Source organism: Streptomyces nanhaiensis (assembly GCF_046614825.1).
In the GTDB taxonomy this organism is placed as follows: domain Bacteria; phylum Actinomycetota; class Actinomycetes; order Streptomycetales; family Streptomycetaceae; genus Streptomyces; species Streptomyces radiopugnans.
The window spans coordinates 56081-111941 of record NZ_JBKJFM010000006.1 but is presented as its reverse complement, the minus strand read 5'-3'; the positions used below and the strand labels follow the sequence as shown (position 1 = coordinate 111941).

50 protein-coding genes and 1 tRNA gene (2 of these 51 cut by a window edge) are annotated in these 55861 nt (G+C 73.1%); 19 read left to right on the top strand and 32 right to left on the bottom strand.

Features of this window, described 5'->3' with window-relative positions:
- A protein-coding gene (locus ACLIYP_RS03860) for a serine hydrolase domain-containing protein (RefSeq protein WP_412711715.1) crosses the window boundary here: on the top strand, nt 1-779 show its 3' portion. It extends 394 nt beyond the left edge of the window; 779 of the gene's 1173 nt are visible here — the last part of the coding sequence; its start codon lies beyond the left edge, outside the window; it ends in the stop codon at nt 777-779.
- Here ACLIYP_RS03860 and ACLIYP_RS03855 read toward each other — a convergent pair.
- Nucleotides 734-1144 (bottom strand): ATP-binding protein, encoded by a 411-nt coding sequence (locus ACLIYP_RS03855; protein ID WP_412711714.1) that lies wholly within the window; start codon nt 1142-1144, stop codon nt 734-736. The two genes, ACLIYP_RS03860 and ACLIYP_RS03855, sit on opposite strands and share 46 nt — an antisense overlap.
- Between ACLIYP_RS03855 and ACLIYP_RS03850 the strand changes: the two genes are divergently transcribed.
- Both ACLIYP_RS03850 and ACLIYP_RS03845 read left to right on the top strand, forming a co-directional pair.
- Nucleotides 1134-1934, top strand: coding sequence for a DUF5753 domain-containing protein (locus tag ACLIYP_RS03850; protein ID WP_412711713.1), 801 nt, complete (start codon nt 1134-1136; stop codon nt 1932-1934). The two genes, ACLIYP_RS03855 and ACLIYP_RS03850, sit on opposite strands and share 11 nt — an antisense overlap.
- A complete protein-coding gene (locus ACLIYP_RS03845; RefSeq protein ID WP_412711712.1) occupies nt 1931-2113 on the top strand; it encodes a DUF397 domain-containing protein in 183 nt (60 codons plus the stop codon). Before ACLIYP_RS03850 ends, ACLIYP_RS03845 begins: the two co-directional genes overlap by 4 nt.
- Before the next feature lie 62 nt (nt 2114-2175).
- On the opposite strand, the gene ACLIYP_RS03840 is transcribed toward ACLIYP_RS03845, so the two are convergent.
- The 3 genes from ACLIYP_RS03840 to ACLIYP_RS03830 form a co-directional block, all read right to left on the bottom strand.
- Nucleotides 2176-3474, bottom strand: coding sequence for an RNA polymerase sigma factor (locus ACLIYP_RS03840; RefSeq protein ID WP_412711711.1), 1299 nt, complete (start codon nt 3472-3474; stop codon nt 2176-2178).
- A 15-nt stretch (nt 3475-3489) separates the two neighbouring features.
- Nucleotides 3490-3909: a YciI family protein gene (locus ACLIYP_RS03835; protein ID WP_093657555.1), complete on the bottom strand. Its 420-nt coding sequence runs from the start codon at nt 3907-3909 to the stop codon at nt 3490-3492.
- A gap of 213 nt (nt 3910-4122) precedes the next feature.
- Nucleotides 4123-4929 carry an aminotransferase class IV family protein gene (locus tag ACLIYP_RS03830; protein WP_412711710.1) on the bottom strand — a complete coding sequence of 269 codons (807 nt, stop codon included), beginning with the start codon at nt 4927-4929 and terminating at the stop codon, nt 4123-4125.
- 165 nt (nt 4930-5094) lie between these two features.
- Between ACLIYP_RS03830 and ACLIYP_RS03825 the strand changes: the two genes are divergently transcribed.
- On the top strand, nt 5095-5439 hold the full coding sequence (locus tag ACLIYP_RS03825) for a MerR family transcriptional regulator (protein ID WP_412711709.1): 345 nt from the start codon (nt 5095-5097) through the stop codon (nt 5437-5439).
- 44 nt (nt 5440-5483) lie between these two features.
- Here ACLIYP_RS03825 and ACLIYP_RS03820 read toward each other — a convergent pair whose 3' ends face one another.
- A complete protein-coding gene (locus tag ACLIYP_RS03820) occupies nt 5484-6107 on the bottom strand; it encodes an HAD family hydrolase (protein WP_412711708.1) in 624 nt (207 codons plus the stop codon).
- 390 nt (nt 6108-6497) lie between these two features.
- Nucleotides 6498-7178: an enoyl-CoA hydratase-related protein gene (locus ACLIYP_RS03815; RefSeq protein ID WP_412711707.1), complete on the bottom strand. Its 681-nt coding sequence runs from the start codon at nt 7176-7178 to the stop codon at nt 6498-6500.
- A 270-nt stretch (nt 7179-7448) separates the two neighbouring features.
- Between ACLIYP_RS03815 and ACLIYP_RS03810 the strand changes: the two genes are divergently transcribed.
- The gene (locus ACLIYP_RS03810) at nt 7449-8843 is read left to right on the top strand and encodes a PP2C family protein-serine/threonine phosphatase (RefSeq protein WP_412711706.1); all 1395 of its coding nucleotides are present in this window, start codon (nt 7449-7451) and stop codon (nt 8841-8843) included.
- 86 nt (nt 8844-8929) lie between these two features.
- Complete coding sequence (locus ACLIYP_RS03805; RefSeq protein WP_412711705.1) at nt 8930-9316, top strand: hypothetical protein; 387 nt, start codon at nt 8930-8932, stop codon at nt 9314-9316.
- 42 nt (nt 9317-9358) lie between these two features.
- Here the strand turns inward: ACLIYP_RS03805 and ACLIYP_RS03800 are convergent, their stop codons facing one another.
- Nucleotides 9359-10027, bottom strand: coding sequence for a lytic polysaccharide monooxygenase auxiliary activity family 9 protein (locus ACLIYP_RS03800; protein ID WP_412711704.1), 669 nt, complete (start codon nt 10025-10027; stop codon nt 9359-9361).
- A 305-nt stretch (nt 10028-10332) separates the two neighbouring features.
- Entirely contained in the window at nt 10333-11838 is a 1506-nt protein-coding gene (locus ACLIYP_RS03795) for an AAA family ATPase (RefSeq protein WP_412711703.1), read from the bottom strand.
- Nucleotides 11839-12003: 165 nt separating this feature from the next.
- Here ACLIYP_RS03795 and ACLIYP_RS03790 point away from each other — a divergent pair, with 165 nt between their 5' ends.
- The 3 genes from ACLIYP_RS03790 to ACLIYP_RS03780 all read left to right on the top strand — a co-directional run bounded on the left by ACLIYP_RS03790 (nt 12004) and on the right by ACLIYP_RS03780 (nt 14645).
- On the top strand, nt 12004-12477 hold the full coding sequence (locus tag ACLIYP_RS03790) for an archease (protein ID WP_412711702.1): 474 nt from the start codon (nt 12004-12006) through the stop codon (nt 12475-12477).
- A 195-nt stretch (nt 12478-12672) separates the two neighbouring features.
- Nucleotides 12673-13119, top strand: coding sequence for a DUF2267 domain-containing protein (locus ACLIYP_RS03785; RefSeq protein ID WP_412711701.1), 447 nt, complete (start codon nt 12673-12675; stop codon nt 13117-13119).
- 101 nt (nt 13120-13220) lie between these two features.
- Nucleotides 13221-14645: an RtcB family protein gene (locus ACLIYP_RS03780; RefSeq protein WP_412711700.1), complete on the top strand. Its 1425-nt coding sequence runs from the start codon at nt 13221-13223 to the stop codon at nt 14643-14645.
- A gap of 69 nt (nt 14646-14714) precedes the next feature.
- Here the strand turns inward: ACLIYP_RS03780 and ACLIYP_RS03775 are convergent, their stop codons facing one another.
- From ACLIYP_RS03775 to topA, 6 genes are all read right to left on the bottom strand, one after another.
- A complete protein-coding gene (locus ACLIYP_RS03775; RefSeq protein ID WP_412711699.1) occupies nt 14715-16931 on the bottom strand; it encodes a protein kinase domain-containing protein in 2217 nt (738 codons plus the stop codon).
- A 464-nt stretch (nt 16932-17395) separates the two neighbouring features.
- Nucleotides 17396-17469, bottom strand: a tRNA-Thr gene (locus ACLIYP_RS03770).
- A 106-nt stretch (nt 17470-17575) separates the two neighbouring features.
- Nucleotides 17576-19180 (bottom strand): alpha/beta hydrolase, encoded by a 1605-nt coding sequence (locus tag ACLIYP_RS03765; protein WP_412711698.1) that lies wholly within the window; start codon nt 19178-19180, stop codon nt 17576-17578.
- A gap of 75 nt (nt 19181-19255) precedes the next feature.
- Nucleotides 19256-20509 carry a DNA polymerase III subunit delta' gene (locus ACLIYP_RS03760; protein WP_412711724.1) on the bottom strand — a complete coding sequence of 418 codons (1254 nt, stop codon included), beginning with the start codon at nt 20507-20509 and terminating at the stop codon, nt 19256-19258.
- A 165-nt stretch (nt 20510-20674) separates the two neighbouring features.
- Nucleotides 20675-23851 carry a dTMP kinase gene (gene tmk, locus ACLIYP_RS03755; RefSeq protein WP_412711697.1) on the bottom strand — a complete coding sequence of 1059 codons (3177 nt, stop codon included), beginning with the start codon at nt 23849-23851 and terminating at the stop codon, nt 20675-20677.
- A gap of 128 nt (nt 23852-23979) precedes the next feature.
- Nucleotides 23980-26838 (bottom strand): type I DNA topoisomerase, encoded by a 2859-nt coding sequence (gene topA / locus ACLIYP_RS03750; RefSeq protein WP_412711696.1) that lies wholly within the window; start codon nt 26836-26838, stop codon nt 23980-23982.
- Nucleotides 26839-27243: 405 nt separating this feature from the next.
- Here topA and ACLIYP_RS03745 point away from each other — a divergent pair, with 405 nt between their 5' ends.
- From ACLIYP_RS03745 to ACLIYP_RS03735, 3 genes are all read left to right on the top strand, one after another.
- Nucleotides 27244-27726, top strand: coding sequence for a TM2 domain-containing protein (locus ACLIYP_RS03745; protein ID WP_412711695.1), 483 nt, complete (start codon nt 27244-27246; stop codon nt 27724-27726).
- Nucleotides 27727-27818: 92 nt separating this feature from the next.
- Complete coding sequence (locus ACLIYP_RS03740; RefSeq protein WP_412711694.1) at nt 27819-28250, top strand: DUF2752 domain-containing protein; 432 nt, start codon at nt 27819-27821, stop codon at nt 28248-28250.
- A 226-nt stretch (nt 28251-28476) separates the two neighbouring features.
- A complete protein-coding gene (locus tag ACLIYP_RS03735) occupies nt 28477-28722 on the top strand; it encodes a TM2 domain-containing protein (RefSeq protein WP_093657501.1) in 246 nt (81 codons plus the stop codon).
- A gap of 129 nt (nt 28723-28851) precedes the next feature.
- On the opposite strand, the gene ACLIYP_RS03730 is transcribed toward ACLIYP_RS03735, so the two are convergent.
- The 6 genes from ACLIYP_RS03730 to bldG form a co-directional block, all read right to left on the bottom strand.
- Entirely contained in the window at nt 28852-29049 is a 198-nt protein-coding gene (locus ACLIYP_RS03730; protein ID WP_412711693.1) for a hypothetical protein, read from the bottom strand.
- Between the two features lie 136 nt (nt 29050-29185).
- The gene (locus ACLIYP_RS03725) at nt 29186-30760 is read right to left on the bottom strand and encodes a DUF7059 domain-containing protein (RefSeq protein ID WP_412711692.1); all 1575 of its coding nucleotides are present in this window, start codon (nt 30758-30760) and stop codon (nt 29186-29188) included.
- 135 nt (nt 30761-30895) lie between these two features.
- Entirely contained in the window at nt 30896-31474 is a 579-nt protein-coding gene (locus tag ACLIYP_RS03720) for a small secreted protein (protein WP_412711691.1), read from the bottom strand.
- Between the two features lie 221 nt (nt 31475-31695).
- Nucleotides 31696-34167, bottom strand: a complete 2472-nt coding sequence (locus ACLIYP_RS03715; protein ID WP_412711690.1) for a sodium-translocating pyrophosphatase — start codon at nt 34165-34167, stop codon at nt 31696-31698.
- 462 nt (nt 34168-34629) lie between these two features.
- The gene (locus ACLIYP_RS03710; protein ID WP_412711689.1) at nt 34630-35061 is read right to left on the bottom strand and encodes an ATP-binding protein; all 432 of its coding nucleotides are present in this window, start codon (nt 35059-35061) and stop codon (nt 34630-34632) included.
- 136 nt (nt 35062-35197) lie between these two features.
- Nucleotides 35198-35539 (bottom strand): anti-sigma factor antagonist BldG, encoded by a 342-nt coding sequence (bldG, locus tag ACLIYP_RS03705; protein ID WP_093657489.1) that lies wholly within the window; start codon nt 35537-35539, stop codon nt 35198-35200.
- Between the two features lie 162 nt (nt 35540-35701).
- Between bldG and ACLIYP_RS03700 the strand changes: the two genes are divergently transcribed.
- Nucleotides 35702-38167, top strand: a complete 2466-nt coding sequence (locus ACLIYP_RS03700) for a DEAD/DEAH box helicase (RefSeq protein ID WP_412711723.1) — start codon at nt 35702-35704, stop codon at nt 38165-38167.
- Here the strand turns inward: ACLIYP_RS03700 and ACLIYP_RS03695 are convergent.
- The 7 genes from ACLIYP_RS03695 to ssd all read right to left on the bottom strand — a co-directional run bounded on the left by ACLIYP_RS03695 (nt 38091) and on the right by ssd (nt 43269).
- Entirely contained in the window at nt 38091-38471 is a 381-nt protein-coding gene (locus ACLIYP_RS03695; RefSeq protein ID WP_412711688.1) for an Rv3654c family TadE-like protein, read from the bottom strand. The two genes, ACLIYP_RS03700 and ACLIYP_RS03695, sit on opposite strands and share 77 nt — an antisense overlap.
- Nucleotides 38455-38802, bottom strand: a complete 348-nt coding sequence (locus ACLIYP_RS03690) for a TadE family type IV pilus minor pilin (RefSeq protein WP_412711687.1) — start codon at nt 38800-38802, stop codon at nt 38455-38457. Before ACLIYP_RS03690 ends, ACLIYP_RS03695 begins: the two co-directional genes overlap by 17 nt.
- Nucleotides 38789-38965: a DUF4244 domain-containing protein gene (locus tag ACLIYP_RS03685; RefSeq protein WP_412711686.1), complete on the bottom strand. Its 177-nt coding sequence runs from the start codon at nt 38963-38965 to the stop codon at nt 38789-38791. The genes ACLIYP_RS03690 and ACLIYP_RS03685 overlap by 14 nt, the downstream gene beginning before the upstream one ends.
- A 164-nt stretch (nt 38966-39129) precedes the next feature.
- The gene (locus tag ACLIYP_RS03680; RefSeq protein WP_412711685.1) at nt 39130-40017 is read right to left on the bottom strand and encodes a type II secretion system F family protein; all 888 of its coding nucleotides are present in this window, start codon (nt 40015-40017) and stop codon (nt 39130-39132) included.
- The gene (locus tag ACLIYP_RS03675) at nt 40014-40862 is read right to left on the bottom strand and encodes a type II secretion system F family protein (protein WP_412711722.1); all 849 of its coding nucleotides are present in this window, start codon (nt 40860-40862) and stop codon (nt 40014-40016) included. The genes ACLIYP_RS03680 and ACLIYP_RS03675 overlap by 4 nt, the downstream gene beginning before the upstream one ends.
- Before the next feature lie 65 nt (nt 40863-40927).
- A complete protein-coding gene (locus ACLIYP_RS03670; protein ID WP_412711721.1) occupies nt 40928-42073 on the bottom strand; it encodes a TadA family conjugal transfer-associated ATPase in 1146 nt (381 codons plus the stop codon).
- A 92-nt stretch (nt 42074-42165) separates the two neighbouring features.
- On the bottom strand, nt 42166-43269 hold the full coding sequence (gene ssd, locus ACLIYP_RS03665; RefSeq protein WP_412711684.1) for a septum site-determining protein Ssd: 1104 nt from the start codon (nt 43267-43269) through the stop codon (nt 42166-42168).
- Between the two features lie 440 nt (nt 43270-43709).
- Between ssd and ACLIYP_RS03660 the strand changes: the two genes are divergently transcribed.
- Nucleotides 43710-44558, top strand: coding sequence for an HAD family hydrolase (locus ACLIYP_RS03660; RefSeq protein ID WP_412711683.1), 849 nt, complete (start codon nt 43710-43712; stop codon nt 44556-44558).
- A 444-nt stretch (nt 44559-45002) separates the two neighbouring features.
- Here the strand turns inward: ACLIYP_RS03660 and ACLIYP_RS03655 are convergent, their stop codons facing one another.
- On the bottom strand, nt 45003-45827 hold the full coding sequence (locus ACLIYP_RS03655; protein ID WP_412711682.1) for a Fic family protein: 825 nt from the start codon (nt 45825-45827) through the stop codon (nt 45003-45005).
- A 104-nt stretch (nt 45828-45931) separates the two neighbouring features.
- On the opposite strand from ACLIYP_RS03655, the gene ACLIYP_RS03650 reads away from it, so the two are divergent.
- Nucleotides 45932-46933: an ATP-binding protein gene (locus tag ACLIYP_RS03650; protein WP_412711681.1), complete on the top strand. Its 1002-nt coding sequence runs from the start codon at nt 45932-45934 to the stop codon at nt 46931-46933.
- Nucleotides 46934-47096: 163 nt separating this feature from the next.
- Here the strand turns inward: ACLIYP_RS03650 and ACLIYP_RS03645 are convergent, their stop codons facing one another.
- Nucleotides 47097-48359 (bottom strand): polysaccharide deacetylase family protein, encoded by a 1263-nt coding sequence (locus ACLIYP_RS03645; RefSeq protein WP_412711680.1) that lies wholly within the window; start codon nt 48357-48359, stop codon nt 47097-47099.
- An 881-nt stretch (nt 48360-49240) separates the two neighbouring features.
- Between ACLIYP_RS03645 and acs the strand changes: the two genes are divergently transcribed.
- The 4 genes from acs (at nt 49241) to ACLIYP_RS03625 (ending at nt 53177) form a co-directional block, all read left to right on the top strand.
- Nucleotides 49241-51205: an acetate--CoA ligase gene (gene acs, locus ACLIYP_RS03640; RefSeq protein WP_412711679.1), complete on the top strand. Its 1965-nt coding sequence runs from the start codon at nt 49241-49243 to the stop codon at nt 51203-51205.
- A 190-nt stretch (nt 51206-51395) separates the two neighbouring features.
- On the top strand, nt 51396-51878 hold the full coding sequence (locus ACLIYP_RS03635) for a phage holin family protein (protein WP_412711678.1): 483 nt from the start codon (nt 51396-51398) through the stop codon (nt 51876-51878).
- A gap of 68 nt (nt 51879-51946) precedes the next feature.
- Nucleotides 51947-52900: an alpha/beta fold hydrolase gene (locus ACLIYP_RS03630; protein WP_412711720.1), complete on the top strand. Its 954-nt coding sequence runs from the start codon at nt 51947-51949 to the stop codon at nt 52898-52900.
- 82 nt (nt 52901-52982) lie between these two features.
- The gene (locus tag ACLIYP_RS03625; RefSeq protein ID WP_093657465.1) at nt 52983-53177 is read left to right on the top strand and encodes a hypothetical protein; all 195 of its coding nucleotides are present in this window, start codon (nt 52983-52985) and stop codon (nt 53175-53177) included.
- A 275-nt stretch (nt 53178-53452) separates the two neighbouring features.
- On the opposite strand, the gene ACLIYP_RS03620 is transcribed toward ACLIYP_RS03625, so the two are convergent.
- The 3 genes in view from ACLIYP_RS03620 to nth are tightly spaced (at most 13 nt apart) and all read right to left on the bottom strand, a layout consistent with a single transcriptional unit that may run on beyond the window.
- The gene (locus ACLIYP_RS03620) at nt 53453-54652 is read right to left on the bottom strand and encodes a MarP family serine protease (RefSeq protein WP_412711677.1); all 1200 of its coding nucleotides are present in this window, start codon (nt 54650-54652) and stop codon (nt 53453-53455) included.
- A 13-nt stretch (nt 54653-54665) separates the two neighbouring features.
- Nucleotides 54666-55418 carry an NUDIX hydrolase gene (locus ACLIYP_RS03615; protein WP_412711676.1) on the bottom strand — a complete coding sequence of 251 codons (753 nt, stop codon included), beginning with the start codon at nt 55416-55418 and terminating at the stop codon, nt 54666-54668.
- A gap of 11 nt (nt 55419-55429) precedes the next feature.
- Nucleotides 55430-55861, bottom strand: partial view of an endonuclease III gene (nth, locus tag ACLIYP_RS03610; protein ID WP_412711675.1) — the 3' portion only. It continues 417 nt past the right edge of the window; 432 of the gene's 849 nt are visible here — the last part of the coding sequence; its start codon lies off the right edge, out of view — the gene reads right to left on this strand; its stop codon occupies nt 55430-55432.

Sequence of the window (55861 nt, the reverse complement as noted above, 5' to 3'; positions counted from 1 at the left end):
CGGCCGTGCCCGAGGGGTACGGCGACCGGATCACCCTCGCCCACCTGGCCTCGCACACCGCCGGGCTGCCCGTGCTGCCGCCGGGTCTGCTGGCACGGGCCGTGCCCCGCTTCTACACCAACCCCTACGAGGGCTTCACCCCCGAGCACCTGCTGCACGCCCTCTCCCAGACCCGGGTGCGCCACCCTCCCGGGCAGCGGGTGCGCTACTCCAACTTCGGCGTCGGGCTGCTGGGCCGGCTGCTGTCGGACGCGGCAGGCACCCCGTACGGCGAGGCGCTCGCCACCCGGGTCCTCACGCCGCTGGGACTGGCCGACAGCACCTGCGACCCCGGGCTGCCCCAGGCCACCGGCCACTGGCACGGCCGCCCCCGCCCGCCCTGGCGCATCCCCGGCCTGCCGGGCGCGGGCGCGCTGCGCTCCAGCGCCCGCGACCTCCGGCGCTACCTGGAGGTCCTGCTCTCCCCGCCGCCGGAGACCGACGAGGCCCTGCGCACCGCCCTCCACGACGTCACCCGCCCCCGGGCGACCGCACCCGGCGGCGACCGGATGTGCCTGGCCTGGAAGGCGCGCACCCACACCGCCCGCGACGGCGGCGGCTTCGACCTGCTGTTCCACTCCGGCGGCACCCGGGGCTTCACGTCCTTCGCCGGCTTCTGCCCGGTCGCCCGCATCGGCCTGGCGGCGGTGACCAACAGCTCCCCCACCCTGCGCGGCACCTTCATCCGCACCGCCTACCGCACCCTGCGCGACCTCGCGGCCGAAGCCCCCACCCGCTGATCCCCGCCGGGCCGGGAACACCGTCGGCCGGTGCGCCCACCCCCCTGTACGCCGCACGCCTCCCGGCGGCAGTGCAGCTCGAACCAGACGGTCTTGCCGATCCCGCAGGGGCGCGGGTACGCGCCCCAGGCGTCGGAGAGGGCGGCGACCAGGGCCAGGCCCCGGCCCGACTCGTCCTCCGGCGACGTGCCGCGCGGGCGCGGCATGCCGTCGCCCGCGTCGCAGACCTCCACCCGCAACCCCCGGTCGCCGGGTACGCAGCGCAGGGCGATCTCCCGGCCGGGCGGGGTGCGGGCGTGGCGGCAGGCGTTGGCCACCAGCTCGCTCAGCAGCAGTACGGCCGTCTCCGCCGTCGTGTCCGGCACCTTCCAGACGCTCAGCCCGTCTCGCAGCAGGGCCCGCGCGGGGATCAGCCGCGAGGCGCTGGGCGACGAGGCGGGCTACGGCTACGGCTACGGCTACGAGACCATCAAGTCCATGGAGCAGGGCCGCCGCAAGCCGACGGTCCGGCTACTGGAGGTCGCCGACGAGATGTGCGACGCGCGGGGCCTGCTGGTGGCGGCCCAGGAGTACCTGAAGCCGGAGAAGTTCCCGGCGCGTACGCGGGAGTTCATGGACGCCGAGGACCGCGCCATCGCCCTGTACTGGTACGAGGCGCTGCTCATCCCCGGTCTGCTCCAGACCGAGGCGTACGCGCGGGCGCTGATCGGCAACCACTATCCGCCGCTGGACGAGGAGACCGTCCAGGAGCGGGTCGCGGCCAGGCTGGAGCGGCAGGAGAAGCTCACACGCAGGCCGACCGTGGCATTCGGCTTCGTGATCTACGAGGCCGCCCTGCGCACCCGCGTCGGCGGTGACGAGGTGATGCGGGAACAGCTCCACCACCTGCTGGAGATGGGCGAGTTGCGCAATGTCTCCGTCCAGGTGCTCCCCGTCGAGCGCGGGGTGTCCGGCGGCCTCAGCGGGCCCATGGTGCTTCTGGAAACGGCCGAACACGAGTACTACGCCTATGCGGAGGGGCAGGAGACAGGTGCGCTCTACTCCGACCCGGAGAAGATCAGTGCGTTCACCCAGCGCCATGGAATGATCCGCATGCAGGCTCTCAGCACCGAGGAATCGGCGCGCTTCATCAGGAAGGTGGCGGAGGAGCTATGAGGGACGGCCTGGTCTGGTTCAAGTCCAGCCACAGCGACTCGGAAGGCGGCGCGTGCGTCGAGGTGGCCGCGTGCGCCGACGCCGTGCACGTGCGCGACTCCAAGGCGGCGGACGGGCCGCAGCTCGTGCTCCCGCCCGCCGCCTGGGCCGACTTCGTCGCGTACGCCGCCCGCGCGTGACCCACCGCCCGGCCGCCGGTTGAGCCCGGCGGCCGGGCACACCGGGCTCACCCGGTGGGCGGTCAGCCGAGGTCGGCGAGCTTGCGCTGCAGTACCGTCCGCTCGCGTTCGTTGCCGCACAGCCGGACCGCGCGCCCCAGTTCGGCGCGCGCCTCGTCGGTGCGCCCCAGGCGGGCGAGGAGTTCCCCGCGGACGTTCGGCAGCAGGTGGGAGCCGGACAGCTCCTTGGCGCCGGCCAGCCCGTCCACGATGGTCAGGGCCGCCGCCGGCCCCTGCGCCATGCAGACGGCCACCGCCCGGTTGAGGTCGACCACCGGTGAGGGCGCGAGCCGGCCGAGCGCCTCGTAGAGGAGCACGATCCGCTCCCAGTCGGTCTCCTCTACCGAGGGGGCGGCCGTGTGGCACTCGGCGATCGCCGCCTGCAGGCCGTAGGCGCCCAGGCCCCGGCCGGTCCGCTCGGCGCGGGCCAGGGCGGCCCGTCCCCGGCGGATCGCGGCGCGGTCCCAGCGGCGGCGGTCCTGGTGCTCCAGCAGCACCGGCTCGCCGTCCGGCCCGGTACGGGCGGGGAAGCGCGCCGCGGTCAGCTCCAGCAGTGCCAGCAGGCCGTGGACCTCGCCCTCGTCCGGCATCAGCCGGCTGAGCACCCGCGCCAGACGCTGCGCCTCGCCCGCGAGGTCGAACCGGATCAGGTCCCCGCCCGAACTGGCCGAGGAGCCCTCGGTGAAGATCAGGTAGACGACGCTGAGGACCGAGCCGAGCCGTTCGGCCCGTTCGTCGGCCGCCGGAGTCCCGAACGGGACGCGGGCCGCCTTCAGGGTCTTCTTCGCCCGGGTGATCCGGGCCTGCACGGTGGCGGTCGGCACCAGGAACGCCCTGGCGATCTCGTCGCTCGTCAGACCGCCGACCACCCGCAGGGTGAGCGCCACCCGCGCCTCCCGCGACAGCACGGGATGGCAGGAGAGGAACATCAGCGCGAGGGTGTCGTCGTCGATGCGGTCCGGGTCCCACAGCACGTCCTCGGCCTCCCTGACCGGGTCGGGGGGCGCGCCCCCCGGGACGCCTCCCGAGACGATGCCGCCCTCGCCCAGGCCGTGGGCGAGGGCGGCGTACCGCTCGCCGAGGGCGGAGCGCCGGCGGAACGCGTCGATCGCACGACGACGGCCGACGGTGAGCAGCCACCCCGCCGGGTCTCGGGGCGCGCCCTCGCGCGGCCAGTTCACCAGCGCCTCGGCCAGCGCCTCCTGGGCGCAGTCCTCGGCCAGCGCGAAGTCGCCGGTGTACCGCGCGAGCGCGCCGACGATCCGCGCGGACTCGATCCGCCAGACGGCGGCGACGGCCTCACGGCCGGTGGGGTCGGCCATCCGCCGTCACTCCCCTCAGAGCTGGCCGGTGGCCTCGCGCCACGCCCGCTCCTTCTGGATCCACTCGTTGTCCTGGGGGAACTCGTCGATCGTGGTGACCCGGCGGATCTCGGTCTTCAGGCCCGGGCCGCTGAACGGCGCCCGCCTGGCCCACTCGACGGCCTCCTCCTTGGACGCCACGTTGAGGATGTAGAAGCCGCCGAACAGCTCCTTCGTCTCGCCGTAGGGGCCGTCGGTGACCACGGGCGGCTCGGAGGAGTGGTCGACGACCACGCCCTCGGCGGCGTCGTCGAGCCCTTCCGCGGCGACCAGTACCCCGGCCCGGATCAGCTCGTCGTTGTACCGGCCGATGGTCTCGAGCATCTGGCCGAAGTCGACGTCCGCCATCCCCGCGAGGGCCTCGTCGGTGGCGCGCATGATCAGCATGTACTTCATGGCTCTGTCTCCCTGGTGGTTCCGGGGCCTCTTCCTGCCCCTCTCACCCATAGGTCGAACGGGGACGGCGCGGATCAACACGGCCGCCGATTTTTTTCGGGGGAACTCCGGCAGCGTATGGCACGCGCCGGTGATCCCTGCGGAGATCGCGTGCGACCGCGTCGAGGGGCCGCGCGTCTCCGGCCCCGGCCCGCCTCGCAAGGTCGGAGGCGCTCACGGCGCGGTGGGCGGTTCGGCGCGGTAGGCGCGGTGGAGCAGGTCCGTGAAGGCCGGGGCGGCGGGCAGGGAGGCGGAGCCGATCCGGTGTACGGCGATCCCCGGCGTCCAGGAGTTCATGACGGCGGCCCCGGCCAGTTCCGGCAGGTCGGCGAGGGTGATCTCCCGGACGCGCTGGGGTACGCCCAGGCGGTCCAGTTGCCGGCGCACGACGCCCATCGTGACCCCGGTCAGTACGTCGGCCTCGGGCCACACCACCGCCGAGCCGTCCCAGAAGGCCAGGTTCCAGATCGTCGCCTCACCGATCCGGCCCCGGCGGTCGGTGAAGGCGGCGTCGTCGAAGCCCTGCGCGGCGGCCCGGCGCAGCAGGTACGTCTTGGCCGCCTCGCCGACGAGCTTGACCGACGGCAGGAACCGCTCGTGCTCGAACGCCGCCAGCGCCAGCGGCCCTTCGGGCCCGGAGGCGGGCGGTCCGGTGCGGACCAGCATCTCCGGTTCGGCGTCCGCCGCCGTGAACTCGCCCGCCGGGGAGTACACCACGGCCGTCAGCGACACGTCCTGCGGCCCGCCTTCCAGGGCCGCGCGCAGGCGGGACCGCACCAGGTCGTCGGGAAGCGCCCGGCCGTACAGCTCCAGCGAGGCCGAGCGCAGCCGCGCCAGATGCAGGTCGAGCCCGCGGACCCGGCCGCCGCGCACCTGCATGGCGGTGAAGTGGGCGTGGCCCGCGAAGGCGAGCGGCGCCAGCTCGCCGGTGGTGGCCGTACGGCCGTCGCGGTGGACGGCGTAAGGGGTCGATGGGGTCATGTGCGTCGCTCCGAAGCTCGGGTTCCGGGAGTTCACGGGTGTCAGGGGTTTCAGGGGTTTCAGGGGTTTCAGGAAAAGGCGCGGCGGGCGCGGAATGCCCGCTCGCGGGGCGACGTTAGGGCTTCACACCGGTGTGAAGGTCAACTCCCGGGAAGGGCGGGGCACATGCTGATCGGGGAGCTGTCCCGGCGCACGGGGGTCAGTACGCGGCTGCTGCGGTACTACGAGGAGCAGGGGCTGCTCACCCCCGAGCGCGGCCCGAACGGCTACCGCACCTACGGCGAGGACGCGGTGCTCACCGTGCGGCAGATCCGCGCCCTGCTGGACGCGGGCCTGACCACCGAGGTGATCCGCTCGGTGCTGCCGTGCGCCCGGGGCCCGGAGCCGGGCTTCGACTGGTGCGCGGATCTGCGGGGCGCGCTGGAGCGGGAACTGGCGGCGTTGGACGAGCGCATCGGCGAGCTGACGCGCAGCCGCGACGCGCTCGCCGCCTACCTCGCCCGCCCCTGAGGGGGCTGTACGAGCACGGGCCGCCGCCGTCCGGGGGCGGGTCCTCAGGTGCCAGGTCCCGCATGGGCCGTGATCCGGGCGATGGTGCGGGCGTTGTCCTCGTGCAGGTGCGCCTGCATGCCGAACTCCCGCGCGGCCTCGACGTTCTCCGGGAGGTCGTCGACGAAGAGGCAGTCCTGAGGGCGCGCGCCCATGGCGGCGCACGCCGCCTCGTATGCGCGGAGGTCGGGCTTGAGGACGCCGATCTCGTGTGAGTAGACGATCCGGTCGACCAGTGCGCCGAAGCCGTACGCCGCCTCTTCCCGCTCACGGGCGCCGACGAAGCTGTTGCTGAGGATGCCGAGTCCGAGCCCCGGCCCGCAGCGCCCCCTCAGTCCGCGTACGCAGGCGATCAGTTCCTTGTTGGCCGTGCCCAGGTACTCGGTCCACAGGTCGGCCATGAAGGTGTCCACCGCCTCCTCGTCCAGGGCGAGTTCGGCCGAGATCCGGGCCCGCACCTCCGGCTCGTCGATCTCTCCGACTCTTCCGGCCCGCCAGACCTCCCCCAGCCGCCGGTTCACGGCGCCGGGCGGCAGGCCGAGCCGCCGCTCCCAGCGCCGGTGCCATCCCGTCCTCGGGGTGATCTCCAGTACGCCGCCTATGTCGAGGACGACGCAGCGCGAATCCATGGGCCCTCCCTCTCCGCTCCGTTGCACCGGACGGGAGGGGGACGGCGCGGCGCGGGCCGCCGGTTCCCGGTCCACGGGTCGCCGGGCGGTACGCCGCCCGCTCCGGATGGCCGGGAATGCGGCCCGGAGCTCGGGTTCCGGGGGCCGGGATCCGGGGTTCGAGCGCCTTCTCAAGGGGATGGGTGGGAGGTCTCCTCCCACCCTCCCACCCTGCGGTTTTCCACTCTCCGCGATCGGGGTTGCCGGAACCGGTGCCGGCCGGGCCGTCGGCCGACGAGGTGCGCGCCCGGGTCGAGCGGCTGCGGGCGGGTCTGCGCGCCCCGGCGGCGCGGGACCGGGGCGTGCGGGACAGGGACACGCGGGGCCCGGTCCCGGTCTTCGGCTGACGGGTCAGCCGCCCAGGCTGAGCGGGATCTCCTCGGCGCGCAGCTCCGCGACGGCCGGACCGTACATCCGGGACTTGATGGTGCCCAGGGTGGGGCTGGCCTTGGCGGTCAGGGATGCGGCGAGCTCGATCGCGGTGGACCGGACGGCGTCCTCCTCCACCGCGCGGTCGACGATCCCGCTGGCCAGCGCGTCCTGCCCGCCGTAGCGGCGGGCGGTGGTCATGGACTCGTGGGCCGTCTGCGGGGTCAGCCGGGCCTGGATGAGGGCGGACATGCCGGGGGTGAAGGGGATGTGGATGTCGGCCTCGGGCAGGCACCAGAAACCCCGGTCGGCGCGCATCACGCGGAAGTCGTGGGCCAGGGAGAGCATCGCGCCGGCGGCGAAGGTGTGGCCCTGGAGGGCGGCCACGGTGATCAGCGGCAGGGTCAGCACCCGGGCGAAGAGTTCCTGGACGCTCGCGGCGTACTCGGCGGCCTTGTCGGTGTTGGCCAGCAGCCATTCCAGGTCGAGGCCGTTGGAGAAGAACTTGCCGGTCGCCGCGGTGACCAGGGCGCGCGGCCCCTCGGCCTTCTCCACCTCGTCCAGCAGGGCGTTGACGGAGACGAGCCAGTCGGGGTGGAAGCGGTTCTCGCCGTCTCCGATGTCGAGGACGAAGACGTCGCCTTGGCGGTCGAGCGCGGGCATGGCTGCTCCTTCGGGCGGGAGTGGAACCGGCCGTGTCCTGTCGTGATCTTCCCGAACAAGAACCTACTGGCCGGTAACGGCGATGGCCGCATGCTACCCAGCCACTCCCCCCGACCACATCCCCGGCACCGGGCCGCCGGACCCCACTCATCGGACAAAAGGGTCTTAGCATATGCCCTGTGGGGTGTCACCGGAGAGGAAACAGGTCCTCTCCCCCGGCGGGTGTCCGGGCCGGATAGCATGCCCGGCCCACAGCGACAAGGAGACTCGATGGAGCAGGGCCAGGGCGCACAGCGGCACGGGGAGCGGTCCCGCACCGGGACGCCGGCCGCCCCGTGGGCCGGTGACGCTCCGCAGACCGGCCCCGCCCCCCGGGCCGACCCCGGCCGGGAGGCCGAGGCCGCCGAGTTCGCCGAGCAGATCCGGTCGCTGACCCGCGCCCAGCAGCGGCTGCAGAGCCTGCTCGACGCAGTGCTGGCCATCAGCAGCGAACTGGAGCTGCCCGTGGTGCTGCGCCGCATCGTCACCACCGCGATGGAGCTGGTCGACGCCCGCTACGGCGCGCTCGGCGTACTGGACGAGAGCGGCGAGAAGCTGGAGCAGTTCATCCCCGTCGGGCTGAACGAGGAGGAGGAAGCCGCGCTCGCCGGTGTGGAGCTGCCCCGGGGCCACGGCCTGCTCGGGCACCTGATCCACAACCCCGAGCCGCTGCGGGTCGAGCACATCGGAGCCCACCCCAACTCCTCGGGCTTCCCGCCCGGGCACCCGCCGATGCGCACCCTGCTCGGCGTGGCGATCAGCGTGCGGGGCGAGATCTACGGCGACCTGTACCTGACCGACCGGCGCGACGGCCTCCCCTTCGACACCCAGGACGAGAACATCGTCATCGCGCTGGCGGGCGCCGCGGGCGTGGCGATCGAGAACGCCCGCCTCTTCGAGCAGGTCCGCTCCGGCGCCGAGAACTTCCAGCGTCTGCTGCTGCCCCGGCTCCCCGACCTCCACCCGTTCAGCGGATCGGCCGTCTACCGGCCCGCGACGGCCCCCGGGCAGCTCGGCGGCGACTGGTACGACGTCATCCTGCTGCCCGACCGCTCCTGCGCGGCCGTCATCGGCGACGTCGTCGGGCACGACCTGAAGGCCGCGGCCTCCATGGCCCAGACCCGCAACATGCTCCGCGCGCTGTTGTACGACCGGCGCACCCCGCCGAGCCTGGTCCTCTCCCAGCTCGACCGCACCCTCCACGCGATCACCGAGAGCTCCGTCACCACCGCCTGCCTGGCCCGCATCGAGCCGGAGGGGGACGGCTGGTGCCTGCACTGGAGCAGCGCGGGCCATCTGCCGCCGCTGGTGATCACACCGGACCGCAGGACGGTCTACCTGCACGCCGATCCCGGTGTGCCGCTCGGGGTGGACACCCGGCAGCCCCGCCCCGACCACACCCACCCCCTGCCGGGCGGGGCCACGGTGGTCCTCTTCACGGACGGGCTGGTGGAGCACCCCAGGCGCCCCCTGGACGTGTGCATGGACGAGCTCGCCGAGGTCGCCGCCGCCCACGCCGGCGAGCCGCCGGACAAGCTGTGCCGGATCCTGGCCGACAACCACACCAGCGACGGCCACGACGACCTGGCCGTCCTCGTCCTGCGCACCCCCGAAACGCAGGCCTGACCCCCGCCGCCGCCTTCCGCACCGGACAGGTTGACCCCGCTGACCATGTGCCCGGCCGCGGCGGACGCGGTGACGGGTGCGTCCGGATGGGGGAGAACGTGATCGGGACCGCCGTAAGCGTGTTCCAGCTGCTGTTCGGCCTGCTGCTCCTGGGGGCGGGATGGGACAGCCTGCGCAGACCGGGCGAAGCCTCCCCGCCGGCACGGGGCCGTCCGGAGTGGGTGGTGCGGTGCCGTGCCGGAGGCTTCGCGCTGATGGGGCTGGGCCTGGCCGTGGAAGCCGGACTGGAACTGCTCGGGCGTCCGGAGGTCCCGGCGACGGGAGTCGTACGCGCGGTCGGCGCGGCCCTCGTGGTCTGCTCCCTCGCGGTGTCGGGCGTGACGTGGATGCGGGAGCGCGCCGGCGGCCGGCACCGGCCGGGCGGCGAACCGCTGCAGAAGCCGCGGAAGACGGCGGGCGGCCCGGCCCTGTGAGGCCCCGGACCGCCCGCCGCCCGTGCGGCGAGGGGCTTCGGATCAGCCGAAGTCCACGTCGCTGCAGATGTAGTAGACCTGGTCGGCGTGCGAGGCCTTCCAGATCGTGTAGACGACGTGGTGCCCGCTGCGGCCGGGGGCGCTGACGTCCACCCTGATGTCCGAGGCGGGGGCGTACCTGCCGGTCGTCTCGATCAGCTCCAGGTCGCCCCAGCCCAGGCGCTGGGTGGTGGGGTCGAAGCCCTGGCGGGTGACGTAGATCTGCAGGTAGTCGGCGCCGTGCTGGGCCTGGTCGCGCAGGTGCACGGTGAAGTCGCGGCCGACGCTCGTCTTCTTCCACTGGCCGGGGACGTCCATCGCGCGGTAGCGGCCGTCGCTGGTGTGCCCGGCGCTGCACAGCTGGCCGTCGGGGACGAACGCCCGGTGGTTGCCGCCGACGTTGTCGCGGTAGAGGCCGTTCCAGTTCCACATGGCGTTGGTGTCGGTCTGCCATGCCTGCCAGCACATCGGGTCCTCCCGCTGCATGGCCGGGTTCTGGAAGTCGCTGCCCCAGCGCAGCCAGCAGCCGTAGTTGCGGGAGGCGGGGTCGATGACCGAGCCGTGGGCGGAGGCGGTCCCGGCCCACGGGAGCATGCCGAGCAGTACGGCGGCCAGCACGGCGAGGAGGCGGGCCGTCCAGCGGCCACCTAAGACGCGCTCATGACAATTCATTGCGGACACTTCGCTTTCACGCTGTGAGGGGATGCGGGGGTGCGGCCTGGGAGCGCTCCCAGACCGTCATTCGTGCGTTCCCCCGCGGCAACCGGACCGAAACACATTCGACAGTAATTCGACAGAAATCCACGCCGGTCCGGATCGTCGGGCACGGTTGCCCGGGCCGCCGGGCCACCGGGACGCCGTGACCGCCGAGCCTTCCGGGCCGCCGGCCCGCCTGAACACCTGACCGCCTGACCGGGGGCCGGACGGCCGCCCGCTCCCCGGAAACCCGGCACCCGGCCCGTATGCCCCCTCCCGGCCTACCCGCCCCCGTACAGCCGGTCGAGGCCGACGAGCACCACCTCGCCGTCCGCCTCCGCCGCGCGCAGGGCGGGAGTGAAGCCCGCGCCGGAGTAGCAGGCGGGACGGGTGCGCGCGGTGTCCTCGCCGTGGGCGGCGAGGTGGGCGATCAGCCTGCGCAGCCGCTCCAGGTGGGTCACGTCCAGCACCTCGTCCCAGCGGGCCAGCCCGACCGACAGCAGCGCGCCGGGGCGCTCCCCGGCCGGCCCCCGCACCACCACCTCGGCGGCGGGGGCGGCGTCCGGCGGCGGATGGGCCGGGGAGCCGTGGAGAGCCGTGGCGGGCGCCTCCCCGAAGACGCCGGGGCCGGCGTACTCCAGGGCCCAGTCCCGGCACACCTGGGCGAAGTGCGGCGCCGCCACCTCCGTCTCGAAGACGGGGCGCGCCCGGTGCCACAGGGCGTCGGCGTCCTCCCGCTCCGCCGACGAACGCCGCGGCCGGACGACCGCGTACTCGAAGGCGAGCAGCGGCTCGGCGATCCGCAGCCGGGTGACGTTCGGGCGCAGCGCGTCGGGTTCGGCGCCCAGCAGTCCGCTCTCGTGCAGCAGTTCCAGGCAGCGGGAGACGTCGGGCAGCGGGACATCGAGGAACTCGGCGATCTCACCGGACGTGGAGTGCCCCGAGGCGACGGCGGCGAGCGCGGAGTGGGACAGGGCGCGGTCGAGGTGACCGGTCTCCTCCAGCAGCAGCAGACGCGCCTCGCGGTACAGGGGGGTGCCCGGGTCGAGGACCGTCCGGCGGACCCAGGCGCCGAAGTCGTCCGGCCCGCCGGGGGTGTCGCCGCGGGCGTGGTCGTAGCGGTAGGCGGGTGTGCCGCCCACGACGGCGTGCACCAGGAACGCCAGGCGGGGGTCGTCCAGGCCCCACAGGCGCGCGGCCTGCCGGAAGTCCGGCGGGCGCACCTCCATCTCCAGGTCCGCCAGCCCGTGCAGCGGCGAGGGGCCGCTGAACAGCCGGCGCATCACCGGCAGGTCGCTGCCGCACAGCAGCAGCCGGGGCCGGGCCCCGCCGTCCTCTCCGGCCGCCGCGCTCCGGCGGTGCAGGGCCGCGCAGATCACGGACGGCAGCGACGGGCTCTGCCGCACCAGGCGGGGGAACTCGTCGACCACGACCGGCAGCGGCCGCCCCTCCCCCAGCCCCAGCAGGGCGTCCACGGCCGCCTCCCAGTCGCGCGGGCGGCTCCGCGCGGGTGCGCCGGTGTACTCGGCGGTCTCGGCGATCCGCTCGCCCAGCATGCGCAGGGACTCCGACGGCACCGCCTCCTGCGCACCGAACCAGAAGCCGCCGGCGGCCTCGGTGAGCGCCCGGAGCAGATGCGTCTTGCCCTGCCGCAGCCGTCCCGAGACGACGCCGAGGCCGGGTCCGGGGCGGGGGTCGGAGGCGAAGGCGGTGAGCGCCTCCCACTCGGCGTCGCGGCCGAGGACCGTATCCGGCTTGGCGTACCGGAGGGCGTCGGTGCGGGACACGGGCCGCTCCCATCGGTCGGTAGCGCTCCTCGTCCCATTACACCTCCGGCCGCCCGCCGCCGCGACGCGCGTACGCCCGCCCGCCGGGCGACGATGGGAACGACGGGCCGGACGGGTGCCGGGCGGCCGGGGGCCGGGGAGCCGAATAGCCGAGGAGGGCGGACCATGGCACGAGACGGGAGCGCCGCGCGGCACGGCGGCCCCCGGGGCGGGCTTCGGAACGGACCGCGGGGCGGGCACCGCTCCGTCCCGCACACCGCCGACCTGCGGGTGGAGGCGTGGGCCCCGACCCGCGAGGAGTGCCTGGCGCACGCGGTGCGCGGCGTCTGCGAGTCGTTCGTGGACCTGTCGGGGGCCGTCGGCCGGCGCCGCAGGGACGTCGAGGTGCGGGCGGAGACGGACGAGGACCTGCTGGTGGCGCTGCTGGACGAGGTGGTCTACCGGCTCGACGCCGACGGCGAGGTGCCGGTGGACGCGGAGCCGGCCGCCGTACCCGGCGGGGTACGTGCCGTGCTCCACATGGCCGATGTCGGCACGCTCGCGGAGACTGGCGCGGCGCCGAAGGCCGTCACGCTGCACGGGCTGAGCTTCGGCCGCGGAAGGCGCGGGTGGGAGTGCTCGGTGACGCTCGACGTCTGAACGGGCCCGCCGGGCGGGGCGGGTGGGCGGTCCGAGCGGGTGACCGCGGGGGGGCGAGCGGGTGACCGTGCGGGCCGCCCGCAATACCATGGACCCCAGGACAGGGACGAAACGGCCTTTTCCGGCCACCGGTTCCGTACGGCGTCCCGCGGTGCCCCGCGGCGCCACGACCTCTTTCTCCGAGGGGGAAGATCCATGTCCGCCACGCACGCTGCCGAATTCGAGCACGTCATCCACACCGCGAACATCTGGCTGAAGGCGGTGTCCGAAGCCCTGGGGACCGAGGACCGGCACCTGGCCAACCGCGTCCTGCGCACCTGGCTGCACACCCTCCGCGACCGGCTCACCGTCGACTCCGCCGCCCACTTCGCCGCCCAGCTCCCCGAACTGCTGCGCGGCGTCTACTACGACGGCTGGGTCCCCAGCTCCGCACCGGTCAAGTACGACCGCGAGACCTATGTGAACCGCTTCGCCCAGGAGGCCCTGGTGAGCACCGAGGCCGTCCCCCGGATCGCCCCGGCGGTCACCGAGACCGTACGCGCGCACCTGTCGCCCGGCCAGCTGGAGCGCGCGCTCGACCAGTTGCCGCACGACGTCCGTACCGTCCTCGAGCCGGCGCCGGTCCCGGCCCCCGCCGGCTGAGCGCGCGCCTGTGCGCATCGGCGCGCACCGACGTGCACCGGTGCGGGCAGCCGTGCACCGGTGCGGACAGCCCGGCCACCGGAACGCACCCGGAGGGGACCGTGGACATCACCCTGGTCGAGGAGAGCCCGTTCCGCTTCCGCATCGAGCGGCGGGGCGCGATGCGCGTGCCCGGCACCGTGTTCGCCACCCGTGCCCTGCTGCCCGAGGCGGCGGGCGACCAGGCGCTGGAGCAGGTGGCGAACGTGGCCACCCTGCCCGGCGTCGTCCGCGCCTCCTTCGCCATGCCCGACGTCCACTGGGGGTACGGCTTCCCGATCGGCGGGGTGGCCGCCACCGACGTCGAGGCGGGCGGCGTGGTCTCGCCCGGCGGCGTGGGCTTCGACATCTCCTGCGGGGTGCGCCTGCTGGCCGCCGGCATCGACCGCGACGCACTGGAGCCCCGCCTGCGCGAGCTGATGGACGTCCTGGGCGACACCGTCCCGCGCGGCACCGGCCCCGGCGGCCTGTGGAAGCTCTCCGGGCGGCCGCAGATGGAGGAGGTACTGGCCGGCGGCGCCGGGTACGCCGTCGAACAGGGCCATGGCGTACCGCGCGACCTGACCTTCTGCGAGGACTACGGCGCCCTGGAGGAGGCCGACCCCTCCCAGGTGGGGGCGCGGGCCGTGGAACGCGGCCTCCGGCAGGTCGGCAGCCTGGGCTCGGGCAACCACTTCCTGGAGGTGCAGGCCGTGGACCGGGTCCACGACGAGAAGGCCGCCGCCGCCTTCGGGCTGCGCCCCGGCGGGGTGTGCGTGATGATCCACTGCGGCTCCCGGGGCCTGGGCCACCAGGTGTGCACCGACCACGTCCGCGTCATGGACCGCTCACTGCGCCGCTTCGGCATCTCCCTGCCGGACAGGCAGCTCGCCTGCGCGCCGGTCGTCTCCCCGGAGGGGCGGGCGTACCTGGGGGCCATGGCCGCCGCCGCCAACTACGGCCGCGCCAACCGCCAGTTGCTCACCGAGGCCGTACGCCGCGCCTTCGCCTCGGCGGCGGGGACGGAGGTGGACCTGGTCTACGACGTCTCCCACAACATGGCGAAGTCCGAGACCCACCAGGTGGACGGCGTACCGCGCCGCCTGTGCGTCCACCGCAAGGGCGCCACCCGCGCGCTGCCGCCCGGCCATCCGGACCTGCCCGGGGAGCTCTCCGGCGCCGGGCAGCCGGTGCTGATCCCCGGCACCATGGGCACCGCCTCCTACGTCCTGGTCGGCGAACCCGGCAACGACGCCTTCCTCTCCACCTGCCACGGCGCCGGACGGGTCTGGAGCCGCCACCAGGCGCTGCGCCGTGTCCGCGGCGAGGAGCTGCGCGGCCGCCTGGAGTCCGAGGGCGTCGCCGTCCGCCCGTCCTCCTGGCGCGGCCTGGCCGAGGAGACCCCGGAGGCCTACAAGGACGTCGACGCGGTCGCCGCCGCCACCGAGGGCGCGGGCCTGGCCCACCTGGTCGCCCGCCTGGTCCCGCTGGGCGTCGTCAAGGGCTGAGGAGGGCGGCGGGATGGCGTCAGACCATCCCGCCCGATGCGACCCCACTAACTGGTTCCGCGCCCTGGACTACCACTGCTCGATGCTGGCGACAGCCCTTGTCATGACGTCCACCACCGTGTTGACGCCGCCGACGTCCAAGGTGACGTCCTCGACGTCGAGGAATACCTGGTAGGCCCCCTTACTGCCCGGATGGCGTTTGACCCCGGGGAACTTGCCAAAGGTCTTGTCGAGTCTCATGTTGATCGAGTCTCGTGCCGACTTACCCGACTTGAGAGAGGGAACCGGGAGTTTTTCCGTAACCGAGCACTCGATCTCCAGGGAAGCCTTCCTGGGACCGCTCATCCTCTTCAGACGGACAACGAGTTCGACCTGGCCCGAGAGACTCATCATCCGGCACTCGCCTTCGGTGGCCGTATACCTGTTGAGACCCACGTAAAGGGAACCGATGCGGCGGCAGAGGTCCTCCTCCGGGATTTGATCCGTTCCGCTGGCGATCTGGACGACCGACTCCGCCACCCGCAAGGACCCCACGAACTCGACCACCGTCTGCGGCCGGTCAGCCGGATGCTTGGACGTCGCCTTCCTGTACAGGTCGATCAGGTTCTCGGCCGCCCGGTCGTCGACCCAGCTCGACAACTCGTGCGTCAGGATCTCGATGTTCTTTGTGAAGTTTTCGCCACTCGGGTCCCTGCCGGTGATCAGGAAAAACATGAGTTGAGCAAGGCTGAATACATCGACGGTCTCACTTCGCGCCGCCTTGGCGTTCGGCTCGAACAACTGCTCAGGGGCGGCATAGTTGATCACGCCGCCCACTCCGATGTTCGTCGTCACAGTTCGATTGGTCTCGTGATACGCCAGATCGAAGTCCGTCAGGTACGGGACCTGCCGGCCGTCTTCGGCGAAACACATGATGATGTTCTCGGGTTTTATGTCCCTGTGTTTCACCTGCTGAGAATGTGCGTGCTGGACGGTCTCACAGATGTCGATCATGAGACGCAGCACGCCCTCCGCGTCCGAGCGGTCTATGAAGGCCTTCCGCAAGTTGTCACCGGGGATGGAATCCATGAGGAAACCAAAGGGAGCCGACATCATCTGGTGCACGCGCACTATTCGGGGATGCTCCAGCTTCCTCATGTTGCTGTACCCGTTGGCGAAGCGTCGAACTTTGACCTCGTCATCGAGTTCGTTGCCATGAAATATCTTCATGGCGTAGCTTCTGCCCTCTTCGTCCTCCAGTTCCCAGACATGACCGTAACCACCGTGCCCCAAGTGCCTGACAACACGCCCGAAGCGGGTGTTCTCGCCGATGCTGATGTCCGCCAGGTTCTTTCGGAACTCCCGTATCCGAATGGCCAGGGAATTCCAGTCGGGGTTCCTCCGGACGTCAGGCAGGGCCTTCTCTGTCTCCTGGAACCACCTCACAATGGATTCCAGTTCAATGGAGCACTTCTTCCCTCCCTGCCGCAGCCTGACATTGCGTTCGGAGAGTTCCTTGAGCTGGGTGTAGTGGTACTGGTCGACCAGACTGTGGGCCTTGGCCAGGTTCTGAGCAAGTTCGCTCTTGTCGATCGGCGGCCCCTCTCTCTTGGGAAACCCCCTGCCAAGCACCACGGTACCGGCGATGTCGCCCTTGAAGACCGGCGTCTGAACCTCTGGGGGAATCTCTCCCGCTACCGACTCGTACACACCCAGCAAGGTGATCTCACCGTTCCAGTTGACCGCATCGCCGAGTAGCGCATTGATCAGCGCATTGGTGAAGACCCCACGCTTGGCGAACTCCTTCGCATACTGCTCCGGCCTGCAGGCCGCCAGAATGCAGCGGCTCTCGTTGACCGCCGGGACTTCTTGTTCGATATCCCCGACCTGCAGAGGCCTGCTGTTCGTCCAGCCGAACGCTGAGCCAGAATGACAGCAGTCCAACACGGCCACCACGTGATTGAATTTCGAACTGGCCGACTCCATCAACTGCGCCATATGACTGAGCGATATCCCCGGGTCGAAAGGTTGCGCATCATGAGTGACCAGATGTCCCGCACTCCCGATCACCTGACCATGGCCCGCGAAGTAGATGAGGAATATATCCCCCTCTTCTTCACCGTAAGCCACTTCTGATATCGCACGGAGTATTCCGTTACGCGTCCCCCGGGAGTTCAGCAGCAATTTTGTGTCAAAGTCGTACTGCTCTAGCGAGAGACAGGTCGCCATTTCGTTGGCATCGTTCACGCACCCGTAGAGGGGAGCATCTCCGTAGTTGTCAATCCCTACGACTACCGCTTTGTTCACGTTACCCCGTTCCGGACCCGAAGGGGCCCAACCCCGCAAGGAGGCCATGCTAGGAGAGAAGGGGCGGAGCTGAACAGTGTTCAACGGGGCGGAATCGGAAGCATCGCGGCTGTTTTCGGCCAATCAAAAAGAATAAGCCGGACGACGGCGCAACAGCGCGTGCAACAGGCTGCCACAGAAGACACGCGACCCTGTGTGGTCCCTGCATGCCGCCGGGATCATGCGGAGCCTGCCCGTTCCAGCACCACCCGGGAAGTCACGGTGCTCCACGAGCACCCGAAACGCCCGACGAAGCCGACCGCGTGCAGGCCGGACCGACCGCGCATGGGGGACGCTCTCTGGCCGCAGACTGAGACCAGAACTGAGACCAGCCCGACCAAGGCGGCCCGCGCCCAGCGCCGCCGCCGCATCCGCTGAACGACGAAGGACCAGCTAGGAACGTTCCTAGCTGGTCCTTCGGAGTGAGCCGCCTAAGGGAATCGAACCCTTGACCTACGCATTACGAGTGCGTCGCTCTGGCCGACTGAGCTAAGGCGGCGATGCGTGCGGCGAACCGCAGCGCGCTCAAGTGTACACAGTGCCCGGGGGTGCCCCGCACCGGATTCGGTGCGGGGCGGGGGTCAGGGGACCAGGGGACCAGGGGGTCAGGAGCACTTCTTGCCGTCGGCGGGTACCTTCCCCCGCAGCAGGTAGTCGTTGACCGCCGAGTCGACGCAGTCGCTGCCGCGCACGTACGCCGTGTGGCCGTCGCCCTCGTAGGTCAGCAGGGTCGCCGAGGAGAGCTGCTCGGCCAGGCCCTGGGACCACTTGTACGGGGTCGCCGGGTCGCGGGTGGTGCCCACGACCAGGATGGGGGCGGCGCCCTTCGCCTCGATGCGGCGGGGCTCACCGGTGGACGGGTGCTGCCAGTACGTGCAGTTCAGGGCCGCCCAGGCGAAGTTGCGGCCGAAGACCCCGGACGCCTTGCGGAAGCCGGGGACGGCCTTCTCCGCCTCGGCCGGGTCCTTGAATGGGGCGGGCAGGTCGAGGCAGTTGACGGCGGCGTTGGCGTACATGATGTTGCCGTAGCCGCCGTCGGCGCCGCGCTCGTAGTAGTCGTCGGCCAGCGACAGCAGTTCCGCGCCGTCGCCCTTCTGCGCGGCGGTGAGCGCCGAGCGCAGCTTCGGCCAGTAGTACTCGGTGTACATGGCGTTCAGCACGCCGATCGTGGCCAGCGACTCGGTCAGCTTCCGCGACTCGCCCGTGGCGATCGGCTTGGCGTCCGTCTTCTCGAAGAAGGCGCTCAGGCGCTCGCCCGCCTCCTTGACGCTCCCGCTGCCCAGGGGACAGTCGTCGAGCTTGACGCAGTCCTCGGCGAAGGCGGTGAAGGCGGTGTCGAACCCCGCGGTCTGGTCGAGGTTGAGCTGCTCGGAGGTGAGCGAGGGGTCCATGGCGCCGTCCAGGACGAGCCGGCCGACGCGGGAGGGGAAGAGCCCGGCGTAGGTGGCGCCGAGGTAGGTGCCGTAGGAGGCGCCGACGTAGGTCAGCTTGTCGTCGCCGAGCACCTGGCGCAGGACGTCCATGTCGCGGGCGGCCTCGACGGTCGAGACGTGGCCGAGCAGGTCGCCCTCCCGCTTCTGGCAGCCCTTGGCGAACTTCTCGAAGGCCGCTGCCAGCTTGTCGATCTCGCCCTTGTCGTCAGGGGTGGCGTCGGTGCGGACGTACTCGTCCATCTCCTTGTCGGTCAGGCACTCGATGGGCTCGCTGCGGGCCACGCCGCGCGGGTCCATGCCGACGATGTCGTACCGGGCGCGCACCGGGGCCGGGTAGCCGACGCCCGCCGCGAGCTGGACGTAGTCGACGGCGGAGCCGCCCGGGCCGCCCGGGTTGACGTGCAGGGCGCCCAGCCGCTTGCCGGGGCCGGAGGCCTTCTTGCGGGTGACGGCGAGTTTCAGGTCCTCGGACTCGTCAGGCGCGGCGTAGTCCAGCGGCACCTTCAGCTCGGCGCACTGGAAGCCGGAGACACCGCAGTCCTTCCAGCTCAGCTTCTGCCCGTAGTACCGCTTGAGGTTCGCCGGGACCGCCTCGGGCAGCGGTTCGAGCGGCTTGGCCGGGCTCACCCCGCGGTCGTCCGAGGGGCGTGACGACGAACGGGAGGGCTCGGCGCCGCGCTCGGGCTCCGGATCGTCCGAGCCTGAGCAGCCCGACAGCAACAGCGCGGCCGTCGCGAACGCGACGCCACCGGTACGGAGCAGACGCCTGGTGTCCATGACCTTGGAGCGTATACGGGCCGGAGCCGCCAGGAGGTGAGCCGCCGCCGGAGTCCGCGGCGGCGGAGGAGGAGGTCAGCCCGCGCGGAGCGCCACCGCCATCGCCTCAACGGCCAGCAGGGGGGCCACATTGCGCTCGATGGCGCGGCGGCACTCCAGCACCGCCTCCATGCGGCGCAGCGTCTGCTCCGGACGGGTGGAGGCGGCGATCCGCTCCACCGCGTCGCGGACGTCCTCGCACGCGATCGCCACCTGTGAGCCGAGCTGGCGGACCAGCACGTCGCGGTAGAAGGCGGTCAGGTCGAGCAGGGCTAGGTCGAGGGAGTCGCGCTGGGCGCGGGTGGCGCGGCTCTTCTGCCGCTTCTCCAGGTCCTTCATCACTCCCGCCGTGCCACGCGGGAGCCGCCCGCCCTCGGAGGCGCCGAGCGCGGCGCGCATCTCCTCGGTCTCCCTGGCATCCACCTCCTCGACGGCCTCCCTGGCGTCCTCGCCGGCCGCGTCGACCAGTTGCTGGGCGGCCCGGAGCGCGTCGCCGATGTCGTCCATCCGGGTGGGCAGGGCGAGGACGGCGGCGCGGCGCGTACGGGCCCGCGCGTCGGTGGCCAGGCGCCGGGCCCGGTCGATGTGGCCCTGGGTGGCGCGGGCCGCGGCCACGGCCGCCTCCGGCTCGATGCCGTCGCGCCGGATCAGCATGTCGGCGACGGCGTCCACCGGCGGTGTGCGCAGCACCAGATGGCGGCAGCGGGAGCGGATCGTGGGCAGGACGTCGTCGGCGGAGGGCGCGCACAGCAGCCACACCGTGCGGGGGGCGGGTTCCTCGACGGCCTTGAGCAGGGCGTTGGCGGCCTGCTCGGTGAGCCGGTCGGCGGTCTCGTGGACGACCACCTGCCAGCGGCCACCGGACGGGGAGAGCTGGGCGCGGCGCACCAGGTCGCGGGTGTCGTCGACACCGGTGCTGAGCCCGGACGCGCGGACCACCTCGACGTCGGCGTGCGTGCCGATCAGCGCCGTGTGGCAGCCGTCGCAGAAGCCGCAGCCGGGTGCGCCGCCCAGGGCGCGGTCGGGGCTGACGCACTGCAGGGCGGCGGCGAAGGCGCGGGCGGCGGTCGCCAGACCGGAGCCGGGCGGGCCGGTGAACAGCCAGGCGTGGGTCATCGCCGAGCCGGAGAGCCCCGGGGACCCGGGCGGCTCCGGGGACGCCGCCCGGCTCCCCTCGTCGCCGGATGCGGCGGACGCGGCGGCCGTGACGTGCGCGTCGGCGTCGCGCGCCGCCGCGGCGAGCTGCTCCACGACCCTGTCCTGCCCGATCAGGTCGTCCCATACGGCCATGGCCCCGTCGCCCTCCCTCCGCGCGCCGCCCGGTCCGTCCGGTGCCGGTCCGCCGTCCGGCGCCACCGCGTGCCGCTCGGCGCCGAACCGCGTTTCCGCCATTGTTCCGCACGGCTGTGACAGCCGCGGACGGCCGGCCCGCGGCGGGGTGCGGCCCGCCGGGCGTCAGCCCCGGCGGCCGCGCCGCCGGCCGTCCTCCTCGTCCTCGGCGAACTCCTGGTGAGGACCGAGGAGTTCGTCCGCGAGGGTGGGCAGGTCGTCCATCGGCGTCTCCTCCGCCCACTCGGGACGGCGGCGGGGGCGGCCCGCCTCGTCGACCTGCGGCAGTTCCCGGGTGCGCTCCTCGCCGGCGGCGGGCGGTGCGGCCGGGGGCTCGGCGCCGGTCCCGTCCTTGCGCAGCGACCACGACGGCGCCCGGTCCCCGGGCTCCGTCCGCGGCAGCGGGGCGGTCTCGTCCCCGGGGGCCGCGGTCGCCCCCGCGGGGGGAGCCGGGGGAGCCGACGGCGCCTGCTGCGGCAGGACGACCGTCTCCTCCGCGTCCGGCGAGACCCGCGGCAGGACGGTGGTCTCGTCGGCGTCACTTCCGGTGTTCCCGGCGCTCCCGGCACCCGCGGCACCGGCACCGGCACCCGGAGTCTCGTCCTTGCGCAGCGAGTGCCTCTGCCGCGCCTCCCGGGACTCGCGCTCCTCCCGCTCCCGGCGGGCCGCCTCCTCCGCCTCGGCGGCCCTGCGGGCCTGCTCGGCGCGGAGCAGGGCCTCCTCGGCCTTGCGCTGCTTCTCCAGCCGGCGCTCCTCGGCCTCGGCCCGCAGCCGGGCCTCCTCCTCGGCCAGACGGCGCCTGCGCTCCTCCTCCTCGCGGCGGGCGCGCTCCTCGGCCTCGCGTCGCCGGCGCTCCTCCTCCGCCAGGCGGCGGGCCTCCTCGGCGCGCTGCCGGGCCTCCTCGGCCCTGCGCAGCTCCTCGCGGCGCCGGGCCTCCTCCTCCTCGCGCTTCCTGCGCTCCTCCTCCTCGGCGCGCAGCCGCTCCAGACGCTCCTGTCGCTCGCGCTCCAGGCGCTCCTCCTCGGCCTTGCGCGCGGCCTCTTCCTCCGCGCGCCTGCGGGCCTCCTCCTCGGCCCTGCGGCGCGCCTCCTCACGGGCGGCGATCTCGGCCTCGGACAGCGGCAGCATCTGGTCGAGCCGGTGCCGCACGACCGTGGTGACGGCCTCGGGCTCCAGGCCCGCGTCCACCACCAGGTAGCGGGTGGGGTCGGCGGCGGCCAGGGTGAGGAAGCCGGAGCGGACCCGCCGGTGGAACTCGGCGGACTCCGACTCCAGCCGGTCGGGCGCCTCGGTGAACCGCTCGCGGGCGGTCTCCGGCGAGATGTCCAGCAGGACGGTCAGATGGGGTACGAGCCCGCCGGTGGCCCAGCGGGAGATCCGGGCGACCTCCGTCGGCGACAGGTCGCGCCCGGCCCCCTGGTAGGCGACGGAGGAGTCGACGTAGCGGTCGGTGATGACGACCGCGCCGCGCTCCAGGGCGGGGCGTACGACCGAGTCGACGTGCTCGGCCCGGTCGGCGGCGTAGAGCAGGGCCTCGGCGCGGTGCGACAGGCCGGCCGAGGAGACGTCCAGCAGGATCGAGCGCAGCCGCTTGCCGATCGGGGTCGCGCCCGGCTCGCGGGTGACGACGACCTCGTGGCCCTTGGAGCGGATCCACTCGGCCAGCGCCTCCACCTGCGTGGACTTGCCCGCGCCGTCGCCGCCCTCCAGGGCGATGAAGAAGCCGGTGGGCGAGGGGGCCTGGAGCGGCTCGGAGCCGCCGCCGAACGCCTCGCGCAGATCGCGCCGCAGCGGCACGCCCTGCCGGTCGTCGAGGCGGACCAGGACGAGGGCCGCCACCGGCAGCAGCAGCGCGCCGACCAGCATCAGCGTGAAGGCCGCGCCGCCGTGGGCGAAGACGAAGTCGCCGCTCTCGACCCGGTGCGGGCCGATGAGGGCCGCCAGCACGGGCGCGGCGACGGCCGCGAACGCGACGGCGACGTGCACGGACGCGTGCAGGTGGTCGGTCATCCGGGCGCGGCGGGACTCCTCGGTCTCCTCGTCCAGGAGGGTGTGCCCGGTGTTCGCGGCGACTCCGGCGGACAGGCCCGCGAGCAGGAGCAGCAGCAGTACGGCGGTGGTGTCGGGGGTCAGCCCGGCCGCGAGCAGGGCCAGTCCGGCCAGCGCGACGGACAGGGCGAGCAGCCGCCTGCGGGACAGCGCGGGCAGTACGCGCGGGGCCCGGCGGACGCCCGCGGCGGTGCCGCCGGTCAGCGCCAGGACGAACAGCCCGAACAGGACCGGGCCGCCGCCCAGGTCCATGGCGTGCAGCACCGCGAGCGCGGCGGCCGCGGCGACGGCGGCGGCCACGCAGGCGCCGGTCAGGACGAGCAGCGGGGCGGCACCGGTGCGGCCCCTGTCCACGGCCTTGCGGACGGTCTTGCCGTCCGCGCCCTTCTCCGGCCTGCCGGTGCGGGGGCGGCGCAGGCCCTCCAGCGGGGAGCGGGGGCGCGGGGTGCCGCCGCCGGGCAGGTGCAGGAAGTACAGCAGGGCGATCGACGCGGCGAACAGGCCGGCCGCGGCGTAGGACGCCAGTGCCGCCTGGTGGGTGGTGAACCACTCGATGCCCGCGCCCAGCAGGTTGCCGACCAGGGTGATCGCGACCAGCCCCGCGGCGGCCGCCGGGATGGCGAGGAAGCCCGTGCGCAGCCACAGGCGGCGCAGCGCGTCGTGGTGGTCCGGCAGGGGGCGCACCGCCGCGCCCTCGGGGGGCGGTGCGGGCAGCAGCGTGGGGGCGGCGCTGTCCTTGGCCACGCCCCGGACCCGTTCGGCGACCCCGGTGAGGAAGACGGTGACCAGCAGGAAGGCGAACGCCTGGTCGGGGGTCCAGTCGATCCACAGCGGCGCGACGATCATCAGCGCCAGCCGTACGCCGTCCGCCCCGATCATCGTCCAGCGGCGGTCGAGCACGCCGCCGGAGTCCGCGGTCAGGGAGGAGAGCGGACCCAGCAGCACGGCGCCGAAGAGCAGGGCGGCCAGCAGCCGGACGGCGAACACGGCGGCGACGGCGAGCGCCACGCCGCGGTAGCCGCCGCCCAGGACGGGGGCGCCGCCCATGGCCGGTACGGCGACGGCCGCCTGGAGGGCCAGCAGCACCAGGACCAGCAGGGCGAGGGCGTCGCCGACCCCGCTGGCGAGCTGTGCGCCCCACAGCCGGCGCAGGGGGGCATGCCTCAGCAGGGCCCGCACGGCGCGCTCGCGGGAGTCCGCGGCCAGGGCTTCGGAGGTGGTGGACACGACCGGTGGCTGCTCTGCACGCGTCATCCCGCAAGCCTATCGGTCGGGGGTACGGGGGCTGCGATGCGGCCGGACGAGCGGCCGGGGAAGCTGTTACGGACGGACACGTGCGGAAGGTTCCCGCACGTGCCGCCCGTATGCCTACCCCCGCGCGCCTACTCCGCGTCGGTCGGCGCGGTCTTCCCGGTGGCCGTCCTGGCGGCCGTCTTCTTGGTGGCGGCCTTCTTCGCGGTGGCCTTCTTGGCGGTGGTCTTCTTGGCGGCGGTCTTCTTCGCAGCCGTCTTCTTGGCGGCCGTCTTCTTGGCCGCCTTCTTCGCCGGCCCCTTGGCGCGCTTCTCCGCCAGCAGCTCGTACGCGCGCTCCGGCGTGATCGTCTCCACGTCGTCGTCGCGGCGCAGCGTCGCGTTGGTCTCGCCGTCGGTGACGTACGGGCCGAAGCGGCCGTCCTTGACCACCACCGGGCGCTCACTGGCCGGGTCGGTGCCCAGCTCCTTCAGCGGCGGCTTGGCCGCGGCCCGGCCGCGCTGCTTGGGCTGGGCGTAGACCGCCAGCGCCTCGTCCAGGGTGATGGTGAAGATCTGCTCCTCGCTCTGGAGCGAGCGGGAGTCGGTACCCTTCTTCAGGTACGGGCCGTAGCGGCCGTTCTGCGCGGTGATCTCCTGGCCGCTCTCGGGGTCGGTGCCGACCACCCGCGGCAGGGAGAGCAGCCTCAGGGCGTCGTCGAGGGTGACGGTGTCCAGGGACATCGACTTCAGCAGCGAGGCCGTGCGCGGCTTCACCGCGTTCTTGCCGGTCTTCGGCGTGCCCTCGGGCAGCACCTCGGTGACGTACGGCCCGTAGCGGCCGTCCCTGGCCACGATGGGGCGGCCCGTCTCCGGGTCGGTGCCCAGCTCGAACTCGCCGCTGGGCTTGGCCAGCAGCTCCCGGGCGTACTCCACCGTCAGCTCGTCCGGCGGCAGGTCGGCGGGTACGTCGGCGCGGCGGCCGGATTCGCCCTCGGCGGCCGGCGGCTCCTCGACGTAGGGGCCGTAGCGGCCCACCCGCAGCACGATGCCCTCGCCGACGGGGAAGGAGGACACCCCCCGGGCGTCGATCGCGCCGAGGTCGGAGACCAGGTCCTTCAGCCCGCCGAGGTGGTCGCCGTCGCCGTTCCCGGCCACCGCCGCGGCCGTGCCCTCCGCCCCCGGCTCGTCGGTGCCGAAGTAGAAGCGGCGCAGCCACGGCACGGCCTCGGCCTCGCCGGCGGCGATGCGGTCGAGGTCGTCCTCCATCTTCGCGGTGAAGTCGTAGTCGACCAGGCGGCCGAAGTGCTTCTCCAGCAGGCCGACGACGGCGAAGGAGAGGAAGGAGGGGACGAGCGCGGTGCCCTTCTTGAAGACGTAGCCGCGGTCGAGGATGGTGCTGATGATCGACGCGTACGTCGAGGGGCGCCCGATCTCGCGCTCCTCCAGCTCCTTGACCAGCGTGGCCTCGGTGTAGCGGGCCGGGGGCTTGGTGGCGTGGCCGTCCACCGACATCCCGGTGGCGGCCAGCCGGTCGCCCTCGTCGACGCGCGGCAGGCGGCGCTCGCGGTCGTCGAGGTCGGCGCCGGGGTCGTCGGCGCCCTCGACGTAGGCCTTGAGGAAGCCGTGGAAGGTGATGATCTTGCCGGAGGCGCTGAACTCGGCGTCCCGGCCGTCCGTGCCCCGTCCGCCGACCTTGACCGTGACGGACTGGCCGGTGGCGTCCTTCATCTGGGAGGCGACGGTCCGCTTCCAGATCAGCTCGTACAGCCTGAACTGGTCGCCGGTCAGACCCGTCTCGGCGGGGGTTCGGAAGCGGTCGCCGGAGGGGCGGATCGCCTCGTGGGCCTCCTGCGCGTTCTTGACCTTGCTCGCGTAGGTGCGGGGCCGGTCGGGCAGGTAGTCGGCGCCGTAGAGCTGGGTGACCTGGGCGCGGGCGGCGGCGACGGCGGTGTCGGACAGGGTGGTGGAGTCCGTCCGCATGTAGGTGATGAAGCCGTTCTCGTACAGCTTCTGCGCCACCTGCATGGTCACCTTCGCGCCGAAGCCGAGCTTGCGGCTGGCCTCCTGCTGGAGGGTGGTGGTGCGGAAGGGCGCGTACGGCGAGCGGCGGTACGGCTTGGACTCCACCGAGCGGACGGTGAAGTCGGCGCCCTCCAGGGCGGCGGCCAGCGCGCGGGCGGCGGTCTCGTCCAGGTGCAGGACGCCCGACCTGTCGCCGGAGCCGCCCTTGAGCAGCCCGTCGGGACCGAAGTCGCGGCCCTGGGCGACGCGGCGGCCGTCCACGGCGCTCAGCCGGGCGGTGAAGGAGGCGGGGTCGGCGGCGTCGCCGGCCCCGTGGACACCGCCGGTGGCGAAGGTGCCGGTCAGATCCCAGTACTCGGCGGAGCGGAACGCGATGCGCTCGCGCTCGCGCTCGACGACCAGGCGGGTGGCGACGGACTGCACGCGGCCCGCCGACAGGCGCGGCATGACCTTCTTCCACAGCACCGGGGAGACCTCGTAGCCGTAGAGCCGGTCGAGGATGCGGCGGGTCTCCTGGGCGTCGACCAGGCGCTGGTTCAGCTCGCGGGTGTTGGAGACGGCGGCCCGGATGGCGTCCTTGGTGATCTCGTTGAAGACCATCCGGCGCACCGGGACCTTGGGCCTGAGCACCTCCTGGAGGTGCCAGGCGATGGCCTCGCCCTCGCGGTCCTCGTCGGTGGCCAGGAACAGCTCGTCGGACTCCGCCAGGAGCTGCTTGAGCTTTTTGACCTGGTCCTTCTTGTCGCTGTTGACGACGTACAGCGGCTCGAAGTCGTGGTCGACGTCGACGCCGAGCCGGGCCCAGGGCTCGCCCTTGTACTTGGCGGGAACCTCGGCGGCCCCGTTCGGCAGATCGCGGATGTGCCCGACGCTGGCCTCGACCACGTAGCCAGGACCGAGGTAGCCCTTGATCGTCTTGGCCTTGGCCGGCGACTCGACGATCACGAGTCGGCGCCCGCCGTCTGCGGTCTTGCTGGTCGGGGACAACTTCTTCTCGCTCTTCTCCGGTCGGTGGTCCCGCTTCGTCGGGTCGGTCTGTTCTCGGCGTGTTTCACGCTTTCGTGCGGCTGCGCTCTCGCTGCGGAGTGTGACGGTACCTCCCGCCCCCGTGTCAAACGGGAAAAGTCCGCAACGCCACTCGAACGGTAACCCGATGAGATAACCATCTCCCCGTGTTCGCCGGATCCGCCGCCCGGGCCCCGGCCCGGACCCCGGCAACGTGCACGCCGGGGCGCGGCGGCGGGCCGGCACCAGGAGCTCCGGGCCGTCCGGCGGAGCCTTCACCGCTCGGTTACTCGAACGGTAACCCGACGGCCACCATTCCTGCGCCCCGCACCGGCTGGCAAGATGTGCCCGTCTGTCTGTCCCAGCCACACACCGGGGGAACCTCCCATGTCCGACCCCAGCCAGCACAACCCGTACGGCCAGCCCCAGCAGCCGCAGAACAACCCCTACGCCCAGCAGCCGGGCCAGTCCGGCCAGCCGGGCCAGCCGGGCCAGCCCGCGTACGGGTACCCCCAGCAGCCCGGCCAGCCCGGATACGGGTACCCGCAGCAGCCCGGCCAGCCGGAGTACGGCTACCCGCAGCAGACCCCGCCGCCGGCGGCGGGCGGCTACACCGGCGACCCGAACGCCCCGTACGGCTACGACCCCTACGGCCGCCCGTACTCCGACAAGTCCAAGGTCGTGGCGGGCGTCCTCTCGCTCTTCCTTGGCGGCTTCGGCATCGGACGCTTCTACACCGGCCACACCGGCCTGGCCCTGGGCCAGCTGTTCACCTGCGGCGGCTGCGGCATCTGGTCGCTGATCGACGGGATCATGCTCCTCACCCAGGACAGCCCCACGGACGCGCAGGGCCGCGTGCTGCGGAGCTGAGCGAGATGACCACGGTGACCGGGAGGACGGGAGCGGGCACGGAAGCGGGAGCCGAAACGGAAGCCGCAGCGGGAGCGGAAGGGGCCGGAGGGGTGGAAGGGAGCCGGGGCGGCGGAGCGTTCGCCCGGGCCGTGCGCACCCTCCGCACCCACCCCGCCGCGCCGCCGCTGGGCGCGCTCGCCGCCGGGCTGGCCGGAGCGGCCTACCTGTGGGGGACCAATCCGCACCAGGCCGGGCAGTGGCTGCCGCGCTGCCCGTTCAACCTGCTGACCGGGCTGCTGTGCCCGGCGTGCGGCGGCACCCGTATGACGTACGACCTCATGCACGGGGACGTCGTCGCCGCCTTCCACGACAACGCGCTGCTGCTGACCCTCGGCGTCCCGGCCGCCGCGTACTTCGGCGGGCGCTGGCTGGTGGAGGGGCTGCGCGGACGCCGCTACCGGCCGAAGCTGGGAAGGATCGGCACGGCGGTGGTGCTGGGGACGGCCGTGGTGTGGGCGGTGGCGCGGAACCTGGTCGGCTGAGCCCGGCCGCCCGCACCGGGCGCCGGGGTACTCAGGTGCCCAGGTGCCCAGGTGCCGGGAGTCTCCGCAGGCCCGTGACGTGCCGTCGGATCACTGTTCGATCACGACTGCGGGGATGCCGCAACCCTCGCCGGGTTCCGGAGGTCTGGGATTCCGCCACAGCACGTCTGGTACATGACATCAACGGCCGTGGCGTGTCCCCATCTGAAGCACGAAGGAGCCACCCATGGCGTTCTCCGGCACCGCGCCCAACGGCCAGCCGTATTCCGACAAGTCCAAGATCACCGCTGGTCTGCTGCAGATCTTCCTGGGTGGCCTGGGCATCGGCCGTTTCTACACCGGCCACACCGGCATGGCGATCGCCCAGCTCCTGACCTGCGGCGGTCTGGGCTTCTGGTCGCTGATCGACGGAATCCTCTTCCTCACCAGCAAGGACCGCACCGACAAGCAGGGCCGCGTCCTGCGCGGCTGACGGCAGGCCGGTGACCGGGCGCCGTGAGGGGCCCACGCACCCGCGGCCCGTGCCTCCCCCGCCGGGAGGTACGGGCCGCTGCCGCTCCCCCGGGCCCGGGGCCCGGAGTCCTGGGCGGAACGGTTCGGATCAGAGGCGCGTGAACGCCCAGAGCCCTGCGGCCAGGAAGGCCGCGCCGAACACCGAGCCGAGCACGGCCGCGGTGACCTGCTCGGCCCCCTCGGCCACCGGCTCGCGCAGCCTTACGCGCACCGAGGTCCACAGCAGCAGTCCGGCGCCGAACAGGGTGAAGGCCGCTCCGGCGAAGGCGGCGGGTCCGCTTTCCATGCGGAGCACGGTGGCACCCGCGGGGATCGCGGGGGCGAACGCCGGGTGAACGCCGCCCGGACAGCCGGACGAGCACTGGCCAAACGGTCCGCCCGCCCTGCCCCGTCCCTCCGGTTCCGCCCCCGTTCCGCCCCGTCTACGCGTTCCCCGCGGGCAGCAGGAAGCCCTGCTCGACCAGGAGCCGGATGGACTCCGGGGTGCGGTCGCGCAGCCCCACCGGGTCCTCGCCGAGGAGCTGGGCGATGGCGTCGATGATGCGGCCGGCCGGAAGCGATCCGTCGCACACGCCGGCGAAGCCCGCGCCGACCGTGTCCACCCTCGTCGCACGGCGCATGCCGCGGTTCTGACGGAGCACCACGTACTCCGGATCGTCCGCGCCGGGCCTGCCGATCTGCTCCTGGGCGACCTCGTCGGCCAGCACGAAGCGGGTGGCGAGCAGAGCCGCGTCGTCCGCGGCGCGCAGGAAGTCCCGGCGTTCGAAGTGGGCGCGCACCTCCTCCCCGAGCGGCTGCTCCACCGGGTGCGGCCACTCCTCGACGGTGACCGACGGGTGCCGCGCGCCCGACTTGCGCAGGGTGATCCAGCCGAAGCCGACACCGGTGGTGCCGCCGGCCTCGAACTCCTCCAGCCAGGCGTCGTAGTGCGCGGCGTACGCGGCCGGGTCGCCCAGGTGCTCGCCGGCGTCGCGCAGCCACAGCTCGGCGTACTGGGCGGCGTCCTGCACCTCGCGCTGCACGATCCAGGCGTCGCAGCCCTCCGGCACCCAGGAGGCCAGCCGCTCGCTCCAGTCCCGGCCCTCGATGTGCCGCCAGTTGGCGAGGAGTTGGCAGTAGCCGCCGTCGGCGAGGTGGGCGGCGGAGCGCTCGACGAGGGTGCGGCACAGGTCGTCGCCGCCCATGCCGCCGTCACGGTAGGTCAGGCGGGTGCCGTCCGCGGCTCGGGGGGAGATGACGAAGGGCGGGTTGGAGACGATCAGGTCGTAGGGTGCCTCGCCCTCGACCGGTTCGAAGAGGGAGCCCTCGCGCAGATCGGCCTCGGGCGCGCCGGAGAGGGCGAGGGTGAGGCGGGTCAGGCGCAGGGCGCGGGGGTTGAGGTCGGTGGCGGTGACGGATTCGGCGTGCCGGGCGGCGTGCAGGGCCTGGACGCCCGAGCCGGTGCCCAGGTCCAGGGCGCGGGCCACGGGGGTGCGCACGGTGATGCCCGCCAGGGTCGTCGAGGCGCCGCCGACGCCCAGGACGAGCTGCGAGCGGTCGGCCGTGCCCGTACCGGCGCCCTCGGCCGTACGGATGCCGCCGGCGCCGCCGACCGCACAGCCGAGGTCGGAGACGATCCACCAGTTGAGCCCCTCCGGCCCGGCGTACGGGCGGACGTCCACGGTGGCGGAGACGGCGTCGCCGCCTCCGCCCGCGTCCGCGTCGGCCGCGGTGTGGCGGCGCAGCCAGCCGTCGGTGAGCGCGTCGTCGGCCGGGAGCGCCGAGCGGGCCCGCTCGTAGGGCACCGGTCGCTGGAGCAGGAACAGCCGCACCAGCGTCTCCAGGCGTCCGCCGCCGCGCGTGGCGCGCAGCGCGGGGACGGTCTCGTTGCGGGCGAGGGCCGCGTAGGCGGGGGCGCCGAGCAGTTCCAGCAGTCCGTCAGGGGTGAAGCCGGCGGCGAGGAAGGCGTCGCGCAGCCGGGGGAGGGCGGGTCCGGGGGTGGGGAGGCGGTCACTCACCTCCCCATTGTCACGCGGCGCGCCCCGGCGTACGCAGACCCCCGCGCGCCTCTCCGTTCCCGGACTGCTCCCGGACTGCTCCCGGGCCGCCCGGCTCCGCTGCTTCCTCCGGCCTCCGGCCTCCCCGGCTCCTCGCTAGGCCGCCGAGGCGGACGGCGCCGGCGACGGCCTGCGGCAGCCGTCCTGACCCGCTATCGCGGCCTGGAGGTCGCCCTGCCGGAACTCGCCCAGCGCCTTCTCCACCTCGCCGAACTGCTTGGGGAGCTTCTCCATCTCCCCGGCGATGTCCTGCAGCCCGTCGGCGAACTCCGACCGGTCCTTCTCGTCCAGGGCCTCGGCCCGCTCGCGGAGGTCCGCGTACGTGGCCGACAGCGCGTCGAGCCGGCCGATCGCGTTCTTCTGGATCCGGGAGCCGTCCTCCAGCGGCGGGACGCCCGCCTTGCGCACGGCGTTGGACAGGGCCTTGTAGGCGGTGGAGAGGTCGCCGAAGGCCTCCACGTCGGTCTTCTTGACCTCCTCGGGGGACTTGTCCCCCTCGGTGATCCGCGCGAGGGCCTGGTTGGCGCCGTCGATGGTCTTGTTCTGCTTCTGCAGCGAGCCGCAGTACTCCTGGGCCCAGCGCTCGGCCTTCTCGTTGCCCTCGTCGCCGCACCCGCTCAGGGCGAGCACGAGCACCGCGGTGCCGGACAGCGCGGCAGCAAGCTTCTTGTTCACTCCGGATCGATCCCTTCGTGGGTGTTCGGCCCGGAACATACACGCAGGAGGTTCACCGGCCGTGGGCCGGCGGGGTGAATAGATCGTATTTAAGTACTTGGATCCGCATTTGCGTTGAGCACATCTCACATGGTCCGCCCCGGCGCACGGCGGTGGGCGGTGCGTCGGTGCACCGCCCACCGCCGTGCGCCGGGGCTGCCCTGCAAAGTCCCGCCCGCCCTCTACGGCGCCGCCACCGGAGTCCCCGGATCCGAGGGGCCCGACGGGTCCGACGGGCCCGGCGTGCGCGAGGAGCCGGAGGAGCCCGGAGCCCCGGAGGTGCGTCCGGCCACACCGCCGGTGTCCTTCTCGTCGCCCTCCCCGCCGACCGCGATGCCGCGCCGCTTGGAGGCGTAGACCGCGCCGACGATGACCGCGATGGCGAGGACCGCGATGGCGGCCCGCGCGCCGGCATTGGCGTCGTCGCCGTGGCCCAGCTGCACCACGGCGGGCGCGATCAGCAGCGCCACCAGGTTCATCACCTTCAGCAGCGGGTTGATCGCGGGACCCGCGGTGTCCTTGAACGGGTCGCCGACCGTGTCGCCGATGACCGTCGCGGCGTGCGCGTCGCTGCCCTTGCCGCCGTGGTGGCCGTCCTCGACCAGCTTCTTGGCGTTGTCCCAGGCCCCGCCGGAGTTGGCGAGGAAGACCGCCATCAGCGTGCCCGCGCCGATGGCGCCGGCGAGGAAGGAGCCGAGCGCGCCGACGCCGAGCGTGAAGCCGACGGCTATGGGCGCCATGACGGCCAGCAGACCCGGGGTGGCCAGCTCGCGCAGCGCGTCCTTGGTGCAGATGTCCACCACCCGGCCGTACTCGGGCTTCTCGCTGTAGTCCATGATCCCGGGCCGCTCGCGGAACTGGCGCCGCACCTCGAAGACCACCGAGCCCGCCGACCGGGAGACGGCGTTGATCGCCAGCCCGGAGAAGAGGAAGACGACGGAGGCGCCGAGGATCAGGCCCACCAGGTTGTTCGGCTGCGAGATGTCCAGGCTCAGGCCCAGCTCCCCGGCCCTGGCGCCCACGTCCGACACGGCGCCGGCGATCGCGTCGCGGTAGGCGCCGAAGAGGGCGGCGGCGGCCAGCACCGCGGTGGCGATGGCGATGCCCTTGGTGATGGCCTTGGTGGTGTTGCCCACCGCGTCGAGGTCGGTGAGCACCTGGGCGCCCGCGCCCTCGACGTCGCCGGACATCTCGGCGATGCCCTGGGCGTTGTCGGAGACCGGGCCGAAGGTGTCCATGGCGACGATGACGCCGACGGTGGTGAGCAGGCCGGTGCCCGCCAGGGCGACGGCGAAGAGCGCCAGCATGATGGAGGCGCCGCCCAGCAGGAAGGCTCCGTAGACGCTGAGCGCGATCAGCAGCGCCGTGTAGACCGCGGACTCCAGGCCGATGGAGATGCCGGAGAGGACCACGGTGGCGGGGCCGGTCAGCGAGGTCTTGCCGATGTCGCGCACGGGCCTGCGGCCCGGCTCGGTGAAGTAGCCGGTGAGCTGCTGGATCAGCGCGGCGAGCACGATGCCGATGGCGACCGCGACCAGCGCGAAGACGCGCGGGTCGCCGTCGTGGCCGGCGATGGCGGTGTCGGTGACGCCCTCCAGCTCGCCGAAGCTGCCCGGCAGGTAGGTGAACGCCGCGACGGCCACCAGGACCAGGGAGATCAGCGCGGAGATGAAGAAGCCGCGGTTGATGGCGGTCATGCCGCTGCGGTCGGCGCGGCGCGGCGCGACCGCGAAGACGCCGATCATGGCGGTCAGGACGCCGATCGCCGGGACGAGCAGGGGGAAGGCCAGCCCCGAGTCGCCGAAGGCGACCGTGCCCAGGATGAGCGCGGCCACCAGGGTGACGGCGTAGGACTCGAAGAGGTCGGCGGCCATGCCCGCGCAGTCGCCGACGTTGTCGCCGACGTTGTCCGCGATGGTGGCTGCGTTGCGCGGGTCGTCCTCGGGGATGCCCTTCTCGACCTTGCCGACGAGGTCCGCGCCCACGTCGGCGGCCTTGGTGAAGATGCCGCCGCCCACTCGCATGAACATCGCGATCAGGGCGGCTCCCAGACCGAAGCCCTCCAGCACCTTGGGCGCGTCGGCGGCGTAGACGAGCACCACGACGGCGGCGCCGAGCAGACCGAGGCCGACGGTGAACATGCCGACGACCCCGCCCGTACGGAAGGCGATCTTCATCGCCCGGTGGGAGACCTCGGTCAGGTCCTTCGCGGGTTCCCCCTCACCGGGAGTCGCCTCCCGGGCGGCGGCCGCGACCCGTACGTTGCTGCGTACGGCCAGCCACATGCCGATATAGCCGGTGGCCGCCGAGAAAGCCGCACCGACCAGGAAGAACGCCGAGCGTCCGATTCGCTGGCCCATACCGTCGGCCGGGAGCAACATCAACAGGAAGAAGACCACGGCGGCGAATATGACGAGGGTGCGCAACTGCCGCGCGAGGTAGGCGTTCGCGCCTTCCTGTACGGCGGCCGCGATCTTCTTCATGCCGTCGGTGCCCTCGCCTGCGGCGAGCACTTGACGTACCAGCACCACGGCGACCGCCAGGGCTGCCGCGGCGACGAGCGCGATCACCAGCACCAGGCCGCGATTGCCGCTGGTGAGAACGGCTTCGGCCAGTTGTAGCCGGTTCTGGAAAGGGGTGTGGTGCCCCGCCATTCGTCCTCCTTGACGTTTGGCACATGGGCGCGCGCAAGCACGCTCAGGCGTCCTGCTGCAAAGATGTGGACGGATTGTAGGGAGCTGCTTCGGCTCACAACAGAGTGCGGTATTTCCTGCCGATCCGCACCCGCAAAGATCGAATAGCGGGCATTGAAAATAATTCCCCTGAACGGCCGAGATATTCCTCTCCGGCGGTGCGGAAGAAAGGATCTCGGAATATCCGGGGAGATCCCGGCCGGGCGCGGAGGCGGGCGGGTGGTGCGCAGGCCGGCCACGGCGGGGCGGGGCGGGGAGCGGGACAGAGATCGGGACGGGGGCAGAGCGGGACCGGGCGGGGACAGGACGAGAGCAGGGGGGCCGGACATGAGTGAGGCGCCCCGGGGAGGGGCGCCTGGGCCGGCTCGGAAGGAGCCGCGGGAGCGGGCCTGCCGCGCGGGCGGGCCCGCGCGGGGTGGATGGTCAGGCGAGCGGCTCGGGGTTGGTCGGCCAGCTCATCCGGATGAGGCCGCCGCGCTCGTCGGCGGTCACCTCGACGTCGTCCACCAGCCCACTGATCACCGCGAGCCCCATGTCGACCTCGTCGTCGGCCTCGGCTCCGTCCCCGCTTCCGGGAGGGCCGTGGACTCCGCCCTGCGGTCCCTGGGGGGCGTCGTCGCCCACCTCGATGCGGAACGCCTTCTCGTCCTCGGTCAGCGCCACCCGGACGGGTGTGTCGAGACCGTGGCCGACGTGGAGACCGACCGCTCTGCTGCACGCCTCGCCCACCGCGAGCCGTACCTCGTCCAGTACGGCGTCGTCGACACCGGCCCGGCGCGCGACGGCGGCCGCCACCAGACGCGCCGTCCTCACATGCTCGGGCAGGGCGCTGAAGCGCAGTTCGACGGTGGCCATGCCATCCCCCTCGGTAATGCCTGTGCCTGCGGTCACCCGGTGACCCGGTGCCTGACTGCCGCTCAGGGGCGCCGGACCGGTCCGGTGCCGGTCCGGCGCCCCTGAGCGCCTTGTACGGGCTCGTTCGGCTCGGCTCTCAGTCGGTGGCCGCCACGGCCTCGTCGACCGAGGTGTGGATGGGGAACACCTTGGTCAGGCCGGTGATACGGAAGATCTTGAGAATGCGCTCCTGGTTGCAGACCAGGCGCAGCGAGCCCTCGTGGGCGCGTACGCGCTTGAGTCCGCCGACGAGCACACCGAGGCCGGTGGAGTCGAGGAAGTCAACGCCCTCCATGTCCACGACCAGGTGGTAGCTGCCGTCGTTCACCAGCTCGACCAGCTGCTCGCGCAGCTTGGGCGCGGTGTATACATCGATCTCGCCACCCACCGAGACGATCGTGCGATCGCCGACGGTACGGGTCGACAGGGACAGGTCCACAGATCCTCCAGCACCTTGCTATCGAGCGGTCCGCCCCCTTGGCGCCTCCCCACCGGAAGGTGAGGACGGGCCATCCCCACCGGACGTGGGGAGGTCGTCTCCCCGCCGAAGGTAGAGGACGGATCGGCAGCCGCAGAAGCATTCAATCACTTACCCGGGGGCCTGCACGACGCCTTGCGACCATTGTCCGTCGCGCCGGTGACACACTCGATTCCGATGGCCACCAACCACCGCGCGACGTCTGCAGGCGCACGTCCCTCGCCTCCGTCTCCCCGAACGGTCCTCGAAAGCCTTGCCGCGGGGGCGGACCGGGCCGTGCGCATCACCCATGTGGAGCACCTGCCCCCGCGGAACGGTCGTCATGCGGACTGGCCTGGTCAGATTCGGCCGGAAGTGGTCGACGCGATCCGCGCGGCCGGCATCGACCGTCCGTGGGAGCACCAGGCCCGCGCCGCCGAGCACGCACTGCGGGGGGAATCGGTGGTGGTCGCCACCGGCACGGCTTCGGGCAAGTCGCTGGCCTACCTGGCCCCGGTGCTCAGCGTGCTGCTGGAGGGCGCCCGGGCCCCGAACGGGCGCGGCGCCACCACCCTCTACCTCGCCCCGACCAAGGCGCTGGCCGCCGACCAGCGGCGGGCCGTGGTCGAACTGGCCGCCCCGCTGGGCAGTGCCGTCCGCCCGGCGGTCTACGACGGCGACACCCCCGTGGAGGAGCGCGAGTGGGTGCGGCAGTACGCCAACCACGTGCTCACCAACCCCGACATGCTGCACCGCGGGATACTCCCCGCCCACCCCCGCTGGTCCTCCTTCCTGCGCGCCCTGCGCTACGTGGTCGTCGACGAGTGCCACACCTACCGCGGCGTGTTCGGCTCCCACGTCGCCCAGGTGCTGCGCCGGCTGCGGCGCGTGTGCGCCCGCTACGGCTCCGAGCCGGTCTTCCTGCTGGCCTCCGCCACCGCCGCCGAGCCGGGCGAGGCCGCCACCCGCCTCACCGGCCTGCCCGTCACCGAGATCACCCGGGACTCCTCCCCTCGCGGCGAGGTGGTCTTCGCCCTCTGGGAGCCCCCGCTGACGGAGATGCACGGCGAGCGCGGTGCCCCGGTAAGGCGGACCGCCACCGCCGAGGCCGCCGACCTCCTCACCGACCTCGCCGTCCAGGGCGTGCGGACCGTCGCCTTCGTACGCTCCCGGCGCGGCGCCGAGCTGATCTCGGTGATCGCCCGGGAGCGGCTGTCCGAGGTGGACCGCTCCCTGGCCGGGCGGGTCGCCGCCTACCGGGGCGGCTACCTGCCGGAGGAGCGCCGCGCCCTGGAGCGGTCCCTGCACTCCGGCGAGCTCCTCGGGCTGGCCGCCACCACCGCCCTCGAACTCGGCATCGACGTGTCCGGCCTCGACGCCGTGATCCTGGCCGGCTACCCCGGCACCCGCGCCTCCCTGTGGCAGCAGGCCGGGCGCGCCGGGCGGGCGGGCCAGGGCGCCCTGGCCGTCCTCGTCGCCCGGGACGACCCGCTGGACACCTACCTCGTCCACCATCCCGACGCGATCTTCCGCCGCCCCGTGGAGTCCACCGTCCTGGATCCGGACAACCCGTACGTCCTCACCCCCCATCTGTGCGCCGCGGCGGCGGAGATTCCCCTCACCGAGGCGGACTTCGAGCTGTTCGGGCCGGCCGTGCCCGGGTTGATGCCGCTCCTGGAGCGGCGCGGACTGCTGCGCCGCCGGGGGACGGGCTGGTACTGGACCCGCCGCGAGCGGGCCACCGACCTCACCGACATCCGCGGCCAGGGCGGCCGGCCCGTCCAGGTGGTGGAGGAGGGCACCGGGCGGCTGCTGGGCACCGTCGACGCCGCCGCGGCCCACACCACCGTCCACGACGGCGCGGTCCACCTCCACCAGGGCCGCACCTACGTGGTTCGCCGCCTGGACCTGGAGGACTCGGTCGCCCTGGTGGAGGAGACGAGCCCGCCCTGGACGACGATGGCCAGGGACACCACCTCGGTCTCCGTGCTGGAGACCGACACCGAGATCCCCTGGGGCGAGGCACGGCTGTGCTTCGGTTCGGTCGAGGTCACCAACCAGGTCGTCTCCTATCTGCGCCGCAGGCTCGTCACCGGCGAGGTGCTCGGCGAGTCCAAGCTGGACCTGCCGCCGCGCACCCTGCGCACCCGCGCCGTGTGGTGGACGGTCACCGAGGACCAGCTCGACGCCGCCCGGATCGGCCCCGAGGTGCTGCCCGGCGCCCTGCACGCCGCCGAGCACGCCTCCATCGGCATGCTGCCGCTCTTCGCCACCTGCGACCGCTGGGACATCGGCGGCGTCTCGGTGCCGCTGCACCCCGACACCCTGCTGCCGACGGTCTTCGTCTACGACGGGCACCCCGGCGGCGCCGGCTTCGCCGAACGCGCCTTCCACACCGCCCGCGACTGGCTGACCGCGACCCGCCGGGCCATCGCCGCGTGCGAGTGCGACAGCGGCTGCCCGTCGTGCATCCAGTCGCCCAAGTGCGGCAACGGCAACGACCCCCTGCACAAGCGAGGTGCGGTACGGCTCCTCACGGAGCTGCTGCGGCAGGCCCCGCCCGAGCCCTCACCCCGGCGGAGTACGGACCCGCCCGCACCCGCACCGTGAGGTCCGCGATCTCCTCCCGCACCTGGCAGCGCACCACCCTCGCCCGCTGCGCGGCGGCCACCCGCCGCGCGGCGGCGCAGGCTTCCTCAGCGCCCCGAAGGGCGTGATCGGCCGCCGCGAGCGCCGCCGCGTCCGCGGCCGCGCCCGCGCGGTGGCGGGTGACGACGGCCTGCCCCAGCGCCAGTACGCCCACCGCCACCGTGCACAGCACCAGTCCGCACAGCGCGGCCCACACCGTGGCCGAGCCCCGTTCCCCGGAACGGGCCCCGCCGCAAGGAGGCAGGCGATCACCCCGGTTCCGCATACGCCACCGCCTCGGCCTCCAGTTCCACGCCCAGCGGGCCGGGGCCGGCCGCCCTCGCCGAGACCCGTACCCGCACCAGTTCGCCCTCCCGGGACGTCTCCAGTCCCGCTCCCCGCGGCGCGACATCCCTCACGGCCCGGCTGATCCTTTCGGGCGGCTCGCCCCTCGCCGCCGCCCGCGCCCCCGCGCCCGCCGCGTCCACACAGCGGACCTGCGCGACCACCGCCGCCCCGCCCCACAGCAGCAGCCCGAACAGCGCGATCAGGGTGGGCACCACCACAGCGGTCTCCGCGGTGACATAGCCCCGCTCCCGCCCTTCAGAAGCCCGCATCGAGCGCCCGCTCGATCAGTTGCCGCATCGCCGTGGAGACCGGGCCGCTGGTGACGATCTTGTAGAGCACCGCCGCGAAACCCGCGGCGGCGATCGTGCCCACCGCGTACTCCGCGGTGCTCATCCCGGCCTGTGCGTCCCGGTCCCGGGCTCGGCGCGTCATCCGGCCGGTCCACACCGCCATCCGCCCCTGCCCGTCCCGACCCCGCACCGCTCGTCCCCTCACCGCTCGTCCTCCCGTCGATCGTCCCCGCATGGTTCGCCCCTCCATCTCGCCGTCCGTCCTGTCTCCCGCACCCGCTCCGGGTGCGGCCCGTACCACGCGGTTCACAGCAGCGACCGCGCCAGACCGATGACCACCGGGACCACACCCGCCAGCAGGAAGGCGGGCAGGAAGCACAGCCCCAGCGGCCCGGTGACCAGAACCGCGGCCCGCCGCGCCCGCTCCGTGGCCGCCCGGGCCCTCTGCGCCCGGCACTCGGCGGCCAGGCGGCCCACAGGCTCCACCGCGGGCACACCGGTCGTCCCCGCCCGTTCCAGGCACCGGGCCAGCCCCGCCGCCCCCGGCAGTTCGCCCAGCCGAGCCCAGACGGCCACCGGGTCGCCGCCGAGCCGCAGTTCGGCCGAGGCACGCACCAGCCCCTCACCGAGGGGACCGCCCACCGAGCCACCCACCGCACCGGCCGCCTCCCCGGGTGCCGACCCGGCCGCCAGGCAGGCCGCCAGCAGTTCCGCGGTGATCGGCAGCTGTCCGGTCACCGACACCCCGGCCTCCAGAGGTTCCGAATCATTCGATTTTCCCGCATATACTCGTTTCGCGGCATTTCCCCGCACCTTTCCGTCGCGCGACAGACGCCGCACGCCGTACGCCGCGACCACCCCGAGCAGACAGCCGGCCAGGCCTCCGGCCAGGGCGATCCCCAAGGCCGCGGCCCCGGCCATCGCGGCCGCCTCCCGGACCGGCGATCGCCGCACCCCGGCCGCGCGCAGCACCTTTCGCACCCCGCCCCCGACTCCGGCACCGGCGCCGGCGCCGGCACCCAGCAGTTCCGCCGACCGGCGTCGGCGACGCCGCACCCGGCCGGCCGCCGACACCCCGCCGGCCAGGCACAGCGCGGCGGCCGACAGGGACAGCACGGGCAGCGGTGGCGGCGGAAGCGACACGGCAGACTCCGCACACGTTGTCCACACGCTGTGGACAACTTCGCCGTTCATCTCTTCCCGCCCTCCTCCGCGCTCCGGACGATCCGGGAGACCCATGCCAGTCCGGCCCACTCCAGCAGCCCGGCACAGGCCAGACAGGCCCAGCCGACCGGGCCGTGGAGCAGCACGTGCAACGGTCTCGCCCCCATCGCACCGCCCAGCAGCAGCCCGAAGAGCGGCAGAAGGGCCAGGACCAGCGCCGTGGACCGCGGCCCCGCCAACTGGGCACGCAGCTCCTCCCGCTGGTCGCGCTCCGCCCGCAGCGAACCGGCCACACGGTCCAGCCCGTCCGCGAGGCCCGCTCCCCCGTCCACCGCCACCTGCCAGCAGGCGGCCATCCCGCCGAGCCCCTCCGCCCCCTCCTGCCGGGCCGCCTGACGCAGCGCCCCCGGTACATCCCCTCCGAACCGGGCCGCTGCCAGCACCACCGCTCCCGTGTCGCCGAACCCGGGCATTCCGGTCGCCAGCAGGGCCCGCTCCGGCGTACGGCCCGCTCGCAGCTCACCCGCGACCGCCGAGCACAGGGCGATGACGGCTGCCTCCCTCGCCTCTCCCGCACGGCGCCGCTCCCGTGCGCGCAGCCGGCGGCCGAGCAGCGGTACCGCCGCCACACCGGCGAGCAGCGGCAGCACGGACTCCCCCAGCAGCGCCAGCAGGGCACCGCCCACCGGGCACCACCCCGCGGGGCCCACCCGGGCCCCGAATCCGCGCACCGTCCGGGCGACGGCCTCCACCGCGCCGCCTGCCGGGCCACCCCATCGGGGCACCGGTTCGGCGCCGTCGGCACACAGCAGCCGGGCTCTCCGGCCCTCCCCGGGGCGGCCCAGCAGCCGGCTCATCGCTCCCGCGCACACCATCGCCGCGCACACCGAACCCGCGTACACCACCTCGGGCTGCGCCCCTGCCTGTGCTCCGGCCGCCGTCACAGCGCACCACCGCCCCGCGCGCACAGCCGCTCCAGCCGCGGCCAGCCCCGCTCCCGCACGAAGCCGTCCGGCCCCCGGACGGCGGCGGGCACCGTCACCACCAGGCCGTACCGGTCCTGCTCCAGCACATGGATCTCGGCGATCCGCCTACGGCCCCTGCGGTCCCGCGCCAGGTGGACCACAACCGACAGCGCCGCCGCGAGCTGGCTGTGCAGCGCCGTCCGGTCGAGTCCCGCCGTGGTGCCCAGTGCCTCCAGCCTGGCCGGTACGTCGGCCGCCGCGTTGGCGTGGACCGTCCCGCAGCCGCCCTCGTGGCCCGTGTTCAGCGCGGCCAGCAGATCCGTCACCTCCGCGCCGCGGACCTCACCGACCACGAGCCGGTCCGGCCGCATCCGCAGCGCCTGCCGCACCAGGTCCCGCAGGGTGACCCGGCCCGCACCCTCCTGGTTGGCCGGGCGCGTCTCCAGCCGCACCACATGCGGATGGTCGGGGCGCAGCTCGGCGGAGTCCTCGGCCAGGACGATCCGCTCCCTCGGCCCCACCAGCCCCAGCAGGCTGGACAGCAAGGTCGTCTTCCCCGATCCCGTGCCACCGCTGACCAGGAACGACAGCCTGGCGTCCAGGATCGCCCGCAGCAGCGCGTCCCCGCCCGGAGGCACCGTGCCGGCCGCCACCAGCTCCGGCAGGGCGAAGGCCCGCGGCCGTACCACCCGCAGGGACAGGCATGTGCAGCCGACCGCCACCGGGGGCAGCACCGCGTGCAGCCGGGTGCCGTCCGGGAGCCGGGCGTCCACCCAGGGGCGGGCGTCGTCCAGCCGGCGCCCCGCCGAGGTGGCCAGCCGCTGGGCGAGTCTGCGCACCGCCGCCGCGTCGGGGAAGCGGACGGCGGTCCGCTCCACTCCGCCGCCACGGTCCACCCAGACCTCGTCCGGAGCTGTCACCAGGACGTCCGTGACCTCCGGCTCGGCCAGCAGCGGCTCCAGCGGGCCGGCGCCGACCATCTCGGACCGCAGTGCCTCCACCACGCCCAGCACCGCGCTGTCCCCGAGCAGCCGCCCCTGAGCCCGCAGCGCCGCCGCGACCCGGGCGGGAGTGGGTTCCGCACCGGCTTCCGCCAGCCGCAGGCGCACCGCGTCCACCAGCGTCCGCGGGGCGGGCGCCCCGCCGTACGCATCCGTCCGCGCACGTGTGTCCGCTTCCCCGCGCGCGTCCCTCCGCGCGTCCGTACGCGCGCTCACGCGGCCACACTCCCCCGGCCGCCGGCGGGCCGTGCCCCGCCGCCCTCCGGCAGTGCGCGGGCCCAGAACTCCGTGCAGAACCGGGCCAGTGGACCGCGTGCGTCCGCGCCGGGCGGCCGGCCCGCGTCCACCGCGGCCGGCAGCCCTCCCTCGGAGGGCATTTCGCCGGCGAGCCGCAACCCCAGCAGGCGGGCGATCTCCTCGCCGTCCAGCCCCGGCCCGAACGGGCCGCGCACCACCGCCCGCAGGTCCCGCAGTACCAGGTCCACCCGGGAGGCGATCCGCTGCGCCGCCGCGACGGCCCGCAGCTCGGCGGGTACGACCAGCAGGCCGAGGTCGAGTTGCGCCAGCACCTCGGCGACCGTCTCGTCCAGCCGCCGCGGCAGGTCCACCACGACCACTCCACCGCGCCGCCTGGCCGCCCCCAGGACCGCGCGCACCGCCTCCGGCGGGACGGCCGCGCTCTCCCCCCTGTCCCAGCTGAGCAGCCGCAGACCGTGCAGCCTGGGCAGGGACTCCTCCAGAGCCGCACCGCCGACCCGGCCGCGCGAGTCGGCGAACGCCGGCCAGCGCAGGCCCTCCGCCCGCTCCCCTCCGAGCAGGACGTCGAGCCCGCCGCCGAGCGGATCGCCGTCGACGAGCATCGTGCGGTGTCCGGCACGCGCGGCCGTCAGGGCCAGCGTGCAGGCCAGGGTGGAGGCCCCGGCCCCGCCGCGGCCTCCCATCACCCCGACGGTCAGCGCCTGCTGCCCGACACCCTCGGCCGCGTCGGCGATCCGGCCGGTGAGCCACGACTCGCCGTCGGGCAGCAGCACCACGTGCTCCGCTCCGACCCCCACACCGCGCCGCCAGATGCCGGGGTCGTCCAGATCCCGGCCGACGAGCAGCACCCCCGGCCGGCGCACGGGCGCACGCGCCGACCGGGACAGCGCATCGGCCCGGTCGTCGCCGACCAGCACCAGCGGGGCGCTCTCCCACCGCCCCGGGACCGGCGGCGCCCCGTGCGCCACCTCCGCCTCGGCCCCGGCCGCCGCGCACAGGCGCAGCAGATCGTCCAGCAACTTCTCGTCCTCGGTGACGATCAGGATGCTTCCGGTCACGTCCTGTTCCCCTTCCGGATTCTCGCTCTCCAGTTCGCGGTGGGTCCGCGAACTCCGCGCTCAATCACCGTGCCGGGGAACGGAAAAACTCGATGATCTTGGTCTAAATACGTGGACAACTCGGCAGTTGTGAATAACTCGCTCACCCAAACGAGCGACTCCGCATGAGCGGACCGGCGAATACGGAGAGTGACGGATCGCGAGTGGGGAGGGGCCGCGCCACAGGAGACCGGAGGAGGGGAAGGAAGAGGGCCCGGCGACGCAAAAAGCGTCCGGACATGCGACGACCCCCGCCGGGGGGGAGAGCGGGGGTCGTCTCCACGGCCGACTCGGGGGGGGGAGGAGCCGGACCGGGGTAGCACGGTCGCGAACGATCCGTGACTTCCATGGTGTACCCGAGAGCCTTCTCAGGCAAACCCACGCGCCCCACCTTACGCCGAATGGTGGGCGCATATGCTCAGCCCGTGGAAAACCACTCGCTGCCGCGCACCGCTGCCTTCTTCGACCTGGACAAGACGGTCATCGCGAAGTCGAGCACGCTCACCTTCGGCAAGTCCTTCTACCAGGGCGGGCTGATCAATCGGCGCGCCGCACTGCGCACCGCGTACACGCAGTTCGTGTTCCTCGCCGGAGGCGCCGACCACGACCAGATGGAACGGATGCGCGCCTACCTGTCCGCGATGTGCCGCGGCTGGAACGTCCAGCAGGTCAGGGAGATCATCGCCGAGACCATCCACGAGCTCATCGACCCGATCATCTACGACGAGGCCGCCTCCCTCATCGAGGAGCACCACCTCGCCGGGCGCGACGTCGTGATCGTGAGCACCTCCGGCGCGGAGGTGGTGGAACCGATCGGCGAACTGATAGGCGCGGACCGCGTCGTGGCGACGCGCATGGTCGTCGAGGACGGCTGCTTCACCGGCGAGATCGAGTACTACGCGTACGGCCCGACCAAGGCGGAGGCCGTGCGCGAACTGGCGGAGTCCGAGGGGTACGACCTCTCGCGCTGCTACGCCTACAGCGACTCGGCCACCGACATCCCCATGCTGGAGGCGGTCGGCCACCCGCACGCCGTCAACCCCGACCGGGCACTGCGCCGGGAGGCCGTGGCCCGCGACTGGCCGATCCTCACCTTCCAGCGCCCGGTCCGCCTCAAGCAGCGGGTGCCGTCGCTCGCCATGCCGCAGCGCCCCGCGCTGGCCGCCGCGGTGGCGGTGGGCGCGGCGGCGGCGACCGCCGGCCTGGTCTGGTACGCGAGCCGGCGGCGCGCCCGTCTCCACGCGGTGTGAGCACCGCCGTCCCCCGGAAGGAGCCTGCGGTCCCCTATGGGGCCCCATGGGGCCTTCAAGGTGTTTGAAGGGGAAAGTAAAGCTCCGCGGGGAGAGGTTCCGCTTCGTCCTCGGGTGGGGTACAAAGGAGTCAACGGCCCGCGAGACCTGGTCGATCCCATCCGAAAGGAGGGTCGGCGCAGACGAAGGCCCCACGGACCGAGCATGGAAGCCGGGAACCCACGCGCAGCAGACCCGCGATAGGGCCGGCCGCACCAGGGTCGGGCGAAGTCCCCCCTGATGACGGCGACACCGTGCACGCTTGGTACCCCGGCGGACGTGCCAGCGGCGACACCGACCTCGCGCCGGTGCCGCCGCATCAATGTGCCGTCACCGCGCACGGGCCGCTCGGGCGTTCCCCCGGGCGTCTCCCTCGGACTCCCGGCCCCCCGCGCGGTCCTGGCGTCAGGCCGCCCCGCGCTGGAGGGCCTCGCAGACCGCCGTGCTCTCCCGCGCGCCCAGCCCGACCGACCGGCCGCAGTGGCCGATCCATTCCGCCACTCCCTCCGGAGTGCCGGAGACGTATCCCTTCAGGGCCTCCACATAGGCGTCTGCGCCCTGTTCGGCGTGACCGACCTCCGAGGGGCAGACGGACTTCGGGTCCAGACCGCCGCCGATCAGCACGATCCGCTCCGCCGCCCGGGCGACCAGGCCGTTGTACGTGCCGAAGGGGCGCAGGGCCATCAGCTCGCCGTGCACCACCGCCGCCACCACCAGCGCGGGCGCGGATGTGCCCGCGACGACGAGCTGCGCCAGGGCGTCCAGCCGGGCGGAGACCTCGGCGGCGTCCGGCAGCGCCAGTCCGGACACCAGCGGCTCCTCCACCGGTTCGCCCGCCAGCCGAGGCCGGCCCACCCGCTCGCCGTCCGCCTCGCCGCCCGCCGCCACCAGATGGAGCCTGGCCAGTACCCGCAGGGGCGACTGCCGCCACACGTCCAGCAGTTGGCCGGCCTCCGCGGTCGCCCGCAGGGCCGCGCCGACCGTACGCGACTCGGCGTCCGCGCCGAAGTCGCTGCGGCGGCGCACCTCCTCCAGCGGCCAGTCGGCGCCTCCGAGCGCCGCCGAGGCGCGGGCGCCCCGCAGCACCGCCTCGGCGGTGACCTCGCTGCTGCGCCGCCGCATCACCCGGTGCCCGTACACCCGGTCCACGGCCTTGCGCACCGATTCGACGGAGTCGGCGACGCCGGGCAGCGAACCCAGCGAGGCGAGGGGATCAGCAGTCGTAGCCATGCCTAGACCCTACGCACCCCCGACGGCGTGAACGCCCCACGATCGAGTGGTCTTCTTCACGCGATCCCCCTCCGTACCGCGGGCGCCCCACTACGCTTCCGACTATGAAAATCGCTTTCGTAGGAAAGGGCGGCAGCGGCAAGACGACGCTGTCCTCGCTGTTCGTCCGTCATCTCGCCGCCCAGCACCTCCCCGTCGTCGCCGTGGACGCCGACATCAACCAGCACCTGGGCGTCGCGCTGGGCCTGGACGAGGAGGAGGCGGCCGCCCTGCCCGCGATGGGCGCCCGTCTTCCGCTGATCAAGGAGTACCTGCGCGGCACCAACCCCCGGATCGCCTCGGCCGAGACGATGATCAAGACGACTCCGCCCGGCGAGGGGTCCCGGCTGCTGCGGATCACCGAGGACAACCCCGTGTACGACGCCTGTGCCCGCCGCGTCCGGCCCGGCGGCGTTCCCGACGGCGGCGACGTACGGCTGCTGGCCACCGGCCCCTTCACCGAGGCGGACCTGGGCGTGGCCTGCTACCACTCCAAGGTCGGCGCCGTCGAGCTGTGCCTGAACCACCTGGTCGACGGGCGCGGGGAGTTCGTGGTCGTCGACATGACGGCGGGCTCCGACTCCTTCGCCTCCGGGATGTTCACACGCTTCGACATGACGTTCCTGGTGGCCGAGCCGACTCGCAAGGGCGTGGCTGTCTACCGGCAGTACAAGGAGTACGCCCGGGACTACGACGTCCAGCTGCGCGTTGTGGGCAACAAGGTGCAGGGCCAGGACGACCTGGACTTCCTGCGCGCGGAGGCCGGGGACGACCTGCTGGTGACCGTCGGGCACTCCGACTGGGTGCGCGCGATGGAGAAGGGCCGGGTCCGGCCCTTCTCCGAGCTGGAGGACGCGAACCACAAGGCGCTGCGCATGATGCAGGAGACGGCGGACGCGTCGTACGGCCTGCGCGACTGGGAGCGCTACACCCGGCAGATGGTGCACTTCCACCTGAAGAACGCCGAGAGCTGGGGCAACGCGAAGACGGGCGCCGACCTGGCGGCCCAGGTCGATCCCGCCTTCGTGCTCCGCGAGGAGCCGGTCCGGGCCGCCGGGCCCGTCTGAGCCGGCTCACGTCCCGTCTCTCCGGTCCCCGCCGCGCCGCACGCCCGGTGCGTCGTACGGTCGGCGCGCACGACGCACCGGGCGCGCCGACCGCACCGCGTGTGCACGGGGATGCCGCGGCGGGGACGCCGGGGACGGGAGGCCGGGGCCGGGAGGCCGGGTTCTACGCGCCGCCGGGCGACCGGGAGGAGGCCGCCGTCGAGGGGGCCGAGGGTACGGTCAGGAACTTCTTCCAGCCGCCCTCGGGCGCCTGCCCCACCCCGAGGCCGCGCAGCCTCTCCAGGATCCGGGGGTCCTGGGCGTCGAGCCAGTCGACGAGCTGCCGGAAGGAGACGCAGTGCACGTCGGCCATGGGGCACACCTTCTTGATGACGTCCTCGACGGCCTTCATGTAGACACCGCCGTTCCAGCCCTCGAAGTGGTTGCCGATGATCAGCGGCGCGCGGTTGCCGTCGTACGCGCGGTCGAAGCCCTCCAGCAGGCCGTCGCGCATCTGGCGCCCCCAGGCCTCGCGCTGCGCCGGGTCGCCGTTGACCGTCCCCGACTGGTTGGCCAGGAAGTTGTAGTCCATCGCGAGCGTCTCGAAGGAGCGCCCGGGCATCGGCACCTGCTGGAGCGGCAGGTCCCACAGGCCGCCCTCCTTGTCGGGCCAGACCTGGGTGCCGTTGCCGGAGGAGTCATAGCGGAAGCCCATCTCCTTCGCGGCCGGGAGGAGGTTCGCGCGGCCCTCCAGGCAGGGAGTGCGGCCGCCGACCAGTTCCCGGTCGTAGTCGAAGGGGAGGGGCTCCAGGTCCTTCCAGCCGGTCGTGGTCCTCCAGTTCTTCACGAACCACTTGGCCTGTTCTATCTCGCTCTTCCACTGCTCGGGCGTCCAGCTGCCGACACCGTTCGGCCCGCAGAAGTGTCCGTTGAAGTGGGTGCCTATCTCGTTTCCCTCGAGCCAGGCGCCGCGGAGCTGCTCCAGCGTGGCCCGTATGTTCTCGTCCTTGAGGTAGCCGATGTCCGAGGCGCCGCGGCCGCGGCCGGGCGGCTCGTAGCGGTGGGCCTCCGCCTCGGGCAGTACGTACACGCCGCTGAGGAAGTACGTCATGTGGGCGTCGTACTCCCTTCCCACCTCGCGGAAGCGCGAGAAGAGCTTCTTGCTGTCCTCCCCCGCGCCGTCCCAGGAGAAGACGACGAACTGCGGAGGCTTGTCACCGGGCTTCAGACGCCCGAAGTCGGGCTGGTTCGGCTGGGGGCCTATGTAGGCGGTGGAGCCGTCGCCTATGAGCTCGACCCGGCCGGCGGGCTCCCCCTTCCGCGCGTCCTTGTTCGCACGACCCTCGTCCTTCGACGCGCTCGGGGACGAGCTCGAACAACCGACCGCCAGTACGACCAGTACGGCCGCTCCCGCGACGCCTCTGGTCAGCCTCCGCGTGACTCCCATGCTCTCCACCTCATCGCTTCCGTCGTCGCTTCTGTGCTCTTTCGGCCGACGCGTTCGGCCTGCGACCAACCTCACACGCACTGTGAGAGGCGCAAGCGAGGAGACCGGTTCCTATGACTTATTCACCCCCGGGTGTGAACAGTGGGCCCGATTGCCCAACCCCCTTCCTTGATCCCTTAAGCGGCGTCACGATTCGTTCACCGAGACTTTGAGTAGTCATTCCAATGCGAAAAGTGACAGAACTTCGCGACGGAGACGCTATGTCCGCCTGCGCCACCCCTCGTCCCTCCGGAAACCCCTCCGGAAGCCCCTCCGAGCGCCCCACCGACGCCGATCCCCCGGCCCCTCCCGCCAGGGAGAGCGCCCGCGCCGCCGGCACCACGGCCCGCGGACCGCCGCCCCCGGGATCGCCCGCACGCCGGTGACCGAGTCCCGCGAGGCCGACGGGCCGGAGGCACTCCGCCCGGCCAACACCGTGCGGCAACTCGACCACCCGCGGGCCCATCCGTGTGCGGCCCGGCGGCTGTCGGTGGGTTCGCGGGAGCTGTGCGGAACGTACTTCCACGTCGGTGAGGCACAGGCGTACGCAATGGACGAACCGGGCGACGGGAGCGGCGGCGGGGCGCCGGCCTCCGCCCCCGTGCACCCCGGCGCGGCGGCCGTCCGAGCGGCCCCGCGCACGACGGGGGAACGGCGGCCGGCGGCGGGGCGAAGATCGCGGAGACAAGCCGTTCGACCGCTCGTCGGCCGCTCACCGACGGGTGCCGACCCCTGAGCGCAAGAGGTCTACACCACTTGACGGACAACCCTTGTCAGGGGGCGACAAGGGCTGGTCTGCTATGACGCGGGACACACCAGACACCCTGGGAAAGGGAGATGTCGTGAGCAACGAAAGCCTGGCCAACCTGCTCAAGGAGGAACGGAGGTTCGCGCCGCCCGCCGAGCTGGCAGCGAACGCCAACGTCACCGCGGAGGCGTACGAACGGGCGAAAGCGGACCGGCTGGGCTTCTGGGCCGAGCAGGCCCGCCGACTGAGCTGGGAGACCGAGCCGACCGAGACCCTGGACTGGTCCAACCCGCCCTTCGCCAAGTGGTTCAAGGACGGCCGGCTCAACGTGGCCTACAACTGCGTCGACCGCCATGTCGAGGCGGGTCTGGGCGACCGGGTCGCCATCCACTTCGAGGGCGAGCCGGGCGACACGCGCGCGATCACCTACGCCGATCTGCGGCGCGAGGTCTCCAAGGCAGCCAACGCCCTGATCGAACTGGGCGTGCAGACCGGCGACCGGGTCGCGATCTACATGCCCATGATCCCCGAGACGGTCGTGGCGATGCTGGCCTGCGCCCGCATCGGCGCCCCCCACTCCCTGGTCTTCGGCGGCTTCTCCTCCGACGCCCTGGCCACCCGCATCCAGGACGCCGACGCCCGCGTCGTCATCACCGCCGACGGCGGCTACCGGCGCGGCAAGCCCAGCGCCCTGAAGCCCGCCGTCGACGAGGCCCTGACCCAGCCGGGCGCCGAGAAGGTGCGCAACGTCCTGGTCGTCCGCCGCACCGGCGAGGAGACGGCCTGGACCGAGGGCCGGGACGTGTGGTGGCACGAGCTGGTGGACCGCCAGTCCGACGAGCACACCCCGCAGGCCTTCGAGGCCGAGCACCCGCTGTTCATCCTCTACACCTCCGGCACCACGGGTAAGCCCAAGGGCATCCTCCACACCTCCGGCGGCTACCTCACCCAGGCGGCCTACACCCACCACGCCGTCTTCGACCTCAAGCCGGAGACGGACGTCTACTGGTGCACCGCCGACGTCGGCTGGGTCACCGGCCACTCGTACATCGTCTACGGTCCGCTGGCCAACGGGGCCACCCAGGTGATCTACGAGGGCACCCCCGACACCCCGCACAAGGGCCGCTGGTGGGAGATCGTCGAGAAGTACGAGGTCACGATCCTCTACACCGCTCCGACCGCCATCCGCACCTGCATGAAGTGGGGCGACGACATCCCGGCGAAGTTCGACCTGTCCTCGCTGCGGGTGCTGGGCTCGGTCGGTGAGCCGATCAACCCCGAGGCCTGGGTCTGGTACCGCCACAACATCGGCGGCGACCGCACCCCGGTGGTGGACACCTGGTGGCAGACCGAGACCGGCGCCATCATGATCAGCCCGCTGCCCGGCGTGACCGAGGCCAAGCCCGGCTCGGCGCAGGTGCCGCTGCCCGGCATCTCCGCCACGGTCGTGGACGACGAGGCCAACGAGGTGCCCAACGGCTCCGGCGGCTACCTCGTCCTGACCGAGCCGTGGCCGTCGATGCTCCGGACGATCTGGGGCGACGACCAGCGGTACCTGGACACCTACTGGTCGCGCTTCCAGAACCGCTACTTCGCGGGCGACGGCGCCAAGAAGGACGAGGACGGCGACATCTGGCTGCTGGGCCGGGTGGACGACGTGATGCTGGTCTCCGGCCACAACATCTCCACCACCGAGGTCGAGTCCGCCCTCGTCTCGCACCCGAAGGTCGCCGAGGCGGCGGTCGTCGGCGCCACCGACCCGCAGACCACCCAGGCCATCTGCGCCTTCGTCATCCTGCGCGGCAGCGCCGCCGAGGACGAGGGTCTGGTGGAGGAGCTGCGCGGCCACGTGGCCAAGCACCTCGGCCCGATCGCCAAGCCCAAGCGCATCCTGCCGGTCGACGAGCTGCCCAAGACCCGCTCGGGCAAGATCATGCGCCGGCTGCTGCGCGACGTCGCCGAGAACCGGGACCTGGGGGACGTCACCACCCTCACCGACTCCACGGTGATGACCCTCATCCAGTCCAAGCTGCCGGGAGCCGCCTCCAGCGAGGACTGACCGGCACCGGACCCGTCCGGCAGGGGCGCCCGGCCACCGCTTGTGCGGCGGCCGGGCGCCCCCGTCCGTTGCGGCCGCACGCACTCGCAGACGGCTCGCCGACACCGTGTGCGACGGCTGGCACCGCGGTCCGGCATGATGCAGACCCTGGCCAAGAGCCATCGACCGCAACGACGAGAGGGAGCATGAGATGAGCCCAGCCGACGACGGCCGCAGCATCGGTCAGCTGGTCGCCTCGGCGACGACCGAACTGTCCGCACTGGTCCACGAGGAGATCGCGCTGGCCAAGGCCGAGTTGCGGCAGGACGTCAAGCGCGGCGCGATCGGCAGCGGCGCGGCCATCGCCGCGGGCGTCCTGGTGCTCTTCTCGCTGCCGGTCTTCAGCTTCGCCGCGGCCTACGGCATCCACAACCTGGGGATCGGGCTCGCCTGGTCGTTCACCATCGTGGGGGGCGCGTACCTGCTGGTCGCGCTCGTGCTCCTGCTGCTGGCGAAGGCCAAGCTGTCCAAGGTCAAGCCGCCCAAGCGCTCGATCGCCTCGGCCAAGCAGTCGGCGGCCGTGCTGTCGGGCGTCAAGCCCCACCCCCGGACCGTCCCGGGCGCGCGGACGGAGCCCAAGGCCGTCGGGGCGGAAACCATGGCCGTCGAGCACGTGACACGCTCTTCCACATGACGGACGGCAGGGACGGCACGGACGGTGCGGGCAGCACGGGCACGGCAGGCGCAGAGGGCACGGCAGAGATGAGCGGCACGACGGGTACGACAGGCGCGAACCACTCCACCACCCCCTCCTCGGCCATCCGGATGGACGGCCCCTGGACACACCGGGACGTCGCCGCCAACGGCGCGCGCTTCCACATCGCCGAGATGGGCGAGGGCCCGCTGGTACTGCTGCTGCACGGCTTCCCGCAGTTCTGGTGGGCCTGGCGGCACCAGTTGCCCGCCCTCGCCGACGCGGGCTACCGCGCGGTGGCGATGGACCTGAGGGGCGTGGGCGGCAGCGACCGCACCCCCCGCGGCTACGATCCGGCCAACCTCGCGCTCGACGTCACCGGTGTGATCCGCTCCCTGGGCGAGCCGGACGCCGCCCTCGTCGGCCACGACCTGGGCGGTTACCTGGCGTGGACGGCGGCGGTGATGCGCCCGAAGCTGGTCCGGCGCCTGGCCGTGGCCTCGATGCCGCACCCGCGCCGCTGGCGCGCCGCCATGCTGGGCGACCTGCGGCAGACGGCGGCCGGGGCGTACGTGTGGGGTTTCCAGAGCCCCTGGGTCCCCGAGCGGCGGCTGGTGGCGGACGACGGGGCGCTGGTCGGCCGGCTGCTGCGGGAGTGGTCCGGGCCCCGGCCTCCGGAGGACGACACGGTCGAGGTCTACCGGCAGGCGATGTGCGTCCCCTCCACCGCGCACTGCTCGATCGAGCCCTACCGGTGGATGGTCCGCTCGCTGGCACGCCTGGACGGGTTCCAGTTCAACCGCCGCATGAAGCGGCCGGTGCGTGTTCCCACCCTCCATCTGCACGGTTCGCTCGACCCGGTGATGCGCACCCGCAGCGCGGCGGGCTCGGGCGAGTACGTGGAGGCCCCGTACCGCTGGCGGCTGTTCGACGGTCTGGGCCACTTCCCCCACGAGGAGGACCCGAAGGCGTTCACCGGCGAGCTGATCGACTGGCTGGAGGACCCCGAACCCGACCGATGATAAGAGCACGTGACGCCCGCATAGGCCAATTGACGGACCATTGGGCGATTACCGACCATGGGGCACGGGCAGAGTCCGGAGTATGGGTTGGACGCACGACTACCGTGACGTGTCACGCGACATCCGGGAACAGAGCAGCGCGCAGGGCTCGCCCCCGCGCTCCGCGCGGGACCACCGCGATCTCGGCGATCTCCGCGATCCCCAGCTCGGCATCCCTCACATCCTGCGCCGCCGTGCCCGCTGGGTAGGCGCGCGGCTGCGCCATACGCGCGGCTGACGCCGCGCACACCGCACACAGCACACCGGGTATCCGCCGTACCACCCGTCTCCCCCGGCCCCTGCCGCCGTCCGGCTTCCGAAGCCGTGAGCGGCGGCGGGGCCGTGGCCCTGGGAGCCCGCGGCCCCCCGGTGACCGGGTCTCCAGGGCCACGGGAGAGCGGGACCGGACGTGAACCGGGTCCGGACCGTGCCGAGCCGAGCCGGACCGTGCCTGGCCGAGCCGGGCCGAGCCGGGCCGGACCGTGCCTGGCCGAACCGGGCGGAAGCCGGTCCTCACATCGCGCATCCCTGGCTGTCCACCGGCCCCCGGGACGCCCGCCCCTGCAGGACGTCCTGGCGGATCTCGTCGTTGGTGAGCGCGTAGCCGGTGTTCTCGTCCTCCAGGGACTTGGCGAAGATGACGCCGTAGACCCTGCCGTCGGGCGTCAGCAGCGGGCCGCCGGAGTTTCCCTGCCGGACCATGGCGTGCAGGGAGTAGACGTCGCGGCGCACCGTGCCCCGGTGGTAGATGTCGGGACCGGTGGCCTGGATACGGCCGCGTACCCGCGCGGAGCGGACGTCGAACCCGCCGTTCTCCGGGAAGCCCGCGACGATCGCGTCGTCGCCGGTCTCCGCGTCGTCCTCCACGAACCGCAGCGCCGGGGCCCGGAGTGACGGCACGTCGAGCACGGCGATGTCGCGCTCCCAGTCGTAGAGGACGACCGTGGCGTCGTGCAGCCGGCCCTCGCCGCCGACCTGCACGGTCGGCTCGTCGACACCGCCGACCACGTGCGCGTTGGTCATCACCCGGCCGCGGTCGAAGACGAAGCCGGTGCCCTCCAGCACCTTGCCGCAGCTCTGCGCGGTGCCCAGGACCTTGACGATGGAGCGCTTGGCGCGGGCCACGGCCGGACTGCCGGCCAGGGCCGGGTCCGGAGGCTCCACCGAGGTGATCGGCTCGTTGGCGAACGGCGAGAAGACCTGCGGGAAGCCGTTCTGCGCGAGCACCGAGGTGAAGTCGGTGAACCAGGTGTCGGCGCTGTCCGGCAGCGCCCGGGAGACCCCGTGCAGCACCGCGGAGCCGCGCACCCCCCGGGCGACGACGGGAACGGCCGTGGAGGCCAGCAGCGAGCCGATCAGCCAGGCGACCAGCAGCATGGCCACGACGTTCACCAGGGCGCCGCCGGACGCGTCCAGGGCCCTGGCGGGCGACCAGGTGATGTGCCGGCGCAGCCGGTTGCCCAGGTGGGTGGTGAACGCCTGGCCGACCGAGGCGCACACGATCACCACCGCCACCGCCGCGATCGCACCCGCCGTCCCCGGCGACGCTCCGTCGGTGAACTCGTTCCAGACGAGCGGCAGCAGGTAGACCGCTGCGAGCCCGCCCCCGAGGAAACCGGCGACCGACAGCACGCCGACCACGAAACCCTGGCGGTAGCCCACGACCGCGAACCAGACCGCGGAGAGCAGCAGCAGTACGTCCAGCACGTTCACGTCGCCCACCGTCTCATGCGCGCCAGTCGAGGGGGACGCTGCGGTCGGTGTCCCACGGCCGCTCCCAGCCGGCGAAGTGCAGGATCCGGTCGATGATCCCGGCCGTGAAGCCCCACACCAGCGCGTCGCTGACGAGGAAGCACGGACCGCGGTAGCCGCTGGGGTGTCTGGCCGTGGCCCGGTTCGCCGGATCGGCGAGGTCGGCCACGGGCACGGTGAAGACCCGGGCCGTCTCCGCCGGGTCCACCGGCGCCACCGGGCTCGGCTCCCGCCACCACCCCAGTACGGGCGTGACGACGAATCCGCTCACCGGGATGTAGACGCGCGGCAGCCGCCCGAAGACCTGCACCCCGGACGGGTCGAGCCCGGTCTCCTCCTCGGCCTCCCGCAGCGCGGCGCGCAGCGGCCCGTCGCCCTCCGGGTCGCCGTCCTCCGGATCGAGGGTGCCGCCGGGGAAGGACGGCTGCCCGGCGTGCGAGCGGAGACTGGAGGACCGCTCCATCAGCAGCAGCTCCGGCCCGGTGCCCGCGCCGTTCCCTCCGTTCCCCCCGCTCCCGCCGCCCTCGCCGAAGAGCACCAGGACCGCGGACTGCCGTCCGCCTCCGTCGCTGGGCGGCAGGAAGCGGCTGAGCTGCCGCGCCCGCACCGTCGAGGCCACGTCGGCCACCGGGCGCAGCCAGTCCGGCAGCCCCCGGTCGGTGACGGCGACCGGGCCGGCGGCCGGGCCGGCGACAGAGGTCCGGTGCTTCTCCTGTGCTTCCCTCATCCGCGCTCCACTCAGGCGCCCGGCGGCGGCGCGGGCTGCCCGGGGTAGTCCGCGGGGGGCTTGAGCCGCTGGCCGGGCGCGCCCCCCATCTCGTACTTCAGCAGCTTCTTCGCCTTCTCCGGGTCCGTCTCGCCCTCGCCGTACGAGGGGCACAGGTGCGTGATCGGGCAGGCGCCGCACGCGGGCTTGCGGGAGTGGCAGATGCGGCGGCCGTGGAAGACGACCCGGTGCGAGAACATCGTCCACTCGCTCTTGGGGATGATCCCGGCGATCTCGGCCTCGACCTTCTCCGGGTCGGTCTGCTCCGTCAGCCGCCAGCGGCGCACCAGCCGCCCGAAGTGGGTGTCCACCGTCAGGCCCGGCCTGCCGAAGGCGTTCCCCAGCACCACGTGTGCCGTCTTACGGCCGACGCCGGGCAGGGAGACCATGTCCTCGAGGTTGTC

What these genes read in the sequence shown, in the direction of transcription:
- ACLIYP_RS03840 (WP_412711711.1), bottom strand. Translation starts at nt 3,474, where the DNA reads ATGGCCGACCCCACCGGCCGTGAGGCCGTCGCCGCCGTCTGGCGGATC.
- ACLIYP_RS03760 (WP_412711724.1), bottom strand. Translation starts at nt 20,509, where the DNA reads ATGGCCGTATGGGACGACCTGATCGGGCAGGACAGGGTCGTGGAGCAG.
- ACLIYP_RS03625 (WP_093657465.1), top strand. Translation starts at nt 52,983, where the DNA reads ATGGGTTGGACGCACGACTACCGTGACGTGTCACGCGACATCCGGGAA.
- ACLIYP_RS03715 (WP_412711690.1), bottom strand. Translation starts at nt 34,167, where the DNA reads ATGGCGGGGCACCACACCCCTTTCCAGAACCGGCTACAACTGGCCGAA.
- ACLIYP_RS03675 (WP_412711722.1), bottom strand. Translation starts at nt 40,862, where the DNA reads ATGGTGTGCGCGGGAGCGATGAGCCGGCTGCTGGGCCGCCCCGGGGAG.
- ACLIYP_RS03635 (WP_412711678.1), top strand. Translation starts at nt 51,396, where the DNA reads ATGAGCCCAGCCGACGACGGCCGCAGCATCGGTCAGCTGGTCGCCTCG.
- ACLIYP_RS03630 (WP_412711720.1), top strand. Translation starts at nt 51,947, where the DNA reads ATGAGCGGCACGACGGGTACGACAGGCGCGAACCACTCCACCACCCCC.
- ACLIYP_RS03695 (WP_412711688.1), bottom strand. Translation starts at nt 38,471, where the DNA reads ATGCGGAACCGGGGTGATCGCCTGCCTCCTTGCGGCGGGGCCCGTTCC.
- ACLIYP_RS03790 (WP_412711702.1), top strand. Translation starts at nt 12,004, where the DNA reads ATGGCACGAGACGGGAGCGCCGCGCGGCACGGCGGCCCCCGGGGCGGG.
- ACLIYP_RS03805 (WP_412711705.1), top strand. Translation starts at nt 8,930, where the DNA reads ATGGGGGAGAACGTGATCGGGACCGCCGTAAGCGTGTTCCAGCTGCTG.
- tmk (WP_412711697.1), bottom strand. Translation starts at nt 23,851, where the DNA reads ATGACGCGTGCAGAGCAGCCACCGGTCGTGTCCACCACCTCCGAAGCC.
- ACLIYP_RS03785 (WP_412711701.1), top strand. Translation starts at nt 12,673, where the DNA reads ATGTCCGCCACGCACGCTGCCGAATTCGAGCACGTCATCCACACCGCG.
- ACLIYP_RS03650 (WP_412711681.1), top strand. Translation starts at nt 45,932, where the DNA reads ATGAAAATCGCTTTCGTAGGAAAGGGCGGCAGCGGCAAGACGACGCTG.
- ACLIYP_RS03645 (WP_412711680.1), bottom strand. Translation starts at nt 48,359, where the DNA reads ATGGGAGTCACGCGGAGGCTGACCAGAGGCGTCGCGGGAGCGGCCGTA.
- ACLIYP_RS03660 (WP_412711683.1), top strand. Translation starts at nt 43,710, where the DNA reads ATGGTGGGCGCATATGCTCAGCCCGTGGAAAACCACTCGCTGCCGCGC.
- ACLIYP_RS03735 (WP_093657501.1), top strand. Translation starts at nt 28,477, where the DNA reads ATGGCGTTCTCCGGCACCGCGCCCAACGGCCAGCCGTATTCCGACAAG.
- ACLIYP_RS03745 (WP_412711695.1), top strand. Translation starts at nt 27,244, where the DNA reads ATGTCCGACCCCAGCCAGCACAACCCGTACGGCCAGCCCCAGCAGCCG.
- ACLIYP_RS03825 (WP_412711709.1), top strand. Translation starts at nt 5,095, where the DNA reads ATGCTGATCGGGGAGCTGTCCCGGCGCACGGGGGTCAGTACGCGGCTG.
- ACLIYP_RS03815 (WP_412711707.1), bottom strand. Translation starts at nt 7,178, where the DNA reads ATGCCCGCGCTCGACCGCCAAGGCGACGTCTTCGTCCTCGACATCGGA.
- ACLIYP_RS03730 (WP_412711693.1), bottom strand. Translation starts at nt 29,049, where the DNA reads ATGGAAAGCGGACCCGCCGCCTTCGCCGGAGCGGCCTTCACCCTGTTC.
- ACLIYP_RS03680 (WP_412711685.1), bottom strand. Translation starts at nt 40,017, where the DNA reads ATGAACGGCGAAGTTGTCCACAGCGTGTGGACAACGTGTGCGGAGTCT.
- ACLIYP_RS03690 (WP_412711687.1), bottom strand. Translation starts at nt 38,802, where the DNA reads ATGCGGGCTTCTGAAGGGCGGGAGCGGGGCTATGTCACCGCGGAGACC.
- ACLIYP_RS03655 (WP_412711682.1), bottom strand. Translation starts at nt 45,827, where the DNA reads ATGGCTACGACTGCTGATCCCCTCGCCTCGCTGGGTTCGCTGCCCGGC.
- ACLIYP_RS03615 (WP_412711676.1), bottom strand. Translation starts at nt 55,418, where the DNA reads ATGAGGGAAGCACAGGAGAAGCACCGGACCTCTGTCGCCGGCCCGGCC.
- ACLIYP_RS03800 (WP_412711704.1), bottom strand. Translation starts at nt 10,027, where the DNA reads ATGAATTGTCATGAGCGCGTCTTAGGTGGCCGCTGGACGGCCCGCCTC.
- ACLIYP_RS03765 (WP_412711698.1), bottom strand. Translation starts at nt 19,180, where the DNA reads ATGGACACCAGGCGTCTGCTCCGTACCGGTGGCGTCGCGTTCGCGACG.
- ACLIYP_RS03685 (WP_412711686.1), bottom strand. Translation starts at nt 38,965, where the DNA reads ATGACGCGCCGAGCCCGGGACCGGGACGCACAGGCCGGGATGAGCACC.
- ACLIYP_RS03820 (WP_412711708.1), bottom strand. Translation starts at nt 6,107, where the DNA reads ATGGATTCGCGCTGCGTCGTCCTCGACATAGGCGGCGTACTGGAGATC.
- ACLIYP_RS03845 (WP_412711712.1), top strand. Translation starts at nt 1,931, where the DNA reads ATGAGGGACGGCCTGGTCTGGTTCAAGTCCAGCCACAGCGACTCGGAA.
- ACLIYP_RS03835 (WP_093657555.1), bottom strand. Translation starts at nt 3,909, where the DNA reads ATGAAGTACATGCTGATCATGCGCGCCACCGACGAGGCCCTCGCGGGG.
- ACLIYP_RS03830 (WP_412711710.1), bottom strand. Translation starts at nt 4,929, where the DNA reads ATGACCCCATCGACCCCTTACGCCGTCCACCGCGACGGCCGTACGGCC.
- ACLIYP_RS03710 (WP_412711689.1), bottom strand. Translation starts at nt 35,061, where the DNA reads ATGGCCACCGTCGAACTGCGCTTCAGCGCCCTGCCCGAGCATGTGAGG.
- ACLIYP_RS03810 (WP_412711706.1), top strand. Translation starts at nt 7,449, where the DNA reads ATGGAGCAGGGCCAGGGCGCACAGCGGCACGGGGAGCGGTCCCGCACC.